Source organism: Okeania hirsuta, assembly GCF_003838195.1.
Classification (GTDB): domain Bacteria; phylum Cyanobacteriota; class Cyanobacteriia; order Cyanobacteriales; family Microcoleaceae; genus Okeania; species Okeania hirsuta.
Map to the genome: position 1 here is coordinate 1 of NZ_RCBY01000014.1, position 57,671 is coordinate 57,671.

Annotated in this window: 48 protein-coding genes and 5 pseudogenes (1 of these 53 running past the window's edge); 22 read left to right on the forward strand and 31 right to left on the reverse strand. The window is 35.6% G+C overall.

Features of this window, described 5'->3' with window-relative positions; all coding sequences use genetic code 11:
- Nucleotides 1–1,246: 1,246 nt before the first annotated feature.
- Nucleotides 1,247–1,934: pseudogene (locus D5R40_RS04150) on the forward strand (IS1 family transposase).
- Nucleotides 1,935–2,975: 1,041 nt separating this feature from the next.
- On the opposite strand, the gene D5R40_RS41855 reads toward D5R40_RS04150, so the two are convergent.
- From D5R40_RS41855 to ychF, 14 genes are all read right to left on the reverse strand, one after another.
- Nucleotides 2,976–3,281: a glycosyltransferase gene (locus tag D5R40_RS41855; RefSeq protein WP_339379417.1), complete on the reverse strand. Its 306-nt coding sequence runs from the start codon at nt 3,279–3,281 to the stop codon at nt 2,976–2,978.
- Nucleotides 3,262–4,161: a glycosyltransferase gene (locus tag D5R40_RS04155; RefSeq protein WP_339379415.1), complete on the reverse strand. Its 900-nt coding sequence runs from the start codon at nt 4,159–4,161 to the stop codon at nt 3,262–3,264. Before D5R40_RS04155 ends, D5R40_RS41855 begins: the two co-directional genes overlap by 20 nt.
- A 436-nt stretch (nt 4,162–4,597) precedes the next feature.
- On the reverse strand, nt 4,598–5,335 hold the full coding sequence (locus D5R40_RS04160; protein ID WP_124146274.1) for a class I SAM-dependent methyltransferase: 738 nt from the start codon (nt 5,333–5,335) through the stop codon (nt 4,598–4,600).
- 274 nt (nt 5,336–5,609) lie between these two features.
- Complete coding sequence (locus D5R40_RS37345) at nt 5,610–5,786, reverse strand: zinc ribbon domain-containing protein (RefSeq protein ID WP_205127462.1); 177 nt, start codon at nt 5,784–5,786, stop codon at nt 5,610–5,612.
- Nucleotides 5,787–6,081: 295 nt separating this feature from the next.
- Nucleotides 6,082–6,384, reverse strand: coding sequence for a hypothetical protein (locus tag D5R40_RS04175; protein WP_124146272.1), 303 nt, complete (start codon nt 6,382–6,384; stop codon nt 6,082–6,084).
- A gap of 292 nt (nt 6,385–6,676) precedes the next feature.
- Nucleotides 6,677–6,811: a hypothetical protein gene (locus D5R40_RS40760; protein WP_282433603.1), complete on the reverse strand. Its 135-nt coding sequence runs from the start codon at nt 6,809–6,811 to the stop codon at nt 6,677–6,679.
- A 187-nt stretch (nt 6,812–6,998) separates the two neighbouring features.
- A complete protein-coding gene (locus D5R40_RS04185) occupies nt 6,999–7,706 on the reverse strand; it encodes an SDR family oxidoreductase (RefSeq protein WP_124146271.1) in 708 nt (235 codons plus the stop codon).
- Nucleotides 7,703–8,203: a 6-pyruvoyl trahydropterin synthase family protein gene (locus D5R40_RS04190; RefSeq protein WP_124146270.1), complete on the reverse strand. Its 501-nt coding sequence runs from the start codon at nt 8,201–8,203 to the stop codon at nt 7,703–7,705. Before D5R40_RS04190 ends, D5R40_RS04185 begins: the two co-directional genes overlap by 4 nt.
- A 58-nt stretch (nt 8,204–8,261) precedes the next feature.
- A complete protein-coding gene (locus D5R40_RS04195; RefSeq protein WP_124146269.1) occupies nt 8,262–9,383 on the reverse strand; it encodes a mechanosensitive ion channel family protein in 1,122 nt (373 codons plus the stop codon).
- 6 nt (nt 9,384–9,389) lie between these two features.
- Nucleotides 9,390–10,487, reverse strand: coding sequence for a mechanosensitive ion channel family protein (locus D5R40_RS04200; protein WP_124146268.1), 1,098 nt, complete (start codon nt 10,485–10,487; stop codon nt 9,390–9,392).
- Nucleotides 10,488–11,266: 779 nt separating this feature from the next.
- Nucleotides 11,267–11,470 (reverse strand): hypothetical protein, encoded by a 204-nt coding sequence (locus D5R40_RS04205; protein WP_124146267.1) that lies wholly within the window; start codon nt 11,468–11,470, stop codon nt 11,267–11,269.
- Between the two features lie 47 nt (nt 11,471–11,517).
- Nucleotides 11,518–11,784: an adenylate/guanylate cyclase domain-containing protein gene (locus D5R40_RS04210; protein WP_240039085.1), complete on the reverse strand. Its 267-nt coding sequence runs from the start codon at nt 11,782–11,784 to the stop codon at nt 11,518–11,520.
- Nucleotides 11,785–12,229: 445 nt separating this feature from the next.
- Nucleotides 12,230–12,601, reverse strand: a complete 372-nt coding sequence (locus D5R40_RS04215; protein ID WP_124146265.1) for a phage holin family protein — start codon at nt 12,599–12,601, stop codon at nt 12,230–12,232.
- A 26-nt stretch (nt 12,602–12,627) separates the two neighbouring features.
- Entirely contained in the window at nt 12,628–13,719 is a 1,092-nt protein-coding gene (gene ychF / locus D5R40_RS04220; RefSeq protein WP_124146264.1) for a redox-regulated ATPase YchF, read from the reverse strand.
- A 788-nt stretch (nt 13,720–14,507) separates the two neighbouring features.
- Between ychF and D5R40_RS04225 the strand changes: the two genes are divergently transcribed.
- The 4 genes from D5R40_RS04225 (at nt 14,508) to D5R40_RS04240 (ending at nt 20,114) form a co-directional block, all read left to right on the forward strand.
- Complete coding sequence (locus tag D5R40_RS04225) at nt 14,508–15,002, forward strand: hypothetical protein (RefSeq protein ID WP_192901165.1); 495 nt, start codon at nt 14,508–14,510, stop codon at nt 15,000–15,002.
- Between the two features lie 84 nt (nt 15,003–15,086).
- The gene (locus tag D5R40_RS04230; RefSeq protein WP_124146263.1) at nt 15,087–16,469 is read left to right on the forward strand and encodes an AAA family ATPase; all 1,383 of its coding nucleotides are present in this window, start codon (nt 15,087–15,089) and stop codon (nt 16,467–16,469) included.
- Between the two features lie 624 nt (nt 16,470–17,093).
- The gene (locus D5R40_RS04235) at nt 17,094–17,903 is read left to right on the forward strand and encodes a ParB N-terminal domain-containing protein (RefSeq protein ID WP_205127601.1); all 810 of its coding nucleotides are present in this window, start codon (nt 17,094–17,096) and stop codon (nt 17,901–17,903) included.
- Nucleotides 17,904–18,545: 642 nt separating this feature from the next.
- The gene (locus D5R40_RS04240) at nt 18,546–20,114 is read left to right on the forward strand and encodes an aminotransferase class I/II-fold pyridoxal phosphate-dependent enzyme (protein WP_124146262.1); all 1,569 of its coding nucleotides are present in this window, start codon (nt 18,546–18,548) and stop codon (nt 20,112–20,114) included.
- A gap of 522 nt (nt 20,115–20,636) precedes the next feature.
- On the opposite strand, the gene D5R40_RS04245 is transcribed toward D5R40_RS04240, so the two are convergent.
- The 3 genes from D5R40_RS04245 to D5R40_RS37355 form a co-directional block, all read right to left on the reverse strand.
- Nucleotides 20,637–20,945 carry a hypothetical protein gene (locus D5R40_RS04245; RefSeq protein ID WP_205127460.1) on the reverse strand — a complete coding sequence of 103 codons (309 nt, stop codon included), beginning with the start codon at nt 20,943–20,945 and terminating at the stop codon, nt 20,637–20,639.
- A 336-nt stretch (nt 20,946–21,281) separates the two neighbouring features.
- Nucleotides 21,282–21,665, reverse strand: a complete 384-nt coding sequence (locus tag D5R40_RS37350) for a transposase (protein WP_205127459.1) — start codon at nt 21,663–21,665, stop codon at nt 21,282–21,284.
- Between the two features lie 153 nt (nt 21,666–21,818).
- Nucleotides 21,819–22,079, reverse strand: coding sequence for a hypothetical protein (locus tag D5R40_RS37355; RefSeq protein ID WP_205127458.1), 261 nt, complete (start codon nt 22,077–22,079; stop codon nt 21,819–21,821).
- 175 nt (nt 22,080–22,254) lie between these two features.
- Between D5R40_RS37355 and cbiT the strand changes: the two genes are divergently transcribed.
- Both cbiT and D5R40_RS04260 read left to right on the forward strand, forming a co-directional pair.
- The gene (cbiT, locus tag D5R40_RS04255; protein ID WP_124146261.1) at nt 22,255–22,857 is read left to right on the forward strand and encodes a precorrin-6Y C5,15-methyltransferase subunit CbiT; all 603 of its coding nucleotides are present in this window, start codon (nt 22,255–22,257) and stop codon (nt 22,855–22,857) included.
- Nucleotides 22,858–23,038: 181 nt separating this feature from the next.
- Complete coding sequence (locus tag D5R40_RS04260; RefSeq protein ID WP_124146260.1) at nt 23,039–23,917, forward strand: phosphatidate cytidylyltransferase; 879 nt, start codon at nt 23,039–23,041, stop codon at nt 23,915–23,917.
- A gap of 18 nt (nt 23,918–23,935) precedes the next feature.
- Here D5R40_RS04260 and D5R40_RS04265 read toward each other — a convergent pair whose 3' ends face one another.
- A complete protein-coding gene (locus D5R40_RS04265; protein ID WP_161564639.1) occupies nt 23,936–24,712 on the reverse strand; it encodes an LmeA family phospholipid-binding protein in 777 nt (258 codons plus the stop codon).
- A gap of 309 nt (nt 24,713–25,021) precedes the next feature.
- Between D5R40_RS04265 and D5R40_RS40765 the strand changes: the two genes are divergently transcribed.
- From D5R40_RS40765 to D5R40_RS04275, 3 genes are all read left to right on the forward strand, one after another.
- Nucleotides 25,022–25,156, forward strand: coding sequence for a hypothetical protein (locus D5R40_RS40765; RefSeq protein ID WP_282433604.1), 135 nt, complete (start codon nt 25,022–25,024; stop codon nt 25,154–25,156).
- An 849-nt stretch (nt 25,157–26,005) separates the two neighbouring features.
- Nucleotides 26,006–26,773 carry a pseudouridine synthase gene (locus tag D5R40_RS04270; RefSeq protein ID WP_124146258.1) on the forward strand — a complete coding sequence of 256 codons (768 nt, stop codon included), beginning with the start codon at nt 26,006–26,008 and terminating at the stop codon, nt 26,771–26,773.
- A gap of 289 nt (nt 26,774–27,062) precedes the next feature.
- Entirely contained in the window at nt 27,063–27,962 is a 900-nt protein-coding gene (locus tag D5R40_RS04275) for a helix-turn-helix domain-containing protein (protein WP_124146257.1), read from the forward strand.
- A 3-nt stretch (nt 27,963–27,965) separates the two neighbouring features.
- On the opposite strand, the gene malQ is transcribed toward D5R40_RS04275, so the two are convergent.
- The gene (gene malQ, locus D5R40_RS04280; protein WP_124146256.1) at nt 27,966–29,480 is read right to left on the reverse strand and encodes a 4-alpha-glucanotransferase; all 1,515 of its coding nucleotides are present in this window, start codon (nt 29,478–29,480) and stop codon (nt 27,966–27,968) included.
- Nucleotides 29,481–31,182: 1,702 nt separating this feature from the next.
- Nucleotides 31,183–32,085: a bestrophin family protein gene (locus D5R40_RS04285; RefSeq protein ID WP_124146255.1), complete on the reverse strand. Its 903-nt coding sequence runs from the start codon at nt 32,083–32,085 to the stop codon at nt 31,183–31,185.
- Nucleotides 32,086–33,479: 1,394 nt separating this feature from the next.
- Between D5R40_RS04285 and D5R40_RS04290 the strand changes: the two genes are divergently transcribed.
- Both D5R40_RS04290 and D5R40_RS04295 read left to right on the forward strand, forming a co-directional pair.
- On the forward strand, nt 33,480–34,610 hold the full coding sequence (locus tag D5R40_RS04290) for a hypothetical protein (protein ID WP_124146254.1): 1,131 nt from the start codon (nt 33,480–33,482) through the stop codon (nt 34,608–34,610).
- Nucleotides 34,611–34,987: 377 nt separating this feature from the next.
- The gene (locus tag D5R40_RS04295) at nt 34,988–35,842 is read left to right on the forward strand and encodes a mechanosensitive ion channel family protein (protein ID WP_124146251.1); all 855 of its coding nucleotides are present in this window, start codon (nt 34,988–34,990) and stop codon (nt 35,840–35,842) included.
- 1,132 nt (nt 35,843–36,974) lie between these two features.
- On the opposite strand, the pseudogene D5R40_RS04300 reads toward D5R40_RS04295, so the two are convergent.
- Nucleotides 36,975–38,012, reverse strand: a pseudogene (locus D5R40_RS04300) (IS630 family transposase).
- An 802-nt stretch (nt 38,013–38,814) separates the two neighbouring features.
- Between D5R40_RS04300 and adhE the strand changes: the two are divergent.
- Nucleotides 38,815–41,478, forward strand: a complete 2,664-nt coding sequence (gene adhE / locus D5R40_RS04305) for a bifunctional acetaldehyde-CoA/alcohol dehydrogenase (protein WP_124146250.1) — start codon at nt 38,815–38,817, stop codon at nt 41,476–41,478.
- A gap of 1,281 nt (nt 41,479–42,759) precedes the next feature.
- Here adhE and D5R40_RS04315 read toward each other — a convergent pair.
- The 6 genes from D5R40_RS04315 to D5R40_RS34560 all read right to left on the reverse strand — a co-directional run bounded on the left by D5R40_RS04315 (nt 42,760) and on the right by D5R40_RS34560 (nt 46,694).
- Entirely contained in the window at nt 42,760–43,191 is a 432-nt protein-coding gene (locus D5R40_RS04315; protein ID WP_338043220.1) for a LuxR C-terminal-related transcriptional regulator, read from the reverse strand.
- A 219-nt stretch (nt 43,192–43,410) separates the two neighbouring features.
- On the reverse strand, nt 43,411–44,646 hold the full coding sequence (locus D5R40_RS04320; RefSeq protein WP_124146249.1) for a molybdopterin molybdotransferase MoeA: 1,236 nt from the start codon (nt 44,644–44,646) through the stop codon (nt 43,411–43,413).
- Nucleotides 44,647–45,094: 448 nt separating this feature from the next.
- On the reverse strand, nt 45,095–45,481 hold the full coding sequence (locus D5R40_RS04325; protein ID WP_275670415.1) for a Uma2 family endonuclease: 387 nt from the start codon (nt 45,479–45,481) through the stop codon (nt 45,095–45,097).
- A 147-nt stretch (nt 45,482–45,628) separates the two neighbouring features.
- A complete protein-coding gene (locus tag D5R40_RS04330) occupies nt 45,629–45,847 on the reverse strand; it encodes a hypothetical protein (protein ID WP_338043223.1) in 219 nt (72 codons plus the stop codon).
- Nucleotides 45,848–46,306: 459 nt separating this feature from the next.
- Complete coding sequence (locus D5R40_RS04335; RefSeq protein ID WP_161564638.1) at nt 46,307–46,516, reverse strand: helix-turn-helix domain-containing protein; 210 nt, start codon at nt 46,514–46,516, stop codon at nt 46,307–46,309.
- Between the two features lie 19 nt (nt 46,517–46,535).
- The gene (locus D5R40_RS34560) at nt 46,536–46,694 is read right to left on the reverse strand and encodes a hypothetical protein (protein WP_161564637.1); all 159 of its coding nucleotides are present in this window, start codon (nt 46,692–46,694) and stop codon (nt 46,536–46,538) included.
- A gap of 461 nt (nt 46,695–47,155) precedes the next feature.
- Here D5R40_RS34560 and D5R40_RS40770 point away from each other — a divergent pair, with 461 nt between their 5' ends.
- The 3 genes from D5R40_RS40770 to D5R40_RS04350 all read left to right on the forward strand — a co-directional run bounded on the left by D5R40_RS40770 (nt 47,156) and on the right by D5R40_RS04350 (nt 48,184).
- Nucleotides 47,156–47,278 (forward strand): hypothetical protein, encoded by a 123-nt coding sequence (locus tag D5R40_RS40770; protein WP_275670414.1) that lies wholly within the window; start codon nt 47,156–47,158, stop codon nt 47,276–47,278.
- Between the two features lie 166 nt (nt 47,279–47,444).
- Nucleotides 47,445–47,861, forward strand: coding sequence for an element excision factor XisH family protein (locus tag D5R40_RS04345; RefSeq protein ID WP_124146248.1), 417 nt, complete (start codon nt 47,445–47,447; stop codon nt 47,859–47,861).
- Nucleotides 47,849–48,184, forward strand: a complete 336-nt coding sequence (locus tag D5R40_RS04350; RefSeq protein ID WP_124146247.1) for a XisI protein — start codon at nt 47,849–47,851, stop codon at nt 48,182–48,184. The genes D5R40_RS04345 and D5R40_RS04350 overlap by 13 nt, the downstream gene beginning before the upstream one ends.
- A 91-nt stretch (nt 48,185–48,275) precedes the next feature.
- On the opposite strand, the gene D5R40_RS04355 is transcribed toward D5R40_RS04350, so the two are convergent.
- Entirely contained in the window at nt 48,276–49,118 is an 843-nt protein-coding gene (locus D5R40_RS04355) for a tetratricopeptide repeat protein (RefSeq protein ID WP_240039088.1), read from the reverse strand.
- Nucleotides 49,119–49,453: 335 nt separating this feature from the next.
- On the opposite strand from D5R40_RS04355, the gene D5R40_RS04365 reads away from it, so the two are divergent.
- A complete protein-coding gene (locus D5R40_RS04365; protein WP_124146245.1) occupies nt 49,454–49,696 on the forward strand; it encodes a hypothetical protein in 243 nt (80 codons plus the stop codon).
- Between the two features lie 208 nt (nt 49,697–49,904).
- On the opposite strand, the gene D5R40_RS04370 is transcribed toward D5R40_RS04365, so the two are convergent.
- Nucleotides 49,905–51,521 carry a cation:proton antiporter gene (locus tag D5R40_RS04370; protein ID WP_124146244.1) on the reverse strand — a complete coding sequence of 539 codons (1,617 nt, stop codon included), beginning with the start codon at nt 51,519–51,521 and terminating at the stop codon, nt 49,905–49,907.
- A gap of 282 nt (nt 51,522–51,803) precedes the next feature.
- Between D5R40_RS04370 and D5R40_RS43640 the strand changes: the two are divergent.
- The 5 genes and pseudogenes from D5R40_RS43640 (at nt 51,804) to D5R40_RS04385 (ending at nt 54,869) form a co-directional block, all read left to right on the forward strand.
- Nucleotides 51,804–52,316: pseudogene (locus tag D5R40_RS43640) on the forward strand (hypothetical protein).
- An 18-nt stretch (nt 52,317–52,334) separates the two neighbouring features.
- Entirely contained in the window at nt 52,335–52,862 is a 528-nt protein-coding gene (locus D5R40_RS43645) for a DpnII family type II restriction endonuclease (RefSeq protein WP_511035251.1), read from the forward strand.
- Nucleotides 52,863–52,904: 42 nt separating this feature from the next.
- Nucleotides 52,905–53,183: a DNA cytosine methyltransferase gene (locus D5R40_RS40775; RefSeq protein ID WP_240039083.1), complete on the forward strand. Its 279-nt coding sequence runs from the start codon at nt 52,905–52,907 to the stop codon at nt 53,181–53,183.
- A 31-nt stretch (nt 53,184–53,214) separates the two neighbouring features.
- A complete protein-coding gene (gene dcm / locus D5R40_RS04380) occupies nt 53,215–54,168 on the forward strand; it encodes a DNA (cytosine-5-)-methyltransferase (RefSeq protein WP_282433605.1) in 954 nt (317 codons plus the stop codon).
- Between the two features lie 371 nt (nt 54,169–54,539).
- Nucleotides 54,540–54,869 (forward strand): hypothetical protein, encoded by a 330-nt coding sequence (locus D5R40_RS04385; RefSeq protein WP_124146243.1) that lies wholly within the window; start codon nt 54,540–54,542, stop codon nt 54,867–54,869.
- Nucleotides 54,870–55,979: 1,110 nt separating this feature from the next.
- Here the strand turns inward: D5R40_RS04385 and D5R40_RS04390 are convergent.
- Nucleotides 55,980–56,072: pseudogene (locus D5R40_RS04390) on the reverse strand (DUF4277 domain-containing protein); the annotation flags it as partial.
- A gap of 170 nt (nt 56,073–56,242) precedes the next feature.
- Nucleotides 56,243–57,671, reverse strand: a pseudogene (locus D5R40_RS04395) (NAD(P)-binding protein); it runs 193 nt beyond the window's last position.

A 57,671-nucleotide genomic window follows, 5' to 3' on the forward strand; every position in this document is an offset into this window, starting at 1 on the left:
AACCAATTCTCATCCACAATGGGACATCTCCATCATTCGTACAAATTAAATCCATGAGAAATTGCTTGAAATATGGTCTACATTAGTTACTTCTATTGACATTTTCTCCTCTTTTTGATCTTCACTTAATTATCTAGAATTAGAGCTGATTGATCAAGTAAAGATTAAGGCGCTGAATCACTTGCTATACTTAGGTTTGAGGAGTTATTATCAAGTATTACCCTAATTGCTAAAAACTAGGTAATATCAGACTTTTAGCTAAGTTTACAAATCAGCTCTTACAGTTTGAGGTTTTTTTTTCTTAAGTCTAAATACTTACTCAAGTTTGACCATCTTTGCATACTACATTTTGTCGTACGGAATGTGGGTTAAAAATTAATATTATTGAGCCAGAAGAGACCCTAAAAAAGCTGCTTGTAGACCAAAAAACAGGTAAACATAGAGAAAGGGTAAAAATTTTATACCTACTTGCTACCCCAGATCGCAGAAAAAGTAGGACATTTGGCATCTTTGACAGCTTGCCACCGGGTAATACCAATTTGAAAAAAGAATGTTACAAATGATTGGAAGCGATCGCTTGCTAAATATTGGCCATTGATAAAGCATCGACATGACCAGGAGGATAATTCATCAAGAATTTGTGGATGGTAGTCGGTTAATTCTAACTATAGATAGAACACAATGGAAAGAAAATAATATATTTTGAATAGGGGTGATCTACAAAAAACCAGCCTGACCTATTTATGGACAAATTTTAGAGAAAAAGAGCAGCAGTAATTGAGGAGAACAAAAGGCTGAGGAGAACAAAAGGCAATTATTAACCCTGTTTGACATTTATTAAAAAAATATGAATTAGTAGTTATTGGAGACCGTGAATTCCACGGCGTTGAATGATCACACTGGCTCAAAAATCAAAAATCACCTGAAATAATTTACTTTGTTTTTGGACAAAAACAGAATACTTATGATCGAAAACCTGGGAAAAACTATGAAAAACTTAGTTCTTTGCAGATATATCCCGGAACAAAAATTTTTTTGAGCCAGATCAATATTATTCAAAATCAAGGTGTTGGAAGATTTAACCTAGGAGCATATTGGAAAGGGAAATATAATCAGAAAGTAGAAAAAGCGAGTGTGTAATTCCCTGGTATCCTCGGAATGAAAGACGCACTCAAGACAAGAACCTTGGTACTTATAAACGAGGTGTTGCACAATAGAGAATGATATTCTAGAATTTGATTGAGAGATGGATTGTCCTGATTGTCAAAGCCATAAAGTAGTGAAAAATGGTCATCGTCAGGGAAAACAGAGTTATCTGTGCCGTGACTGTGGCCGTCAATTTCGATCAAACCCCTGTCCTACCGGCTATAGTTCTGATCTTAAAGAGCTTTGTATAAAAATGTTCCTTAACGGCATGGGATTGGGAGCCATTGAGAGAGTGACTGGTATTTCCCACAATACTGTGCTTAACTGGGTACGGCTTGCACCAAGCACATATTCGCTTTGGAGAACTATGAAATTCCTGAAACTGCTCACGCTTGATGAACTGCCAACTTTTGTGGGCTCAAAAAAAACAAAATTTGGGTCTGGACAGTCGTAAATAGCCAAATGCCAGGAATTCTCAAGTTTGTGATAGGCGATCGCTGCGCCGTTACCTTCACAATATTATGGCAGATGATTCAAGGTTGGGCTTGTTTTCTTGATATTACTGACGGGTACAAGGTAAATCCAAGCTTAATCGAGGATTGTGATCACCTGGTCAGCACCCGCAGCAATGACGAGAGTAGAAGGAGAAAATTGGCGTTTAAGACACTACGGACGCTAGGTTACATCGCAAAACTTTATGCTACTCCAAGTCCATTGATCTGTTGTGCAAATCAGTTCGCTTGCTGATCTATGATTTGAAACATCAGCAAATCCCTCAATTACCTTAATCATTCGTCACTGTGCAACACCATAAACGAACCTGAAAAATTTGTATGAAGTTTTGAAAATTTATCGGTGGAGAATGGGCATCGAAGCCATGTTTAAAGACTTTGACATCCTCTCTGGCCTAAAGGCACAGGGATTCCTATCGAACCTTAATTCCTCGGGAGGTTGACGCTTTGGTGGCGCATAGCTCCGCCAACACAGGGTGCTGCTTCCTAGGCGGTAGTCTGACGCTTCCCTCAACGTCCGTTTAGAGTTTCCGAGTGCCCCCCGACAACTATAACACTCTACCGTATATTCAATACTCTAGCATATATTCAATTCACTTACAAATAAAAAGTCGCCCTATAAGAGCAAGGCACCTACCCCAATTTTTCGGTAAAACAGGTGGATATAATCTAGAGGGAAGTCTAGGTAATGTACAAGGTTTGACTAATTTAATTTCACTGCTTGCTATTGCTAATACTGGTTGATTTTATCAAGGTAAATTTCTCAAAAAATTCGGTGTTCAAAATTACATTTATAGATGAACAGAAGCTCAAAGAAAAGATAGAAGACATAGCAATTTTTGGGTAGGTATATATGGTGAACTGTGGGAGATTGCTGGGGATTATTTAGTTGATATTGTTCAACAGATAATTAACCTGAATCCTTAAAAAAGTCTGATGAGCACAGGGAATTAAAAGCTCTGTCAATGTTAGATAATATTTAACCATCGTGATATTGTTATGCGAGTTTGAAAAAAGAATGCTACAAGAAGGTGCGTCTCGATCAGAGAGGGTTGAAAAGCAATGCAGTTCAGTTAAGGATTTTTTTTGCAGTTCTGTAAGCTCAAGAGCTACTCTAATGGTTCCATACCTTATGAGTTTTAGTATTATCTGAACTTTATTGGCTTAAAAAGAGCTACTCCAATTAATTTTAGACAGCTATCTCTATCATTTTTCTATTTTTCTTCAATATTTCTTCCTTCTTCCCTCTGACCTACAGACGTTGCATGCAACGTCCCTACCATTTGCAACAAATATTTATCACCCTTGGTATAACTCCTAACTCCTCAGCGAATAGCTAGTCTGAGCCAGAATATCGTAGAACCAATTTTCCATACGATTTCCATAAACTTGAATAGAATATTCAGCTTCCGCTTGTTGCCGACAAGCTAAACGATCAAGTTTGTCAAGATTGTTAATTGCTTTTACCAATTCCACTAGATTACCAGGCTCAACTAGCCAACCTGTTTGACCGTGACGCACAATTTCAGCAGGGCCTCCCTTATTATAGGTAATTATAGGCACACCACAAGCTAATGATTGAATGGCAGTCATGCCAAATGCTTCACTCCATCGATGGGTCATCAAAGGTAATTATAGGCACACCACAAGCTAATGATTGAATGGCAGTCATGCCAAATGCTTCACTCCATCGATGGGTCATCAAGTACCCTCGACTGCGTCGCAGCACTAACTGCATTTCCTTAATTGGTAGAAACCCTAAATATTCTATTGGCGCATCAGGATAATTTTGCTGGATACTCTCCCAGTAAGACTTATCCTGAAGCAAACCCATTATTTTCAAAGGAATACCAGTATTTTTTGCAGCTTCCACAGCATCTTCCAATCCTTTTTCAGGAGAAATGCGCGCCACCCAAACCAAGTAATTATTTGGTCGATCACAATATTGATAGTTTTTTATGTCAATACCATTTCCCACAACTCGACATCTACTAGGAAATGAGAAAGTTTCTGCCTGAGCTTTTGTGTGAACAGCAATAGTACCAGGAAAACTAATACTGGTTTTTTCTATAATCTCATCCATTGCCTTTGACAGAGAACCCATACTTACCAGATGGGCAATAGGGACATTCAAAAATAGAGATAAATAAAAGGGAAGCCAGTCATAAGCAAAGTTAACAATCAAATCGTAATTATTTTGCTCTTTTCCTATAAATTCCCACATTCTGGTAAGCACAGATTTAGGGATTATAGAAATGGGGGTGTCACGATTTAATTGCTGAATACTAACTTGCAGTTCTCCGGTAATTTCAATAATGGGACAATCTACTTTAGTTATAGAACCCTGTGGCGCAACTATATCTACCTTGTGTCCTCTGAGAATCATTTCTTGGGCAATATTTTGTAATGTGAATTCGACTCCACCTCCAGTACCTGAACCAATAGCTCCCACAGGTGTAGAAGCAAATAATAATCGTAAGAGGTTAGCTTGAGCAGTTGCCATTTTTTTTGCCTAAATTATCAAAGGGAACATAAAACCTACATTCCGCACAACAAAATGTAGTATAGAATCAGGAGTCAGGAGACAGGAGACAGGAGACAGAATTTTAGAAGAAAATCATAGCTGCCGTGATTGCGTCATTAATCAAGCAAGTATTTATGCGTAAATTTTTTACTCAGAATTTGATCGACGAAAAAAGTAATTGAGATGATTTGCATAGTATAAATACTTACAAAGCTACGGATTTACATACTACTTTTAATGCTACAAAATGACGTGCGGAATGTGGGATAAAACAGACAAGAAAATCATTGAGCAACATTGGGGTCTGAGTCAAATTAGAAAAACCCAGGTTGTATCAAGCTCTCAATATATTAAATTATCCCGATTCCTTTAGATATTAAGGAATATTTTATAGATAGATACTTCTTTAAATACTTCACAATTTTTGATAACATCTGGTTGTGATTAAATGGGGGTGAAATACTTCTAGAAAATTTGATTGTAGCGTTTGAAAAAAATATTTCACAATAGCTGTATCATCTAAATGAAAAGGATATTCGTTGCCAAAACCCTTAGAAAAATACCAATTAATTAGTAATTTTCCATCAGAACTCAGAAGTTTATGAAACTCAATTAACTGTGATATTGGGTCTGGTAAATGTTCCATGACATCAAAACACATAATTGTGTCAAATGAGTTATAAATTTCCAATTTTGATGTGACTTGAATTTTGTCAGATAACCCTAATTTTTCGGAGCGCTCCAGAACAAAATTGCAGTTAATCGGATTTACATCTAAGTACTGAACTTCGGTAACATTTGGACACAAAGCAGCCGCAAAGGAATGTGTTCCAATCCCCCCACCAAAATCCAAAACCCGACCTTTAGCAAAATCAGCAATTAAATGTAGCATATTACCGATATAATCACAGCTTTTTAAATGCCACGCTGCTAATTCTAAGATATAGGTTGCTCCGACTTGGTCTCGATAAAATTCGATTGCCATTTCCCAATCAAAGTTTTGTCCCAACTTAGTCATAGCTTGATTACTTTCCTGAATTCGAGTCTCAAGGGTATGTCGATCTATCTGCAAAAACTCCTGGATGTGGTTTTTCAGATCGAAAGAATTGTCCCAATAAGCTTTGAGAAACTCAGGTTTAGCTGCAGTTAACATAGAAAATGACTCCTGAATTTTGTACACTTGATGTTGCCGTTCTTAGAAACCTACGATAATCTATAATTATCTGTTCTATTCTTGCTTCTACCTGGCAACGTCGGCGTTATCCAGTCCACAAGCTGACACGGACGTTTGCTGCGCAACGCTAGCGCGAAACGCGGAACGCGGAGCGTAGCTCTCACTGCCCCCCATAGCTAAATTTAACGCTGCATTTCCTACGGAATGCTTCCCTACGGGATGCTACGCAAACGCAAACAAGTCTTGATCGCAGCTAAAATTGCAGTGTTCGCAATTGAACAAACAGTCTGATAAAAACAAAGACTCGCAATTCAGTTCCACAGTTAGAGCAGGTTTTAGAACTAGGAAACCATCTATCAACAATGGTTAATTTAGAGCCGTACAGTTGACATTTGTACTCTAGCTGTCTACGAAACTCATAAAAACCCATAGACTAGGGCAGACTTAGCTAGCTTATAGTTGGCCATCATTCCTGATACATTCAGATCTTCACCCACCACTCTTGCTCCCCTCCCAGCAGGGGATGGGGGTGGGTTGTAGTTAAGAGCCAAATAAGTAGGCACGTTTATGCAATGTATCTTTACGAATATTAGCTATTTTACTGTGTAGTCTAGCTATTTTTAGCTGTGCTTTTTTCCAGTTATTGGAAAACTTGGTTTTATACCTGTTAAGGTATTGCAGTCGTGATAGTAATAATTCTAACTTTTTTTTTCGATTTAGCACCATCAAACATTTCGCAATAGTGATAATGTTGCTAAGGTTTTTACTCCTAAATCTACACTAACTACATCTACTGAATTCTCACTAATTTGAGGTTCTGTTTTAATCTTGAAACTAATGAACCAGCGGTTAGCTTTTCTACTAATAGTTACAGACGACAGATTGACATTATCTGGCAAGATCTCAAAAGTTTTAACCCATCCAATTCTAGGCGTTGCACAGTGACGAATGATTTTATATTTTTGATGAACAAGATTTTGGATTTGATAATTGCTAGAATGATTAATTAATGGTTTTTTTTTAGTCAAAGTCTAAACTAATTTTTGGCAATATCATTCTATAATGTGCAACCCCCAATTCTAGGTAATTTTATCTGACCCACCTCTCTTGCTCCCCTCCCAGGAGGGGATGGGGGTGGGTATTGAACCATCTAAAGTGTTTGCGTAGCATTCCGTAGGAAAACTATCATCTTTGCCTTTTTTCTTGAATTTAGGCTAACCAGAGACTTTCTTAAAGTAACGCTTCCAAGCTGATGACAAATATTTCAAAGCATATTGAGGTGCTGTTTTAGACACTTCGTAGTACCAATAGTTTTGAGGTTTAACCATTGCTACCAAAAGCAAAGGCCAAGTCAATAGCAGTAGGAAATTTAATTTTGCTATCAGGATTAATAGAATTGTGATTAAGGATGTTTCTAGTCAGCCATAATCCACAATTACAGGCATGACGACCCACACCAGCGTGTTGGGCAAGTAATGTTTTTTGTTGATTTGTGGGTTGCTACTCAGTTTTGAATCCTAGTAGCATAAAACAGATAATCGGAGACTATTATAGATAATACCAGATTATAGGTAACAGTTACAAGTCCTTATCAACTCAATGACTAATCAGATAGTGATTAAGTTGAGTAGCTGCCATCTTTTTATCTCTCTTTTTGCCCCATATTTGCATGGATTATTGCACCATTAATAACTGGGTTAGTCGCTGCAAAATAAATGGTTTGTGCAATCTCTGAAGCTTCGATTAAACGATTTTGAGCATTCATAGTTTTTATCTGCTCAATAATTGTCTCATCATGATTAAGATGATTTCGTAACATTGGGGTATCGGTAAAACCAGGACAAACACAAGCTGTATGAATACCTCGATCTATTAAATCCTGACAAGTGGCTCGCATTAACCCCACTGCTGCGTGTTTAGAAGTGACATAACTAAAGGCACCAGGCACCGCCTTTTCTGAGAGAGTGGAACCCACATAAATAATAGCAGACCCCTTTGACATTTTTGGCATGACTATCTGATTCAATATAGTTGGAGCAACCATATTAATTTCCAAGATATCTCGTAAATTATTGGCTTGAATATTTTCTACATTATCCTTATCTAAGCGGGCAGCATTGTGAACTAAAATCACCCTTTCAGAATATTCTAATTTAGGTAGTAACTCTTGTTTCAAATTTTCCTCAAAACCTTTTGCAGCTAAATCTATCTGAATATTAACTACATCTGGCAACGGACATAAATTTCTAGAAAGGTTAATAACCTGAAATTCCTGTTCCAGAAATAGTTTAGCTGTTGCCAATCCTATGCCACGACTTCCACCAGTTATAACCAAATATTTTTTGCTCATTTTTTACTCCAAAAACTGCTACCTGACTGACCAGGACCAGAGAATATTTTAACTTCTATTGTTTGAATCAAATGCTCTTGATTTTCTTGTACATTAACAAGTAATTGTTGCAAAAACCAATGAGAAAGCTCCTCTACAGTAATATTTCGCACCGGAAGCAACTTTACATCTCGTTTAAGAAATGGTATTTTCTCTTTACCACCATTGAACAAAGCATAGATATATTCATCGAATTCTTCTATTTTGAGATAAGGATTTTTTAATGGCAGTAGAAAAACTTCATCAAGAAATTGACAAATATTAAGGATAATTTCTTTGTAAATACCATAGTCAAAGGTCATGCCATTGTTTGTCACTTCAGCCTCGAACATGACATATACAGAAAAACTATGACCGTGCAGATTTTCTCTTTCACTATCTGAAAATATAGTGAAGTGACCTGCTGAAAAGTTCATTGCTTGCTTAAATAATTCAATTTTAGTCAGTCGTTTTTTCATAGAAAATGCACAGTTATATAAATCCTAAAAGAAATAGGAATGAAGAAAATACAGGAAATTAAATAGTCATTGGGGAATCAACATAAATATTTGGTTCTTGTAGATAAAATTCAATGCCAAAATTTTTCAGCTCCTTAGAAATATTTTGATTAGCAACTTCCAAAAGTCGCTTTCTTAATTGGATAGAATTTTCACTAGAACCGAGAATAAAGAAAGTTATCCTCGCCCGACATTTATCTGTATGTTCATGGTCAAATACTGCTATTTTTGTACTTCCTGGGTCAATACCAAATACTGAATCTGTACTATTTTTAACCACTTGCTGAACTAGAGCTTTTTCTCGTTCTATCAGTTTCTTGGTAAAGTCTAAATATAATAAAACCATCACTTTTTTACCACGGGTAATATTCTCAATTCCTGCATTGGCTAATTGGTTATTAGGAACAATATATAGTGTACCCGTGGCGGCTTTCCTAATTTTTGTAGACCGCAAACCAATAGATTCTACTCTGCCATACATCTCACCTTCTCCTAATGAGCAACGAATATAATCTCCAGGAATAAAAGGACGGTCTAAATACAATACAACAGTACCAAACAATTGCTCCAAAGTTTTGGAAGCAGCAAAACTAATAGCGACACCACCAATAGATACTCCAGCTAACAAACCTGTTAATGGAAATCTTTGACTTTGAGCATAACCTATTGTGGCAATAAATCCGATTACTACATTTACTATAGTCTCAAATACTAAGAGTAACTCATCAGCTTCTAAGCCAGATTTACGAATAATTTCAATGCCATATATCCTGAGTACTTGCTGAAATAAACGGGAAGCTAACCAGGCAATACTAATCACTACAACAAGAACTATTAAAGGATTAAAGAAATTGTATAATGCTTTGTATTCTTCTAACCAAACTGAGGATAGAGAAATTAATATAAATGTTCCTGCAACTTGGAAAGGTTTTGTCAGTGGACTAATAAAGTTGTTAGTAATTTCTTTGCTTGAACTAGGCAAAAACTTATTAATAATTAATTGCACTATTCCTGGTGTATATTTTCCTATCAATACAGCTCCCAGGGCAAATACAAAAAAAATTAGATAGTGAGGAATGCTAGAACCTTGCAAAAAAACAGATAGCTGATTGACCTTGTTAATTATATTTGAAAAAAACATAATCAATTAAACTGTAATTGGTGAATCAACATAGATACTAGGTTGCTCTATATCAAAAGCAATACCATATTCCTTAAGTTTCAAAGTAATTCTTTGGCTAGCATTATCCAACATTTGACGACGCAAATCCATAGATACTTTACCAGAACCTAAAATAAAAAATGTAATCTGGGCTTGAGTTATATCTTGTAAGTTAGAATTCTGTGAATTTTTAAAGGTAATATCAGTATTACGAGGCTCTATGCCAAATACATCACTTGTACTTGCTAAGATAACTTGACGTATTAATGCTTGTTCTTCAATATCTACCTGACGATAAAAAGTTAAGTATAGAATCGACATAACTTTCTTGGCTGCGGTAAAGTTTTCAATATTTACCTGTGTCAGAGAATTATTAGGAATAATAATTAATGTACCTTTACCAGAAGAACGGATTTTAGTAGAGCGTAAACCAATTGATTCTACCCTACCAAAAGTACCATCTGGGAGACCAATATAATCATCTACTACAAAAGGTCTATCTACATAAAGTACGATACCACCAAGTAATTGACTTAAAGTATTTTGAGCAGCAAAAGCAACTGCTACACCTCCTACTCCTAGACTAGCAATAATACCAAATACATTCACTTGGTGAGTCTGAGCAAAAATGATAATAGCTAATACAAGAATGATAAAGTTAGCAATAAATTTACCTACTACAAATAAGTCACTATTAGCTTTTTGATCGCTTCTAAATGCTGCTTCTATTAAATAAACATCAAAAAACTTTTTAGCAAATTGAGAACCTAGCCAAGTAGTTGTGATAGTTAAAATTAAACTCAGAGTAATTTCTATAATATATACCTGAGAATATGGTGTAACAGCCAGAAGAGTTATCTCAGATATGGCTATGGCAATTACTACTCCAATTAGTGATTTATTTGGAGATATTATAATTTTATATGCTTCGGAAATTTCTGTAGATATAATCCTCTCTATTAATTCAGGCAGTTTGCGAATTACGATAACTACGACTATTCCTATGACTGCGATGGCAAATATTTGCAGGATTTTACTAAGATCTATTACTATTTGTTCAGGAATTTGAATAGTTTCGGTCATAAACAATCTTTATTTGAAAATAATTTTCTGAATTTGATTTAATTTTTATCTCTTAGTTGATTTTTTTATTATACTCTAAAATTTTTAAAATTTTGATTTATGCTAAATTCGGTTATGATAAGCTACTTATATAAATAATCGCCAAATTCTCTTTAATCAAAGAATTTAATTTCTTTGAACATAGTCTCAGTAAAATTTTTAAAATTTTGATTTATGCTAAATTCGGTTATGATAAGCTACTTATATAAATAATCGCCAAATCCTCTTTAATCAAAGAATTTAATTTCTTTGAACATAGTCTCAGTAAACTCGAATGTATCACCCAGTTTACTTGAACAACTAAAATTATTGTCTGTTTAAATTTAAGTTTTATCGAGGTTAAAATCAGTGGATTATTCACTGATTTTAACCCGTTTATATCTTTTTTATGTATAGCTTGAAAAGACTTGATTCAAGTAATTTAAGAGGAAAGAGGATTTAGTCTGAGAAAATAGCGATCGCCTAAATTATATTATTGATTAGACCTAGGCGTGAAAAAGATATAGATTTTTTGCAGGAGTAGGCAACAGCTCCGAAAGGCAACAGGCAACAGGTAAGATATTTTTACGCGCGAAGGCACTAAAAAGGATTTTTTAGGGTAAATTTTTCTTTCCTTAGCTGATCTAATTAAAAGATTTATTTATTTTCCACCAGATGTCTATTAATTAATTAAATTAATTAAAAAGTTGGCGATCGTGTCAGAGGTGCTGAACACTATCGTTTTTAATTTCATATTATTTTTACTCAGGAAACTCAGGAATTACCCATTTAGGAGGAGCCATTCTTTTCTTCATAACTGCTTCTTCAGCTATTTCCAACATTTTATCTAAGGGAGTATCATCAATAAACTTTGATGTTTCTTTTACATATTCCTGATTCGGGCATTTGTCACCTAAAACACATCCATTAACACAAGCTTCTGCACAATTTACAGTGTTTTCCATCCTATTTTCCTCTGGTAGTTTAGTTATTTTATAGCAGATAACTTTTTCTAGTTATCCACTTCAGCAGTCATCATTTGACTTTCAATATTATCATAAGCTCTATTAGTTTGAATTTTTTCCAAATAATATTTATCAGTCAACTCATCAAAACAAGAAAATATTTCATTAAGTAAATTAACTAACTGCGTAGGAGGAATATTTTCTGATAACTGAGTAAAACCTACTAAATCAGCAAACAAAATAGTTACTTCGGCAAAACTTTCAGCAATATTTTCCTGTTCTTCCTTTAATTTTTCTGCAATAGGTTTAAGCAAAATATTTAACAACAGAAGTGAAGAAATGGATAACAGAGAAAAATTATAACTCTACTTTGAGAAGCTGGGCTTAATATAATTAGGTTTTTACTATAAAATCAAACTCGTTCAAACGCTCAGAAATAAAACTAATACTCAGAATAATGGAATTGATAATCCTGGTAGAGGAATTAAAACTCTGTCTAATTGATGCACTGTAGGTAAGGCTTAGATATGAAACTAATGGTAGAGAAGGTAGATATATAGTCATTCCAGTTAAGATTGAGACAAGGGTTTCTTGCCTTGAAAGAGTTTCAGCTAAAAAAGTTTTCCAGTCTTATTCAGAATGACTATAATTAGTAGTTGCCTACTCCCTACTTCTCTACAGCAAAAGTGGGTAATTTACTAGATATCAATTTTCAAGAAACCTAAAATTACCCACAATTTTTGATAATTTAACTGCTGCCTAACTGACTAATCCTTTGCTAAGTAACTCATAAAGAAAAGAGTTAATAAAAGTTAGTCCTAAAGAACCAATTAACGCACTCCAAAATCCCCAACGTAGTCGAAATCCACTTACTAACCAGGCAGCTAAACCAAAGATAACAAGATTAACAACTAGAGTAACTAAACCAGGAAGAATTATATTAACTGGTAAAGCTAAAGTTCCTAAAATTGGACGTACAAATACATTTAACAGCCCAAATATCGCCGAAGAAATCAAGGCAATATTAAAATCATCAATTTCTACCCCAGTAGGCAACTTAGAAATAATAAACAAACTAACAGCAGTAATCAACCACATAACAATCAGTCTAACAATCTCTTCAGTAGCCATTTTTTTCTCCTTAAATTAACAGAAATCTAAACATTAAATCGGAAGAGCAAAACATCTCCTTCCTTAACAACATAATCTTTACCTTCACTCCTCATCAGACCCTTTTCTTTAGCAGCAGTCATTGAACCAGTAGCTACTAAATCATTATAGGCAATTGTTTCTGCTCGAATAAAACCTCTTTCAAAATCAGTATGAATTACACCAGCAGCTTGAGGAGCTAACATTCCAGCCTTAATCGTCCAAGCTTTGGTTTCTTTTTCTCCAGTAGTAAAATAAGTACGCAATCCCAACAATTCATAAGTTGCCTTAATCAGAGATTTCAACCCACCTTCTTCTACTCCTAAAGATTCTAAATAATCAGCTCTTTCTTCCTCCGGTAACTCAATTAATTCTGATTCTACCTGAGCTGAAATTATCACAACTTGAGCATTTTCCACCGCAGCAATATTGCGGACTTTTTCAACCCAATCATTCCCACTAGCCAAATCATCCTCAGACACATTAGTGGCATAAATTATGGGCTTAGAAGTTAACAGATTTAAAGGCTTAATTAACAGAAATTCTTCTTCATTTAAGTCAGCCATTCTCACCGACTTACCTTCATTTAAAATCCCCTCTAATTTTGTCAAAACTTCCAACTCTGCCTGAGCATCTTTACTGGTACGAGCTTGTTTTTTAGTCCGCTCAATTCGGCGCTCAACTTGAGCTAAATCGGACAAAGCCAATTCTAAATTAATTACCTCAATATCTCGCACTGGATCGACAGAACCAGAAACATGAATAATATCCTCACTATCAAAACAACGGACTACCTGAACAATAGCATCAACCTCTCGAATATTAGATAAAAATTGATTACCTAAGCCTTCTCCTTTACTAGCACCTTTTACTAAACCAGCAATATCAACAAACTCAATTCTAGTAGGAATAGTTTGAGCAGAATTAGAAATTTTAGTCAGCACATTTAACCGCTCATCTGGCACCGACACCACACCAACATTGGGTTCAATTGTGCAAAATGGAAAGTTAGCAGCTTCCGCTTTAGCATTAGCAACCAAAGCGTTAAATAAGGTAGATTTTCCGACGTTGGGTAGTCCGACAATTCCAGCTCTGAGCATAAATTTAAGTCAAAAATTAAAAGTAAAAAGTTAAAAATTAAAGAAATTACAGGTAGGGTTACTGTATAACTGCCTATTTAGATTAGGATAGCAGAAGGAAAGAAGAATCTTGATTTCTAACCTCAAGTTTCACTTAAAATCAAGAATCAAAAAATAAAAAAACCTAGTTTGCCTTTTTTGTTAAATGAGGAGGAGCTAGCGGGACTTTGATATTTTTTAGGCTGAAAATGGCTTCAAACTCAACGGTAGCAACGTGTTTTCGTTGCTCTGGCTAAAAATGGCTCAAATCTAGCTTGTACAATAAATAGGCTATTTTGACCTTAAAGCATTACACAGCAAGGATTTAAAACGATTTTTAAGGTATTTTTTGCTAAAGTCCCGCTAGGTAAATAAGCCATAAGTTTTGCAGTGTAGAAAAACAGTTTATCAAAATAAAAATTGAATAATCTCAAATATAGCAATGAGCGCTCAGGTATTTACAATGTCTAGCTCAAAGTGCAGTAAGGGAAAAGGTGTACAAAAAATAATGTGTAAATATGCCAGCGCACATTGCTATACTTATTGTTCAATAGTAAGAGCGATCGCAATAGGGATGCAGAATATGATCAGCAACCAAATAAACTGAAAGAATTATTTTCCTTATCTTGTTAAATAATAAATTTTCAAAAATTTATTTACATAGAAAGTCTAGATTAAGTTTTGTGGAGTTAGTGGTTTTTAGCTAGAAAATTAAGTTAAAGTATTTTTTGATTATTAATTAAAATTCTATATCAAAAAACTATTGTGCAATGGATCAAGAAAAAATTATTGGAACTAGAGAAGCAGCATATTTATTGGGTATTTCCGGTCAACGTTTGCGGATATTATTGGCTCAAGGTAGAGTGAAAAATGCTTACAAAGAAAATGGCTTCTGGAAAATTCCCATTTATGGGCCAGAAGACAATGAAATGCCTGTAATTTATCCTGGTACCAGAGGACCGAAAGGTATTTGGTGTAAGCGGAGGCGTACTAAACCGACTATGATTCATGTTAATCAGCATATCATTCAGCGCAATGCAAATCACCCACTAAAAGATATCAAACCAGTAGTTTCTGTGAAGCAGACTAATCACAATAACTATGGTTATCAGCTAGAAATCAAAGGTCCTTGTCGAATTGTTTATCGACCTCACAACCCGGCTGGATGTGGAGCTCATTTGTGGATTGATACTTATAGTCCGGTGCAATTTGTAGATACGAATTTTAATCCGGTTAGTGCTAATCGAGCATATAAATATATATAGATGTAAGTAAGTAGATAAAATTGAGATTTTTTGCCATACTTGTCGTGATAGGCTGATAGTTAAAGTCAAAAAAATTAACGACAGATGGATAGTGCTGTGAAAAATCAAGCCCTTGTAGATGCTTTGGTCAAAAATCTGCCGGAGGACGCATCTGAAGCTCAAGTTAATCAGATTTTTGCTTCTGAATTATTCAAGTTTTTAGGTTTTGAACTAAATGAGCAGGTACCTTCTTTTCCTACAGGAAGTGGTACTGATGCTGTTGATTATGCTATCCGTCATAGTACGGAAAATGATATATTTTCCCAAACAAAGACTAATCCAGATATTCTCGTAGAATTGAAAGCTCGGAATGTTAATTTAACTCCTGATTCGACACAATATCAAAAGACAGTTGTGCAAATTAAACGGTATTTGTTAGCAGAAAACTGTCAAACAGTTAAGTGGGGAATAATTACCAATGCTAATCACATTCAATTATTTAGAAAGCATGGAAAAGTTATTCATCCGGCGACAGTTTGTTTGGAAATTAATCCAGAAAATATCATCAAAATAGCTACATCAATTAAAGAAAAAATTGATAAGCCACAAAAAGTATTAACCGTAGCAGTTTATAACAATAAGGGTGGCGTAGGAAAAACAACAACTACAGTTAATACAGCAGCAACCTTATCTCTGTATAATAAGAAAGTTTTGATTGTTGATTTTGACCCTAATCAAAGAGACCTGACAAATTCTCTAGCAATAAAACCAGGTACACCTACTTTTTATGATTGTTTAGTAGATAAAAATATTAATGTCACAGATGTCATTTATCCCTACAAACTTAATAGTAAAAAATCAAAAAAATCATTTGGTTTTGATGTCATTCCAGTACATGGAAAACTTGGCGATTGGGACGATGTTGCGCAAAAAATTACCTTTGATAGATTAAGCAAATTATTAGACACACTAAAAAATAGCTATGATTATATCTTCATTGATGCTCCTCCCAACTGGCGAATATTTAGTGTTAGTGCTGTTTATGCAGCAGATGTAGTGCTAATTCCAGCAAAACATAACAACTTATTTTCCCTAGAAAATGCAGCTATAGCTATTAAAGAATATATTCCAGCAGTTCAAAAAGCAAGAATAAAAGATGCAGCAAGAAGAAAAAATGAAGATTTCGGACCAGTAGCTCTACCGATTTTTTTTAATGGTGAGAAAATGACGGACGCTCAAAAGAAAGGTGCTAAATTGCATATCAATAAACTGATTAGAGAAGCTCAAGAAAATTCAAATCATCAATTTGCCCTTAGACCATATTTTTATCCCCGCTATACAGCAGCAAACAAAAATACAGATATATTTGAACTTCCTAATTATGCTTCTATTGCAAATTCTGCTTTTTCTCATATACCTGCTGTTTACAAAGATAAAATAGCTAAGGGATATTATATAAATTTGGTTAAGGAGTATTTTCTACAATGAGTAATTTGAGTAAGTAGAACAGTTCAAAAAAACAACAAGTTAGTAACGAAAAGTAAATTTGCCAAAAACTCTCTTCCCTTCTGCCCTCTGCCTCCTGCCTTTTCATAACGATAATTTTCAACACCGACCTACTTATCAGCATTTCAGTACTCAGCGAATCAGCGCACTAAAAGCTTGGGTTTAAATGTGCGACCCCTCAACTACAAGCTAGAAGTCGGGCATTTAAACCCAAGCTTTTAGTGCGCTGATTCGCTGAATACTTATCAGCATTTCAGTACTCAGCGAATCAGCGCACTAAAAGCTTGGGTTTAAATGCCCGACTTCTAGCTTGTAGTGGAGGGGTCGCACAGTTAAACCCAAGCTTTTAGTGCGCTGATTCGCTGAGTACTGAAATGCTGATAAGTAGGTCGGTGTTGAAAATTATCGTTATGAAAAGGCAGGAGGCAGAGGGCAGAAGGGAAGAGAGTTTTTGGCAAATTTACTTTTCGTTACTAACTTGTTGTTTTTTTGAACTGGATACCTGTCATTGTGAAAAAAAGTGGGAGAAGAGCAATATCAAGTCATTGATTAATTCTTTGATTTTCCCACATATTATATAGATTTGGTTAAGGAGTATTTCCTACAATGAGTAATTTCAGTAATGTTGGTAAGTTGATACATCTGTATATTGATGAAATTGAACCGGGGGATGGAATAGATGCCCCAGAATTTCTAATCTCAGCAACGGCAAAATTTCTCAGTGAAAGTGGGGGGCGAAACTGGATACCTGTAATTGTGAAAGAAGTTGAAGAGGATAAATATGAAGTAATTGGTAACTCCTTTATTTTTGCCGTAGCTGAAGCTGCTGGTTTAGAAAAAGTTTGGTGTGTTATTGCTGATGAAAGTGAAGAAACTGAAAAAATTAGCAAAATTTTGTCTGGGGAAAAAATACCACAAATAAATCTTTCAACCGCCACGAGAGACGAAATTAAAATAGCACTTCAATACTTAATTGAAAAACCAGACAGTCAACTTAAAGGAGTGAAACTAGCAGTAGCCACAAATCGTATTGATGAAGCACCACGTCAATATTGGAAAGATTTTAAACCTATTACAAAATTAAAGTGTGGAATTACGATGGCTAAAGTCAAAGCTTTAAAAGAAGTATTTTATCTGACTCCCCAACCAATACCCGAACCAGAGAAAGTAAATCTTTCCACTGCCACAAAAGATGAAATTCAAGCAGCACTTAAATATTTAATCGAAAAGCCAAATAGTCAACTAAAACAAGTTGAATTAGTAAAAGCGACAGAACTTATTGCTGAAGCTCCACGTCAAAATTGGAAAAGCTTAGAAGCAATTACAAAATTAAAATGTGGAATTGGAAAAGCTAAGATTAATGTTTTAAAAGAGGTATTTTATTTAAGAAAAGAGGGAGTAGGCAGTAGTCAGTAGGGGGAAAGAATTGAAGAACCTATCCAACTATTTTTAACAAGTTTATTTGTTTAAGTAAAATGTGTTTGAAAAGCTTGATTTTTCGTTTTTAACTATCAAAATTGGAGATGTCTAATCAGAGACTGAAATATTTGGATTGAAGACAAGGTTATTTCCTATTCCTTTTTTTCTCTAATTCGCTATTCAATATTGATGCAGAAATAGAAAGTTTTGTAGCTACCTCTACAGGAAAATTAATCAAAGCTCCTAAAGTATAGAAAAGTTATAGAAATTAACTTAAAAAATGTCACAAATAGTTGGTAATTGATGAATTAAAATAATAAGCTGAAATTACTGTAGAGTAAAGGTTTTAAGTAGGACTTACCGATCTAAATCTAAAAGCCTTTACAGATAAAAGTAAGTGCCTTTTTAGAACGAAAAAGAGTGCAACTTTTTAAGCTTGAGCGACCAAAAAGCTAGGATTAAAGGCTCACTACGGCAAAAAAATAAAGAGACAAATATATCCGACTACCTCCTCTAAATTCTCCATTACTCCTGACTCATACCCCTGCCATGCATACTTTTTCAGCAAACCCTAAGTACCTAAAATATCACTTCTGACTTCTGACTTTTGACTTCTGACTTTAGTGAAACGACATTACAATGCTTGACCAAACCAAAGCACCAATAATTCAAACTCTCAAAAATCTTACCCAAAAATCTCATGCTCCTTTCTACGCACCAGGACACAAACTAGGAAAAGGCATTCCACAACCACTTAATGACTTATTAGGTAAAAAAGTATTTCTAGCAGACTTACCAGAATTACCAGAATTGGATAACTTATTTGCTCCAGAAAGTGTAATTAAAGAAGCTCAAGAATTAGCAGCAGAAACTTTTGGAGCATTACAAACCAGATTTCTAGTCAACGGTTCAACTACAGGAATTATCGCTGGAATACTAGCCACTTGTGGAAATGGAGACAAAATTATTTTGCCTCGGAATATTCATCAGTCAGTAGTCTCTGGGCTAATTATATCTGGAGCAATTCCCATTTTTATCAATCCTGAATATGATTCAGATTGGGATATTACTCTCAGTGTCACTCCTAAATCTATTGCCCAAACCTTAGCAAAACATCCAGACACCAAAGCAGTGATGGTAATTTATCCTACCTATCATGGTGTCTGTGGAGATATTGCAGCGATCGCCCAAGAAGTCCACAAATATAATATTCCCTTATTAGTAGATGAAGCTCACGGTCCACATTTTGCTTTTCATCCAGAATTACCAACTCCAGCATTAGTAGGTGGAGCAGATTTAACAGTACAATCCATTCATAAAGTATTGGGGGCAATGACTCAAGCATCAATGTTGCATCTGGGCAGTAAACGCATAGACTCCTACCGACTCAACCAAGCCTTACAAATGCTACAGTCTAGTAGTCCAAATTATTTACTTTTGGCATCTCTCGATGCTGCCCGCCAACAAATGGCTTTGCTTGGTCAAGAACTAATGAGTCAGACTTTAGAATTAGCTAGGGATGCTAGAAATAGAATTAGTCAACTGCCAAATTTTTCTATATTTGACAAAGAAATAAGAAGCTTGACTAGCTCGCCAGGAAATTCAGACTTATTAACTAATGAGAGGAAAAGATTACCTTTCTTGATAAAAGGCAGAAAATTTGATGAAAGTTATATCAATTCTGGATTTTTTGCTCTTGACCAAACCAGATTAACAATAAAAGTCTCTGATATTGGTTTGAGCGGGTATGAAGCTGATGAAATTTTGCATCAGAAATTAGGTGTTACCTGTGAGTTACCAAGTTTCAAAAGTCTGACATTCATTATTTCTCTGGGAAATACAAAGGCAGATATTGAGCAGTTAATAGATGCTCTAGTAAATTTAGCAGAGCAAGATTGTAGAAATAAATTTAACAAGTTCACCGACTTTAAGACAGAAATTGACGATTATTTAATTGATTCCTCAATTCCTTTATCTCCCAGAGATGCCTTCTTTGCCCAGAAAGATTATTTACCCATAGAAAAATCTTTAGGTTGTATCAGTGCTGAACTTATTTGTCCCTATCCACCAGGTATTCCAGTATTAATGCCTGGTGAAATTATTGCGCAACAGCATTTGAAAATACTTGAACAAGTCCGGGCATTGAGTGGGATAATAACAGGGTGTAGTGACCCCACTCTTAAAAGTATTAAAGTGTGTAGATTTTAGTCTTATATCATGTCTCTTCTCTAGGGAATAGGGAATAGGGAATAGGGAACAGGGAACAGGGAGAAATTTATCAGAGAAGACTTTTTTATGATGACTAATTAGGGTTTGCTGAAAAAGTCTTATGGGTGAGGGAAGGAGACAGCTATACTGGAGACAGGAGACAGGAGAAAAGGAAATTTAGAGGAGGTAGGAGCGGGCGTTTTGTCCCAAGATTGTTCTGCCCAACTATGCGCCTAAAATGCTCACTTTTTGAGCGTGAAGAGCTGAAAACCAGGTACTTTTTAAAGGCCACAAAAAGGCCTAAACCTTGATCTGCAAATACTTTTAGATTTAATCAGCAAGCCCTAATTAATGAGACTTGATATTAGACTGTAAGACATATAGTCATTCCAGTTAAGATTGAGACAAGGGTTTCTTGCCTTGAAAGAGTTTCAGCTAAAAAAGTGTTCCAGTCTTATTCAGAATGACTATAGTAATAAAGGACACAATAAATCTACTATTACTATTACCGCTCAACTAAACTTACTCAAACTTACTCACAAGTCTGAAAGTATAGTCAAACGCAAGTGGATCAAGCACTACAGGGTTAAACGGCAAACTCTTTATTCCTTGGTCAAAGACATCAGGAATTACTTTTTTAATAATGTTCAACGACCCATTTACATCTGCATTTAATAATTTATTTTCCCTGTTTTTATACAGTCCTCTTGTTACTCTTTTTCCACTTAATTTCGGTTTTTTATCTCCATATTTAGGCAAATTATCCCCATCTAAACAGCTTAATTGAGATGTATAGGATTCTTCGGTAATTATTACTTTTATTGTAAGCATTCAGCCGTCAGCCATCAGCTATCAGCTATTGCTTTTAATTTAGAATAAAAGCAATATTTAATTCTCTTACTAAAAAAGTTGGCTCCCTTACCCTAAAAGTCTATATTAATTTAAACACTTTCCTATATGAGAGAGTCTTGTTGCTAATAGCTGACAGCTAATAGCTGAATGCTTACCTTTTATTCCTCTTAATTGGGCTTTATACGTTAACATCTCTATTAACTTACAGTGAGGGATATTAACAAATTGTTGATTGTTCTTTTTCCCTAATTTTATTTCTTGTTTCCAATTTTGATTCTACCCAATGATTAAGATTCCTATTTCATGGTTTACACACTAATCTATTACTCTTTTACTTGCTGTATGGAGATAGTTTTCTACTCGACAATTTCGTTTATGAGTTAATTTTTTTAACCGATTAGAATTAGTTTGATTGTGGTTGTTTTTTAATTGAGATTGTAAATAAGAGCGTTGTTTATTATAAAAGGCGTTAATGGCTTTTAATGGTCTGCACTTAATCAAGAGAGGTGAAGTTCCTGTTTGATTTGTCGTTACAGGTATTAAGTTATTTACTCCTAAATCTACTCCTGCTATTTGTTGATTTTCTGTTGTTGACTCCGCTTTTTCAGATACTATTTCTATTATGTAACAGCTACTTTTGGGGATAATTCTCGCTTCTATTATTTCTGTCTGTGAAGTAGGGATTTTTATTTCACTCATGGATAAGTGACAAATCCCTTTTTTTAAGGCTTTTTTAGAAATTGATTCATGAGGATAGGGCAGAAGATTTCGGCCTTTTGTCTTATGTTTATATTTGGGAATTTTCGGTTTTCCTAAAAATTTACTTGGCTGTTTTTTCCATTCTTTTAAAGCTCAAAAATAACTAGGGCTTACTGAGTCTAATCTCCTGATTATTTGCTTACTTACTTTGGTAGGTAAAGCTTGATAATCATCCGTCTTAGATACCTTGTGATACAGTTGATTAAAGCTTAGTTTCTTTTTGTTTTCAAAGAAATATTGGCGATAATAATAGTTAGCTAAATTGAACAAATTTTTCGACAAAAAAGCCTTGTGATTTATTTCTGACCACCAATAATGTGATTTTGTAATAACATGACGTTCAACTAGTTTCATATCTTAATTGTAGCTGGACAACTCTATTGAAGTAATTATAGAATTATCAACATATACTATATAACCGGATTCTATATTAAATCAACAATTCCCTATTCCCTATTCCCTAACTTCTGCAAGAAGTCTACCGAAATATCAACCGCTTTTCTAAATTACTGCTAAAAAAAATTTTCCTATGTCTTCTCCACTTTGGCCTTATGTTACTCCAGGTATCTCCGATGACTTATTTGAACGTTTACCTGGTATTCCCATGAGTAAGCGAGAAGTCCGCTTACTGTTAATATCTTATTTACGATTACAATCAGACTCTATTGTTTGGGATATTGGTGCAGGAACAGGGACTATTCCCGTCGAAACAGGTCTAATATGTCCTCAAGGCCGAATTATTGCCGTAGAAAGGGATGAAGAAGTAGCAAATTTAATTCGGAGAAATTGCGATCGCTTCGGAGTAGAGAATGTCACAGTAGTCGAAGGTAGTGCTCCTGAATGTCTAGATAGTCTAACCGAAGCGCCCAGTCGTGTCTGTATAGAGGGAGGTCGTCACATCAAGGCCATACTCCAAGAAGTTTGGAAAAGATTGTTACCCCAAGGTCGAGTCATCGCCACTGCTGCTAATCTAGAAAGTCTTTATGCTATTTCTGAAAGTTTTGCTGATTTACAGGTTCGCAATGTAGAAGTAGTTCAACCGGCACTGAATCGTTTAGAGACAAGAGGTATACATCAAACCTTTGCAGCAATTAATCCCATATTTATCCTTAGTGGTGAGAAAATAGACTGAATTTTACTCTAATCTGAAATTATACAATACATTGAAATATATAGATTTATAAATTAAGTAATAATTATCAGTGAATTAAATGTCTATAATAATTAGATATTAAATTACTGGAACATTTAACGCTGCATTATTGGAGCAAAAACTGAACCGATCATTTATTTTATCTGAATTTGTACATATTATGTCTTGGTCTCGTATTATTAGTGGATTAGTGGCGATCGCTGTTGCTTTGGGAATGATTATTTTCGGGGGATGGTGGTTTACAGTAGGTATGGGAGCGATCGTTTACCTGGGCCAACAAGAATATTTTCAACTAGCACGCACCAAAGGTATTGCACCAGCAGCCAAAACCACCCTAGCATTAAGTCAAGTTATTTTGGTAGTAGCTGCCCTAGCTCCTGATTTAGTAGATGCTATATTTACATTAGCAGGAACTCTAATTTGTTTTTATCTACTATTTCAGCCAAAATTAGCTACGATCGCTGATATCGCATCATCAATTTTAGGTCTATTTTATGGTGGATATCTGCCGAGTTATTGGATTAGACTCAGAGTTGGACTAGAAGCTCAGTTACAGACACCTCAAATAATTCCACTAGGAAATTACTGGGATATTTCATGGATAGACCCTTTGAGTTGGTCTCAGAGCCTAACATTTACTCTACTTGGTTTTTGCTGTATATGGGCTGCTGATATTGGTGCTTATTTTGTGGGAAAATTCTTTGGCCGAATTAGACTTTCAGAAATAAGCCCCAAAAAAACTGTAGAGGGTGCAGTGTTTGGTGTTGTGGGTAGTATAGTAGTCGCGACATTAGGTTCTTGGTACTTAGGTTGGCCTGGTTTGCCTTGGACAGGTGCTGTTTTGGGTTTAGTAGTAGGAATTGCCAGTCTACTTGGAGATTTGACTGAATCGATGATGAAACGAGATGCAGGTGTGAAAGATTCTGGACAACTAATTCCTGGACACGGAGGGATTCTTGACCGCACGGATAGTTATGTTTTTACTGCACCCCTCATATATTATTTTTTTACTCTACTTTTACCACTTCTCAATACTTAGGGTTTAGTATGGTTGGAGTTATGGGTTCACTGTTAAACGACCTTCGCAACTAAGTTGACCAGAATTTAATGTTAATTCTTTTAGTTCAACATCAGAGCCTAAGTCAATTTTGATATTATTTGAAAAGTCATAACTAGCCTTGTGCAAAATCTGAATCTCTAGATTGTCTAACAATAGTTCAGAGCTACTAGCAAGCTTCAAATCAGTATGCAAAGTTAAGGAAATCTTTTCATCTGATGTAGACAAAAAATTAGCAAATAAATTTATCCTGTCTGTAAAAAATTCAGCTTTCTGGTCATACAAACTAATTGGTTGTTCTAGCTGTTCTAAAAAATCTGGCGGTAATAATGGAGTTAAAAATTCAACGACCGCTTGAGCTAACAGAGGAGATTGTAGACTAGTATTAAAGTCAGATTGTAGTAATTTAAGCTTACCAAATAAAGGAAAAGATTCTAATATTTGTAATGGTTTACCCTTGATAACTTGACCAATATTAATCTTAATTCCAGTTGCAGATAAATCTATCTGTGTTAAATTTAATCCTCGAAAAACCACATTAGAAGCAGCAACAGAAACCTGCGGAATTTTACCTGTAAGAATTTGGCGATCACCACCTTCAATCAGAACTTTTAATTGTTCTACCTGTTCTAGTTGAGATTTTAACCAAAATTTCAATGCAGGGGATAAAAATCTACTAACAATTCTACTTTTTCTTGTAGTTGATATTTCATCTTGACTTCTAATAGCAACATCAGAATCAGAAATTTGATTCACTTCTGGTAAATTTTTATTCATCAAAGACACCATTAGGTTAGTATAGTCAGTTTTGTAATTATTTCCAGAGACGGAGAATATTATATAGAAGCCATTTGGTATCTTTTTCAAGCTAAATTAGCTTCTGAAATAGCTAGTATATCTAGCAATTTCGGGCTAGGCAATGGCCAAGTAGGAAAATTCTAAATTTTCTAGGACTTTTTTCGGGTATTTATAGCAGTTTTCATTAACATAGAATACAACTATTTCTGCAACTTATTAAACTTTAGGTATATCTATAATTTTTACTGTAGTCAACATGAGTGAAAACTACCAGGTGGTAGATATTGGGTGTGTCGATGGCACATAATTAGGGTTTACGGAAAAAGTCTTTTAGTAGGGGTAGGAGACAACCCACCCCTAACCCCTCCCAGGAGGGGAGAAATGGGAATGAGCGAGGAGGTAGGAGTAACAATTGTCCCTTGAATTGTTCTGCCCAACTATGAGCCTAAAATACGCTCCATGCATGAGCGTGAAGAGCTGAAACAGGCGCACTGCAATTCGACCCCAAAAAGGCACTTGTCTTTATATGTCAATGCTTTTAGATTTAATCAGCAAGCCCTAATTATGAAATTTATTAACAAGTTTTTCTTTAATGTACAGGCAACGCCTGATTAAAATATTGTTCTATGCAACTTTATATTAATTTGGTGTAAGCAAGACCAATTCTCATAAGCATAAAATGCTCACGACTCCCCGACTCCCCGACTCCCTTACTCCCCGACTCCTCTGCCTAGAATGACTTAACTTAGTTTTTCTGCCTCTTACTTTTCAATATATATAGCCCGAAAAACCCTCTTTTATCCCATCAAGTTAACCAATTGTCAAAAGTTATTCTGCTTACTCCAAGTAGTTTGATTAATTGAGCGATAGAAAACTCCTAATAACTCAAAATTATACATTTAGCTCTATTTATCCCTTGAGGGAATTGCCTTTAGCAACTGTCATTTTTTCTATTGCCAGAAACTATGAACTCTGTCAAACTTTAACTGGTCTACTTGCTGTTCAGTCGCTCCTTCAAATATATGATTTTATGTTTATATCTCAAATTAAAATGCTAAAAACTATATGTTGCTTTGAGGATTGCTATAGCAATCAGGAATGATTTATGAGATATTTGAGATATTTAAGAACAATTAAGATCGATCAAAATCCTTTTATATTCTGACTTTTAAGGGCTGACTCCTGATTACCACTAAAATCTTACAACTGAAATATGATTGCTATATATATTGACTAATAATCTGAATCGACAAAAGTGATGAACTTAAAAATATGGTTGAAAGAGTACAAAAAATATTATCTCAGTGGGGAATAGCCTCTCGACGTCAAGCCGAACAAATGATTATAGCTGGACGAGTAAGGGTGAACGGTATAATTATCCCATTAGGTGAAAAAGCCAATCCGGAATTGGACAGCATTGAAGTTGACGGTTTGCCCCTCCGACCAGAAAACCGTCCTAAATCTATATATTTATTGCTCAATAAACCGATAGGAGTAATTTCCACTTGTTCGGAACCTAGTAGACGTAGTAAGGTTCTAGATATTCTAAGTTCAGAACTGAGAAACGGAAAGGGGATTCATCCAGTAGGACGCTTAGATGCAGATTCTACAGGAGCATTACTCCTCACAAATGATGGTCGAGTCACATATTGTTTGACCCATCCCAAACATTGTCTTCCCAAAACTTATCAAGTATGGGTAGAAGGTCATCCCCAAGAATTGACATTAAAATTGTGGCGTCAGGGTATTATCTTATCTGGTAAAAAAACTTTACCTGCTCGAGTTAAAGTCCTAGAAGAAAGTAATAATTCTCAAACTCTTTTAGAAGTGGTTATCTCTGAAGGTAGAAATCGGCAAATTCGTAGAGTAGCAGAAAAATTAGGACATCCTGTTGTGAAACTACACCGTACTGCAATTGGCCAAATCCAGTTGCAGGTACCTGGAGAGTCTGTTTTGCCTAGTGGTCATTACCGACCTCTAAAAGATTTTGAAATTAACTTTTTGCATGACCAAATCAATAAAAGTTCTCAATTAAGCTAAAACTTAGAGAGTTTTAAGAGTTGGAGTTAAGTGGGTATAATAAGCAAAACATCCACATAGAATTTCATAATTTTTTCTAGATAAATCTTGCTGATTTTATCGCAATACATCTAGTATCAAGCTTTTGAAACAATAGTATGAGCAATATATTTAGGAGTTATAAAATTAAAATTAATGATTAAATTGATGACGGAAAATCAAGAATATTATTGATATCAACAAATTAATTATTATCCTATCAGTATCACTCTCATTATGACAAAAGTAATAGTTTTTATAAATTAAATCAATGGTAAATTTTACAGCAATAAAAAATATTAAAAACAGTTTCTTTTTATTACCATTTAACAAACGCTTTCATCAAGAAAAGGAACTTTCTTTTGAAGAAAAACAAAACCAAACATTAGTAGATATAGGATATAAATTAAAAAGATTTCGAGAGAAACATTCTATTTGTTTAGAAAGAGTGGCAATAGTAACAATGATTAGAATTAATTTGCTAAAAGCTATAGAAGAAGGTAATCTAGAAAAACTACCTGAGCCTGTTTATATCCAAGGTTTAATCAAGCGATATGCAGATGCTATGGGATTAAATGGAGAGCAATTAGCAAATCTGTTTCCGACTGAAAAAACTCAAGAAACTAGCAAAAAATCTCTCCTCAATCTATCAATACCTCAGCTACGACCACATCATCTCTACTTCTTATATTTATCTATTGTTTTATTGTCAGTTAGTTTGTTGCCTCGTCTAATGAGTAGCTATTATATACTAGGGAAAAAATCTGAAATTAATAATTATAGAAAAGAAAAAAATCAAAGTGATTTAGCTCAGGCATCTTCAGGTAATATTAAAATTGATGAAAAATCTACAGATCAAATAACAACAGCAAAGTTAGAAAAACAAAATAAAAAACAATCTTTAGCAGTGAGTGTAATTGTCAAAGAAGACTCCTGGGTATCAATAAAAATAGATGGAAAAATAGCATTTGAAGGTACTTTAGTGCAGGGCACTCAAAAGACCTGGGAAGCTCAAGAACAATTAGTTTTCTTTGCAGGAAACGCTGGAGGAATATTAATACCTATTAATAACGGACAAACTATGCAACTGGGAAAAACAGGAGAAGTAAAAGAAGTTGTTTTTACTCCTACTAATACTAAAATTTCCCAGTCCAGCAATACTAAAAATTAAAAACTATGAATCTTCATTTTGTGGCTCACGACCATAAATTTCTGTGACTTCTCTAAGGCGATCACTTACCTCTGAAGTTAATATTTCCGGTTGATAGCGCCAGCTCCAATTTCCTTCAGCAACTCCAGGTTGATTCATCATAGTTTCTTCTCCAAATCCGAAAATATCTTGTAGGGGAAAAATTGCTATAGAAGCCACCGAAGACATAGCCAAACGAATTAAATCCCAATGAATTCCATTACCACAAGTACAACCAAGAAAACGAGTAACTCGTTTTTGTTCTTCAGGAGAACGGTTATTGAACCAGCCCACAGTAGTATTATTATCGTGAGTGCCAGTATAAACAACCCAATTAGGGGAAACATAGTTATAGGGTAAATAGGGATTTTCATGGCCTGAGTCAAAAGCAAAATGCAGAATCTTCATACCAGGAAGTTCAAACTGATCGCGCAATTCTTCGACATCAGGAGTAATCAACCCTAAGTCCTCAGCAATAATTGGCAGAGACCCTAACTTTTCATTAATAGTTTCAAAAAAAGCCTCACCTGGTGCCTCGACCCATTCACCATTTATGGCTGTAGTTTCACCTTGTGGCACTGCCCAATAAGCTTTCAAACCACGAAAGTGGTCAATTCTAATCAAATCCACCTTATTAAGCATTGATTGAATACGTTGGACCCACCACAAAAAATCTTCCTGTTCTAATCTATCCCATTGATAAACTGGATTGCCCCATAGTTGACCAGTCTCACTAAAATAATCTGGGGGGACACCTGCCATCAAAGATGGTTCACCTGTTTCTGCATCTAGACAGAATATTTCTGGATGTGCCCAAACATCAGCACTATCATGGGCAACATATATAGGAATGTCGCCAAAGATTTTTATTCCTTGCTCATTGGCATAATTTTTCAGCTCATCCCATTGTTGGAAAAACTCAAATTGAACGAATTTATGGTACTGAATTTCATCGGCCAAACGTTGCTGCCATTCTTTTAATGCTGCTGGTTGACGACGGGCAATTTCTTGATCCCAGGTATGCCAACTAGCTCCTTGGTGGGCTTCTTTTAGGGCCATATAAAAAGCATAATCATCTAACCAAAAAGCTTTACTGGCACAAAAATCATAGAATGCTTGTTTTTCCTCAGATTCTTTTATTTTAAAATTATCGTAGGCTTTTTGTAGTAAAGAGCGCTTGAATTCTGTGACTAAATCAAAATCTACTCGGTCATTTGGAAATTCTGGCAAATTAGATAAGTCTTCCTCACTGAGTAATTCCTGGTCTAGTAATTTATCTGGACTAATTAGCAGGGGATTTCCTGCCATTGCTGAATAAGCTAGATAGGGAGAATTACCAAAACCTGTTGGTCCTAGTGGTAGAATTTGCCAAATTTGCTGTCCACTGTCTCTTAAAAAGTTGACAAAATTGTATGCTTCGTTACCTAAGTCGCCAATTCCAAAGGGACTTGGGAGGGAAGTAGGGTGCAGTAGAATACCGCTAGCTCTTGAAAGTGGCATAGCTAAACCTAGAAAATATTAATCAAAAAAATTGCTGGCATGAAATACCAGCTTAAAATTTATTTTACAGTATTGACATCTCCAGGGGTTGAAATACCCTGGATTCTGTGGCAAATCCACCGCAAATGGGACGGGGTGTTTAAAGTGCGGAAGTAAATTCCGCACACAGCCCCTCATAAATCCACATTTGCTTAAAGCCTGAAGGGCAGACTTCTATACTCCTCGGCATAGACCTAAATCTAGCTGTGAGCTTACTTTTTTTGTAGCTTTCACGAGTGGTTTTACTCAAGATATTGGAGCTATAAATCGCTGCTCTAGCTGCGTTGCTTGCTTTTCTTGCGGAATGCTGCGCAAACAGCCGTCGTAGGAAGCATCGTCCCCGCCTCCTGTCCGCCGGAATTTCACCGCAAAGTGCGGTCTTGTCATGGCGACAAACCTTGTTTTTAGCGAGTATTCCTTGTATAGCATACTTTTACTCCGCTTTATTGCCCGCGTGTTGTTATTCAACCAGGGGATAAATCTTCCGGGAACTTTTCTCCCGTCAGTTTTTATGTTTTTGAGTTGATAAGGTACAAAGTTTTATGCTTTAATTTGCTGTAAAATATTAAAAATTTGGCGTTGCTGAATGGTAATGATTTTTAGATTAAGTATCAACGCAAAACATAAGTTTTTCAATTTTACCTTCAGCTACTTACCATTACATTTCAGCAACGCCAAATTTTTATAGGAGATAATAAATTGTGGTATTAATTACAGTTTTTATACTTGATGTTATAAAAATTATTTCCACATCCTAATAAGTAGGTAGGTGTTAAAATTTATCATTAGAGGAAGGCAGAAAGCAGAAGGGAAAAGGCTTAGGAACTACTTTACTTTTTGTTAAATACTTAATTCTTTTCATGCCTACATACTTAGCTAACTGTTTTTAGTTACTTTCCTAAAATTTTGATATTCATTGGGGTTCAATTTATAGAACCAATTTGGGATATATGAAGCATCTACTCCACCCATAGGGAGTAGGGAGTAGGGGGTAGGAGGAAATAATTGATGAATAAGAGTGCAATAATTGATTTGATTTTTGATTGTTGGATATTTATATTAATTATGTAATTAAAGGCATTGCTGAATTAAGGTATGAAAGTAGGTTTATAGGGAACAGGGAACAGGGAACACCGGATCTGGGAAAAGTTAATATTAACAAGTAGTTCAAACCATCCAAAGTAAAAAATCCCAAATACAAAATTATCAAATCATACCCAGAATCAGCAACGCCTAATTAAATATAAATATCCTAACTTTTAGGCCAAAAATCCCAACATTAGCTAATATTCCAAATGGCTTTTATATGACTAAGATAATCATTTTCTACAAAGTTTATCTGTGACTTTGACTGTTTTATACTTTTAGGAAAGTATAGGGTGTGCATATTAGTTTTAAAAGCTTCCATGTCATTTTTTGAGGCTAAAAATTATCTTAATTAATAACATAATCATTTTCTACAAACTTCATCTGTGACTTTTAATGATTTGATAATTTGAGGAAATTATAGGGTTAGCATATTAGTTTTAAAATCGCCCATATAATTTTTTTTAGACTAAAAATTATCTTAATTATCTGGCACTACCAGTTACAAATTTCCTCGTTTTATCAAGCATTCAATTTTCTGTTCACAGCTTTAAATACGAGAAAGTATTCTCTATATTTACTCAACTAAATATTCTTTTCGAGAATCAGAACTCATTAACTCCTCAATATCCCACAAAAGTCGATTACACATATTATCTAAAGGTAAGTCATTCGGATCGTAACCAAAAGGATTTTCTATCTCTAATCCAATTGCTTCAATTCCTAATAGAGCAAAGCTAATTACTCCTGTAGCAGGAATAGTTATCCAAGATAAATCAGCTACTAATTGAAAAGGTAGAGCAAAACAATACAAAAATAATAAATGTTTTAAGTGAGTTGCATAAGCTAAAGGAATAGGCGTATTTAAAATTCTTTCGCAGCCAGTTTTATCTTTTACCATTAAATCTAAAATTTGATTATAAGTAGATAGCTGAATACTGTCTATGTAATTAAGATCGTAGATTTTTCGGAAATAATCTCCAATCCATTTAGCAATTCTCAGAGGTATATGATTAACTTCTTTCAGTTCTAAATATTGATTATTGCTAATAATTGACTGAAGTTGCCCATCGATACTTTCATTTCTTAAATGTAATTTTGTTGCCATCAGAAAACCAGCTAAAAGTAAAACTGCTGCCTTCTTCTCCTCTGTATCTTCTGGAGTTTTTTCAGGAATATTTACCCACATTTGTCTTGATAAAGACCGACCTGAAATTATTATTCCCCCAATCAGTTTTCGCCCTTCCCAGAATTTATCATAAGATGTATTTGTTCTAAAAACTAATAACAAACCTAAAACAACACCGGGGATTAAACTAGCTAAAATTGGTTGATGAATCCAAATAAGACCACTCTGATAAATAATGGTAACTATTAAAGAAAAAGTCATTGCAACTACTACTCGTTGCCAAACTCTGGGTATTACTGAGCCTTTTAATGTAAATACTAATTCTATCCAGTTTCTGTTACGAAAAGCCATATTTACTTAACAAGTCGTTAGTGGTGTATAAATTCAAATTACCATAGAAAAAGTTGACTAGGCTTGATAGTTCGGTAAAAGAGTAGAAGTTTATAAGCTTTTTGTCAAAGCAACTACAGATTAACTCGGTTGAGATGAAAGCTGAGACTCTGGTATTTCTTCCTCAGTTGTAGTTGCTTCTACTCTTGAAGTTAAGCTACCAGCAATAATCATAGAGATGCCACAACAAACAACAGCGGATCAGCGATCGCCGTATAAAAAATTCTCCATTATCCAACTAAAACCAAGAGAAACAAAAATCTGAAGCAATAATAAAGAAATTAAAAATACCCATATAAACCTCACTGCACTTTGGTTGTGCTCTTGGGGTAGAGTATCTCTGACAAAAGCTCAAAAAATATTCATAATAACATTTACTGAGGTAAGTACCTACATAAAATTAATTGTATATTTTGAATCCAAATTAATCAAAACTTTTTTTGCTAAGTTTAAATAATACCAATTTCATAAACTGAAACAACGCTTGTAAAAGTATCTATAGCAATTCCCAAAAAGCGTGAGGTACAAAACTTTAAGCTTTAGGCAACAGGCAACAGGCAACAGGCAATAGTCAAGTTAATACAAGAGTGTACCTCACTAGTGCTGCTACGCGGAAGTTAAAAGTCAATCATTTTTGATTTGTAATTGTTCCCGCGATTTTGTAACTGGTCAGTTATTTCCGCCATCCTGCACTAACCTGAGAAACGCTATATCAATCTTGAAAACTAAGGTGTCAAGTTATGTGTAGTTTGACTTGAGAAAATTGGTATAACTTTCATAAGCTGAAGGTTCTAATCATTTATATTTGATAAATATTCACAATGTTTATATTTGATTTAATTGTGGTGAGTAAGTGGGCAAAAAGAATATTATTTATCCTTTTCCCCTCTATTTTTTTTTGCTGATTACATAGTTTTTTATTCTGGCAAATCTAAGCATTATCCATTGCTAAGTAAGTGTGTTTAATTATCCGTAGAATAGCGATGTAAATTCAAAACTTTGAAAATCAGGTTGAAAACTGCATTCTGGCTTCATTTTCAGATTCTTAGTTTTTTTGCGCAGCATTCTGTAGAAAACGTTTATTGATGCCCATTTACTTAATACTGTTTCTTTTTCTAGCTATTCAACTTAATTGATCGAGTGCAAGCTAAAATTATATTCACTATTCATCTGACCTTCAAAGGCATTACTTTCTAAGATATTATTTCTTGATAGCTATTAAATGGACATAGTATATAGCAATAGACAGATAGAGTGCGGACACAGACTGACAATGCTCTTTAGACAGAGAAATGTTTTTCCTACTGTTCCCTGTTCCCTGCTATAACAACTCCGATGTGAATACTAATAAAATTATGCAAACTTTCTATCAATTAAAATCTCTGTTTATAAAAGTTCCATTCCAGGAAATTGAGAATGAATTTAATGAACTCCCAAAAAATGTTATTTCTGGTTTAAATCAACAAATTCAGGCTTTGCCTTGTCATCCTAAATATGTCAAAATTTTGCAATCTACTTTAGAAGAAGCATTATGCCAATGGCAAGAAAATCCAGAAGCTAATGAACTGGTAATTCTCAGCAGTTCTATAGAACCTTTATCTCAAATTATCCAGACAGCTTTAGTTAATTGGAGTCATGAAAGTGTCAAAGATATAAAATTATTATCCTGGTCAAATAGACCTAAAGATTTCCTGAAAATTGTCTCCAAATTACAAAATGATTTAGGTCTGTCTGCAAGGTTAGATGTTGATGGTAATTCTGGCAAATTTCAGGAATTAATAGTTATTCCTTGTTTGGAATTTTGCTTTCTACGACACATACATGGTTTGGATGGAATTGAGTTTTTAAGAAATAGAATCTTTCAAGATAATTCTCGATTTTGGTTAATTGGTTGTAATTCTTTAACGTGGCAGTATCTTGATTATATTTATAATATTAACTCTTACTTTGAAAAAACTCTATTATTACCGACTATGACAGGAGAAGAACTTATGGAATGGCTAACTCCTGTATTTACTAAGATGGAGTTTCAAAAAAATGACCTAGATGAAGAAAAACAAGTTGCTAAAATGCAAGAATATTTTGATTATTTATCCCATACTTCTCAAGGTTTAAGTTCAGCAGCTTCTCAATTATGGCTAAAATCTTTGAGTATGATAAATACGGAAAATCTTGATTCTCAAGAAACAGAAAAAGAGAATATTTTAGTAGAGTATCATCAAATTAAATCATTAGATTTACCAGAATTAAGCAGTAGCGATCGCTATCTTTTATTTTCTATGCTTTTGCACAAAGAAATTAATTTATCTCACCTTGCCTTGAGTTTGGGAGAGTCTGAAAGTAGAATTCAATTCCAAATTCAAAAATTATTAAGCATGGGAGTAATTCAACGTTTGAATAATCTGTTGACTATTCATCCTACATATTATCCAAAGCTGCGTAAGCATTTAAAAAACTATAACTTTATTACTGATTTAATAGAATAGATTTATTGCATAAATTAGAGAATAGGGAATAGGGAATAGGGAATAGGGAATGGGGAGATTAAATTGCTGATTTAATATCTTGAATTGATTTAATTAGGGCTTGCTGATTAAATCTAAAAGCATTGACATATAAAGACAAGTGCCTTTTTGGGGTCGAATTGCAGTGCGCCTGTTTCAGTCTAAAACGCCCAAAAAGGAGCGTATTTTAGGCGCATAGTTGGGCAGAAAAATCACTCTGACAAAACTTAGCTCCTACCTCCTCGCTCATTCCCATTTCTCCCCTCCTGGGAGGGGGAGGGGCGAGGGGTGGGTTGTCTCCTACCCCTACTAAAAAACTTTTTCAGCAAACCCTAATTAATTTTTTTGCAAGAGGTATAATGATTTTCAACTATCTAGGATTAACATTCTTTTTTCATTTTCATCTACTTACAGTAGCGCCAGGATTAGATGGAATAGGTATCAAAGATATAAATCTTCGGACTATTCTACAAACAGTAATTGCTTTAGCTCTTGCTTATGGATTTCTTATTAGCGTTAAATTTTTGAGTAAGTGGTTATCAGAAAGAGTTCCTTTAAGATTTCGAGCAGCAGCCAAACAATCAGAGCCTTTTCTACAAGCCTTAATTTTATTGACTTCCACAATATATATATTGAGTCTTTTCTTGAAACTTTCGACTGAAAATTTATTAGCTATAACCGGAACAATTGCTGTAGCTTTAGGTTTTGCTTTTAAAGATTATGTTAGTTCTCTAATTGCTGGAGTAGTAGCTCTATTTGAAACTCCTTATCGAGTAGGAGATAGAGTTCAAATTGGAGAAAATTATGGCGAAATTATTACTTATGATTTGCGGGGAATACGTTTACAAACTGTTGAAGATAATCTGATATTTATTCCCCATAACAAAATTTGGAATGAGCCGATATCTAATGCTAATAATGGTGCTTTAGAAGCTCAAGTCACAACTGATTTTTATTTGGCTCATGGAGTCGATTCTGAATTGGTTATTAAAATTTTACATCTGGCTGCTTATACCAGTAAGTACACTCAATTAAAACTTCCAGTTAGTGTATTAGTTGAGGAAAAACCTTGGGGAACTCAATATCATTTAAAGTCTTATCCTATAGATGCTAGGGATGAATATGTTTACAAAACCGATTTAGTGAGGCGAGTTAAACAAGCTTTTGCTAAACATAATTTTAATTACCCTAAAAGTAATTTTAGTCAAGAGTAAATGTAAATATAGAACCCCTAACCGTATCTTTTAGCTCTCTCCAGAAAATAGGGAGTAGGGAGTAGGGAGTAGAGGGAAATAATTGATGATTTATCTACGATAATTGATTTGATTTTTGATGATTGGAGATGTCTTTTGAGGAAAAGACATAAGCTTAAGTTCAGTAATAAGAGCGATCACCTAAATTTTTAGAGATATCAAATGGGTTCTATAGAGTAGGGGAGAAATTAAAGTAAGCATTCAGCCGTCAGCTAGCTTCTTACAGAGGAACTACGTTATCAGCTATGAGTTATTAACTAATTATCGCACCGAAGGAGGAATTAGTCTCCAAGGATAATTAGGGCTTGCTGATTAAATCTAAAAGCATTGACATATAAAGGCTAAAGCCTTTATGGGGCCTTTAAAAAGTGCAAATTTTTCAGCTCTTCACGCTCAAAAAGGAGCGTATTTTATGCGCATAGTTGGGCAGAAAAATCACTCTGACAAAACTTAGCTCCTACCTCCTATAAATTCCAATTTCTCCTATCTCCTGTCTCCTACCCCTACTAAAAGACTTTTTCAGCCAACCTTAATTAACAGTTATGTTTGCTTCCCAACTCCGCAGGAAAGAAAAAGTTTACCAGCTATCCTTCGTAGTTGCTTGAATATTTTCAAAAGCTGAATAAAGCTGAATGCTGAATGCTAATAGCTGAATGCTTACAAATTGAAAGATATCCAGTTTCTTTAATACTTTGTAGAAAAGACTCGATCTTACCCGGAAAAAGTAGAGTAGTTCCTGGGTATATTTTCCCTGAATAATTGACAAAAAATAAATCATAATATATAGCAGATTCCACTTTTGTGAAATACACCCATAGCGAGCAAGATGCTCGCACTACAAATATTTAATTGTTAATATCTATACTTCATATACTTGGAGTTTGCTGCATCAATATAATAAAATCTATAAATCCACATTCTACACTTCAAAATAATAAAAAAATACTGATGATTAACATTTGATTTCTGATTAATTTGAACATCTATAGCAACCTAATAGCAAAGTCTGAAAAACAATTAGACAGAACAAATAGCCAAAAATCTCAGAAGTACAGAGGTGCTATTAAACCGCAATTAAAAAACTATAGTAATCCTAAATAGGTTCTGGCAAAATTCCATACTGAAAAAGCTTTGGGAAATCGAATATTTGACCATATGCAAAAAACTTAAATAGCCACTTAACTACTTTAAAAGAATTGCAAAAATGATCATATTTTATGATGAAATTTTTGCCTGGTAACCAAATATCTTCAACAGGATTTTGCTCCGGAGCATTTGGAGCCAACTTTGTACCATGTATCAACCATTCTTCGTTCTGATAAATTTTGATTAATTAACATCAAATATTCTCGAAATTATTGAGATTTATGGTAAGTTGCTCCCTCCCAAAATATTGCCAATCTTTTACCCGGCCTTCGCGCTTTGCAAATATTTGATAAATTCGATGGTATTTTCAGTATTTCCACTCTCAAATTCTTGCACAATAAATTCTTTACTTTGATAGTCTCAGGCTCCATAATCAGTCTGTCTTTCTTTTTCATTTTTGAGATTAATTTCTATTCTTTCATCTGTTGTTCCCCAACCATCGCCTCAGAGATCGCCCCGCCCGAAGATTACATTGATCAATCATAAACACTCTCAGGCTTCCAGCTTCGATTTCCGGTGGCCATTTTACCCACATTTCCTCTATTTCTTTTTTTTTAGCTTTCACTAATTCATCATTTCTAGCGGGATGATTTTTTGGAGTTTTTTTCCAACTTACTCCCGCCTCTTTAAGTAAATTATAATAACTTTGATTAGATTCAAAAACTACATTATATTGCTTCTGTAAATAGTTTTGGTTTGTCTGATAATCTGAGATCATCTTGTGCCCTTAACCACTCAATTATTTGCTCTTTTTCTTCGGCCTTTAAGTAACCTTGTGTTCCTTTATATTGAAGCCTTAAACTTTCTACGCCGTGAAATAGTGCTTGGTTTTTCCATTCACTAATAAAACTCTTTTCAACCTTTAATAATTCTTTGACTTCATGGTAGGATTTTCCCGACAAAATCATTTTTACCGCCCAGGCTCTTTGAATTTCTTTGGCCTATGCATGTTTGATTGATAAAATCATCTAGTTCCTTGTAGAATATTCACTTTTTTTCTTTTAAGTGGAGAGATTATTATTACTATAATATCTATGACGACCTATTTAGGAATGCTATATCATATTAATTATTAATTATTAATTGTTGAATGCTTATCTTTTATGAGAATCTCAAAATTTCGCCGATCCTAAAAGTCGTTTTAGTCAAGAGTAAGAATATCTAAATACTCAGTTACCACAAAATTTTCATTCTGTCAAAATGGATAAATTATTGATTTCCACAAATAGTTATATATTGAAGCGATGGCACAGCACTCAGTTACTACTTTCTAGCTATCTAAGGAACGAAAATACTTAGGTTTCAGCCTATTATTTCTTAAGTATTTTTAAAAGTAGTTATAAAATTGGCAGCATATCATTGTTTTTTAGTATACCAAATCCCTGAAAAAACGCAAGTTCGTAGAAATACAAAGCAAAATTTATACCGAATTTGATGACTCATATTTAAAATTTAAAACAGAGATTGTATTTTGTACAAATTTTATTTATACACATTTTCTCGGACTCTCTTAACTGAAAATCTCTAATATTTTCATAAAATTTTGTTTGTTTTATGGATCAAGATATTTTTTTCAAATACATAAAACAATCATAGTTACCTGAAATTTAATGCTAATTTAAACTTCATTAAATATTCAACAGAAAAATGTGTCATCAATTATAAAAAAAGTACAAAAAGATAGAGAAAATAATTCGAGTCAACCCCATAAAAAAAGAACAGAACTATAATATAAACAGATATCAAACCAGCCCCAGAAAAATCCAAAATTAGGGCAAGGAGAGAATATGAAAGTAACAAACGAGCAAGAACTTGAAGAACTGATAAAAAGAGTAAAACAAGCTCAAGAAAAATACGCCACTTATACTCAAGAACAAGTAGACTACATATTCAAAAAAGCAGCCCTAGCAGCCAACGCAGCGAGAATTCCCCTAGCAAAAATGGCAGCGACAGAAACAGGCATGGGATTAGTAGAAGACAAAGTAATCAAAAATCACTTTGCCTCAGAAATAATCTATAACAAATATAAAGGCGAAAAAACCTGTGGAGTCATCGCAGAAGATAAATCTTTTGGCTTTCAAAAAATCGCCGAACCAGTAGGAATTCTTGCCGGGATAGTTCCCACAACTAATCCCACATCAACAGCAATTTTTAAATCATTAATAAGTCTCAAAACTCGTAACGCAATTATATTTTCTCCTCACCCCAGAGCCAAAAAATGTACCTGCCAAGCAGCTAGGGTAGTTCTCGAAGCAGCCGTTGCAGCAGGGGCTCCAGAACAAATAATCGGTTGGATAGATGAACCAACACTTCCCCTATCCCAACAACTGATGCAGCATTCAGAAATTAAATTGATTCTTGCTACTGGTGGACCGGGAATGGTTAAAGCTGCTTACTCCTCCGGTCATCCATCTCTAGGAGTCGGTGCTGGTAATACTCCAGCTTTGATTGACGAAACTGCCGAAATCAAAATGGCAGTCTCTTCAATTATCCTCAGTAAAACCTTTGATAATGGGATGATTTGTGCCAGCGAACAATCAGTGGTTGTAGTTGATAGTGTTTACGATACAGTAAGACAAGAATTTATCGACCGAGGCGCTCATTTCTTAACTCCAGAAGAAAAAGACAAACTGAGAGGCAAAATTATAGTCAACGGACGCTTGAATGCAGAAATTGTCGGCCAACCCGTGCAAAAAATTGCCGAAATGGCAGGTTTCTCCATTCCAGAAAATACCAGAGTAATTATTGGTGAAGTAGAAAATATTAATCAAGAAGAACCATTTGCCCACGAAAAACTTTCCCCTATCTTGGCAATGTATCGGGCAAATACCTTTGAAGAAGCTGTAGACAAAGCCGAAAGTTTAGTAGAATTTGGTGGACGTGGACATACAGCAGCTCTATATACTTCTCCTGCCAATACAGATCATATTAAACGATTTGAAGATACTGTCGAAACAGCCAGGGTTCTAATTAATACTCCTTCTTCCCAAGGAGCGATCGGCGACATCTATAATTTCCGCCTTGACCCTTCCTTAACTCTAGGTTGTGGAACATGGGGTGGTAACTCTGTTAGCGAAAACGTTGAACCCCACCACCTATTAAATATAAAGACAGTGGCAGAACGTCGAGAAAATATGTTGTGGTTCCGCGTTCCACCAAAAATTTACTTTAAATATGGTGCCTTACCTACTGCCATGCGAGAGTTGGCAGGTAAACAACGAGCATTCATTGTCACTGATAAACCCATATATGAACTCGGGATGACTCGCGGTTTAGAAAATGTGCTGGATGAAGTTGGAGTTAAATATGACATCTTTTATGATGTGGAACCCGATCCTTCCCTGGATACTGTTAACCGGGGTTTGGATATGATGCGGAAATTTAATCCTGATGTGATTATTGCCATTGGTGGTGGTTCTCCTATGGATGCTGCAAAAATTATGTGGTTGATGTACGAGCATCCAGAAATAGAGTTTGAAGGTTTGGCAATGCGGTTTATGGATATCCGCAAACGGGTTTATGATTTACCACCTTTGGGAGAGAAAGCTATTTTGGTAGCAGTACCTACGACTTCCGGTACAGGTTCGGAAGTTACACCTTTTGCCGTGGTGACTGACCGCCGAAATAATATTAAGTATCCTCTGGCAGATTATGCTTTGACTCCCAGTATGGCAATAGTCGATCCAGAGTTGGTATTAAATATGCCGAAAAGTTTGACTGCTTTTGGTGGAATAGATGCTTTGACTCATGCGGTGGAAGCTTATGTTTCTGTTTTAGCTTCTGAATATACTAATGGTCTGGCGTTGAAAGCTGTTGGATTAATTTTTAGATATCTCCCTTCTGCTTATAACAATGGTGCTAATGACCCCAAAGCACGAGAAAAAATGCACTACGCTGCAACAATTGCAGGTATGGCTTTTGCTAACAGTTTTTTGGGTGTTTGCCATTCCATCGCTCACCAGTTAGGAGCTATTTTTCATATTCCCCACGGTTTGGCAAATGCGTTGATGATTTCTCATATTATTCGTTACAACTCTACCAATGCGCCGTTCAAACAAGCAACTTTCTCCCAGTATAAATATCCTAATGCTAAATGGCGTTATTCTCAAATTGCTGATTATTTGCTATTAGGTGGAGAAACTGAGGATGAAAAAGTAGATTTGTTAATTGCTGCTATTGAAGAGCTGAAAAGTCAGGTGGGTATTCCCAAGGCAATTAAAGATGTGGTCTCTGTGAGTGAAGCTGAATTTTTTGCTAAACTGGAAGATTTGGCAGACCAAGCTTTTGATGACCAATGTACGGGTTCAAACCCTCGGTATCCTTTGATTAGTGATATTAAGCAGTTGTTGACCAATGCTTATCATGGTGACTTGGCTACTTCTAGAGAGTTGAATGGTAATGGTGCTGTGATTATTTCTCCAAGTACACCTGCTGTAGTAGGACAAGGTTGAAGAAAGTCAGTAGGGTGCTGTTAGCGATAGCGTAACGTACCTATTGCTCAGGAGTCATATCATGTCCACCTGAATACTTAGGATTTGCTGATTAACTATCAAAGCATTGATAGATAAAGGTTTTAATCTTATGATATTCCCAAAAAGTAGAAGTTAGTAGGGTGCTGTTAGCGATAGCGTAACGCACCCATTAGTCAGGAATCAGGAGTCAGAATGAAAGAAGAAGACAGGAGACATTAAGGTGACAAGACTCAAAAAAATGGTGCGTAACGCTCCACTTTGTTCCGCTAACACACCCTACTGGACTGACACACCTTAAATGGTGCATTAGAAAAAATCGGTCAAACCTTGCCATAACAGAAATTATACGAAAAAGCTAATGCACAGTTTTAGCTGTGTCAGTCTACTACTAGCGCGTCAAGCTTGAAATAGTGTTTTAGGAAAATTCTCCAAACCTTAGTCAGAGCAAGAATTATACTCAAAAATTTAATACACCATTTTCAGCTTGACACGACACTACTAGCGCGTCAAGCTTGAAATAGTGTTTTAGGAAAATTCTCCAAACCTTAGTCAGAGCAAGAATTATACTCAAAAATTTAATACACCATTTTCAGCTTGACACGACCCTACTGGACTTGCGAGTAGTAGGGATTTAGCTTGATGATATATTTTGGGTCTGAAGCTCTACTACAAACAATTAAGTTATGCTTGGGCTTTTAATTGAACACCTTTATAGCAGTTGCAGCAAAGGTTAGGAAATATCAAAAGCTTAAAGCTCAGAGAACGCAAGTTTTTCCTTCTTCCTTCTTTCTTCTGCTATACACGACGATAAAGGATAAACAATTATTTTTATCTGCTGTTTCTTGTGAAAACTTGATAATTTACGACTATATTTTTCCTGTTTCTAACTTGTCTGCGCCAAATTCCAACTTGCCTACTAAAAATGCAAAGAGTAGCTCCCACCCAACAAATTTCTAAAAAAGATATAAATGCGTGATATTTCATTTTTTCCTCTACCTCTAGTTAAATAAAATTCATAGGTAAAAATTTATTTATAAAATAAATAAATTACAGTCAAATTCACACCAAACCTGTTCTCAAAGCAACAACAGCTGCTTTAACTCGATCATCAACTGCTAGTTTATTCATAATACCTTTGATATCATGTCCTCTGGGGCGCGTTTGTGTAAAACCAAGAGTGAATATCTAGAGAAAATTTACGTTTTTTCAGCTTTTAAGCCTTCTTCCCTCTTCTTTCTTCCTTCTTCCTTACCTTCACGCTTACAATACCGATGCGACCGGACATGATATGACATGAGTTTTAATCGTATTCGGACTCAAAAAAAGGTCTTTAGCAATTTCAGTATTAGTCTTACCCTCTACCAACAATTTTAAAACATCTAATTCTCTAGATGACAAATTAGCTGAATTTTCTGGAAGCGATGGCAATATTGGTTGCAAATTTTGAATAACCATTCTCCCCACTTGTGGATCGAGATAAGTAGCACCATCTATAGCAGCAGTAATAGCAGATATCAACCTTTCTACACTTGCCCCCTTTACACAATAAGCATCTGCTCCACTGGATAATGCACCCATAACTTCTTGCTGACTATCGTCAGATGTGAGTACAACCACTCGTGTATCTGGGAGTTTTTCCTTAATTTGCTGAGTAGCTGCTATACCATCAAGCTCTGACATGGCAATATCCATAACCACTCAATCTGGTTTCTTTTCGACCGCCACTGCTACACCCAACTTACCATTGTCTGCTAAACCTACTATTTCAATATTGGCATAATTACCCAAAACTTGCTCTAACCCAAGTTCATCATTGGGTCATCATCCACAATTAAAATTCGTGTTTGCTCTTGTTGACTGATTGTTAATTGTTCCATAATTACCTTTTAATTTTCCTGATGTTGATGACTATCAACTTATTTTTAACACTTGTACTGACTCGCCTACCGCGATCGAAGTTTCATTCAATGGTATAACTGCTAAACCTGTACTACCCGCTAAATTAATTAAATTTCCAGAGCTGTGACTGCCTTGGGCAAGTTGAAATTCATGGCCATTTATTCCTAATTTTAGCTGACCCCATAGATAAGTTTCTCTTTTACCGTTGGAATGTAAATCTTGAAGCGATCGCGCTGTGACAAATTCTGGTCCCCATGCTGCTTCCTGGACTCCTGCCAATTTTTTCAGCGCTGGTTGTACAAACCGCCAAAAACTGACTAATGCTGAAACGGGGTTTCCTGGTAAACCGAAATATACACATTGAGTATCAGCAAATTTAGCAACAGTTAATGGTTTTCCTGGTTTAACTGCTACAGAATGAATCTGAATTTCTGCTCCTAACTCGGTGAGAATATCTTCTACATAATCATAGTCTCCTACTGATACTCCTCCGGTGGAAAGTAAAAAATCTGTACTTGTTATTGCTTCAGCTATGGTTTTTTTCAATATTTCTGGTTCATCTGGCACTATACCAAGTCGTATTACTTCTGCTCCTGTCTGTGCTACAGCTACTGCTAAGGCATATTGATTTGAGTCTACTAACTGACCTGGTTGTAGGGGTTGGTCTGGTGTGACTAATTCATTGCCTGTGGATAATATTCCGACTTTAGGTGGGCGATACACTGTTATTTCCGGACATTGAAGTGCTGCTAATACTGCTATTTCTGAAGCACCTAAGATAATTCCAGGCTGGAGTAAGGGAGTACCAGCGGTATAAAATGAACCACGATATCGTACAAATTCTTGGGGTCTTGGAGTTTTTTGGATAAGTACTTTGTTGCCTTGTCTTTGAGTCACTTCTTGCATGACTACTGTATCTGATCCTTTGGGCATACAAGCACCTGTAAAAATACGAGCTGTTTGTCCTGGTTGAATTTGCTGCTGGGGTTGATACCCGGCTGGAATTTCTTCTATAATTTCCAAGGCTATTGGATTTTCGGGACTCGAGTTTTTGACATCTGTAAATTTTACTGCATAGCCGTCCATTGCTGAATTATCCCAGTGGGGAAAATCAACCTTACTGGTGACTGGGGTGGCTAATATGCGCCCCGATGCGGTTAAGAGGTCTACTGTTTCTACATCCCTCTGGGTATTTAAGGGTTGTACTAGGTTTAAAATGATTGACTCTGCTTGGTCAACTGGTAGCATTTTCAATCTATAAGATTTGGACTATTTTGATTATAGATTGTATTTGACTTCCTTTTTCTGTTGTTTTTGTTCTTGTTGAAGGGTCTCTAGTTTCTCTTGATTTTTAGTTGAATAAAAAATCATACGTAAGGGCGAAAACATCCCAATAATTACATACTATCATAGGTTTTTTCCTTATACAATCCCATCAACCAGGGATTTTTTTGTAGGCGTTCACAATGAGTTGGCGATCGCTTTTTAGTTGTTTTATGTTTGCTCAAGAGTCTGATCGCTTTCTTGGTTGTGTTTCTTTATTGAATAACAAGTCATGCGTAAGGGCGAAAGCATCCCAATAATTACATACTATCATCAGTTTTTTCCTTATACAATCCCATCAACCAGGGAAATTTTTTTTGAGCTTTAGAAAATAATTTTTTTCATTTTACTGTTGTGTTTCCTTAAGGTTAACCTAGCTTGATCGTTGTTGGGTCATAGCGATTACTTTTTCCACTGTCAAATCTGAGATATTGTCAAGAGTGGGGAGTATCTCAGTTCCAGTAAAGACCAATGGTAGTTCTTGGTTTTCCCAAACCCAGATTCGCTGTCGCTGAATATCAATTAACCAAGCAAGCTGAGTTCCGTTACCCAAACAGTGAAGAATTTTGTTCTGTAGGTCTAATGTGCTTTGGTCTGGGGAACGAATTTCAATTATCCAGTCCGGTGAACCTTGCAGTGGACCGTCTTCATCACCAAGGCGATCGCTTTTTACAACCACAATATCTGGCACAGGAGATAAGGGAGGAATGATGCACCTGAGTTCTTGAATGGCTTCATAAGCTTGGGTTTTATTATTAATGGTGTTGACGAGGTTTAGTTAGAGGCGGGAATGAAACAGAGTTGGCATCGGTTTTTGTTTGGATTGTCCATGGATGAATTCCCAAGCAGGAGAAGTTTCGATATTGGGTTGTTGGAGAAAAGTGTCTAAGGAGTTAGTAGTAAGTAGCTAGGCAGAATTAAATAGAAAACGTTCTGTGGTATGTTGGTCTTGTTGAGCGCGAGCTTCTACACCCTCTATAACAGCCATCGCCAAATCATATTCATCTTCAAAAATCCGACCAGCTAGTTCATGTGTTTTAAGTTGATGCCACTGTGCTTCAATCAGATTCATTTGTGAGGAATATTTGGGCAGTTGGAAGAAAAATAATCCTTGGGGCATGGCAATAACTCCAACGTTCTCTGATTTTTTTGCTCAGGTGTATAGAATGGTTATCTTGAACTATTACTGTGATTTGTCCCGTCTGCTCAAAACCTTGAGAGGCTTGTTGAGCTTGCCAGTCCATTAGCTTAAGGTAAGATTCTCCTTTAAAAGAACCTAACTTTAGTCCATCATCAAAACTAACTCCGATGGCATAAAGACCTAGAATATTTAACCTTTCCCCCCGTTTTTTTGTCTGTTTGAGGAGTTTTTGCTGTCCACAACGAGCATAACTGTAACTGACGGGACTCCAAATACAAAAACCGGATTCCTTTACGGAATTTTAGGCAAATCTCTCCTGCACTGTGAGACCACAATAACCATTCGTGCGTCAGCTTTTTTGGCTTGTTTTTGTTGAGCATCTGGGGGGGGAAGGTTGTTGATATCTTGTCCTTTTCCAACGCCACCCCTTTTTTTGAGGACTTTTCAGTAGCGATCGCTACTGAGAGTCACTCCTCGCTCTTGAGATAGTTTTCGGGATAATTGAGCCGCATTATAGGTTCGTTCATCTTTTTCCAAACAAATCTCTATATGTTTTATATCTTCTTCAACCCACTTGGCTTTTCTTCCTCTACCTATCTTTTCCCACAGTCCCTCAAAACCTTGGCTTGACCAACGGTGAAGACTGTTTCTCACGGTGTGAGGTGACTTATTTTTATATAGCAGCGATCGCTGCTACAGACCATCCATGATGATTGAGTCGAACTATTTCCGCTGTTTCTCTCACTCTTGAGGGGATTCCCTCAATTTTCTGGAATTCCAGCAGTTCTTTGTCTTCAGCTTCACTCAAATGTACTCTTAAAGGGGCTGGCACACTATAAATTTTCCTCCATCTACTCGACTAGGCTATTTTACAACTTTTTTTGCCTGCCTACTTAGTTGGTAATTGCATAAATTTATTCTGATAAATTTTGTTGTGATTCGTGTATTTCCCGATTCAATTTTTACCTCCTTTATTGATAATTTAATGTTGTTTATTTTAACATAGTGGGCAGCCGATAGTGCTACGCACCGCTACGCGATTGCTCCCATTAATATTTCCTACAAAAAAATTTGAGTAAAGGGTTAATTTTAAATCAATTTTTGCTATTATTTAGATAATGGGAAAGGTGCGCTCATATATATTCTATGTTATATAGCATAATTTGAGGATAAGACACATAATATTGATATAAATTAATGACAAACACAAACATTTACACCGAGTCGGAAAAAAAACTAATTGCCAAAATCCGGAGTTTGCCTCCAGATAAAGTTTCCTAAATAGTAGATTTTGTGGATTTTTTGTCTCAGCGACAACAACAGCAAAATTTTACTAATTCTATTACTCAACTGTCTGAAGCAGCTTTTCAGAAAATTTGGGATAATCCTGAAGATGATGATTATGACTATTTATAATAGAGTTGTCGCTAAATAGATAGAAAAAATCGCTCAAATTAAGACACAGTAGTAATTCCATACGTTTTGCACTGGAAATTGCTAAAATCCTTACATGATAAGGGTTTAGCAGTTTTTTATAGTTATAAAGCGACAAGTCTAATAAGTAAATTAGAGAAGGGTAAAAATGGGCGCTAAGGATAAATTTCATGCTGTGGTTAGAATTGCTTTGGAAAAGGAGGAATGGCAGATCACCGACGATCCCCTACTACTCGAAGTAGGCGGAACTAAATTTGAAATTGATTTAGGTGCAGAGCAACTATTAGCAGCAGAGCGTGGTGAAGAAAAAATTGCAGTTGAGATTAAAACTTTTTTGAGTGATTCGCCATTGACAGATTACCATAATGCTTTAGGACAGTTCTTGAATTATCGGTTAGCTTTAGAAATTAGTGACCCAACACGAATTTTATATTTAGCAATACCTGTGGTTGCTTATGACACTTTTTTTAGGCGGGAATTTGCACAAATATCCTTAGAAAGGTATGAAATAAAACTAATTATTTATGACCCAATACAGGAGGTAATTGTACAATGGATACCTTAGAATCTTATCGCAATATTATTCAGTCTTTATTAACAGTTTATGCTGCCATCCCCATAGCAAATGGTCAAATAGATTGTTACACGGTTTTTGATACAAAACAAGACCATTATATGGTTATGAATGTAGGATGGGATGGTTATCGGCGAGCTTATGGTTGTGTTTTACATTTGGATATAAAAGGAGAAAAGATTTGGATAGAGCAAAATATGACTGAAATGAGAATTGCTCAAAAACTTGTGGAGCGAGGAGTACCAAAAGAAGATATTGTTCTGGGATTTCAAGCTCCTGAAATGCGGGAATATACTGATTATGGAGTTGCTTAATTGAGGAAAAGAAAAGCTAGACACAGATTCGGGCACGGATAAACGGATTAATCATTTGACATCATCCGTGCATCCGTGGCAAAATCCGTGTCTAGCTCTGTTGTTGTTGCCGACAAACTTCAAAATTTTCTCGCACAATTTTAGTATTAGGATGTTCCTCACCTAATGTTTCTTCAAACATATCCAATGCTTGTTCAAACAAAGGTTCCGCTGCTTCGTATTTCCCTTGAGAACTATGTAATAAAGCCAGGTTATTGAGGTAGGTAGCGTGTTTTAGATCATTTTCTGGCAGGGCGATCTTGGTGATTTTTATTGCTTGTTGGAACAAAGGTTCCGCTGCTTCATATTCCCCTTGAGAACTATATAATAAAGCCAGGTTGTTGAGGTGAATGACAATATCTGGATGATTTTCTGGTAGAGCGATTTTGGTGATTTCGATGGCTTTTTGAAACAAAGGTTCCGCTGGTTTGTATTTCCCTTGAGAACTATATAATAAAGCCAGGTTATTGAGATAGGTGGCGCGTTTTGGATGATTTTCTGCTATTTCTTTACCCTTCTCTAACCAAGGTTGTGCCTGTAAATAAAATCCTTGACCTTCATAGAAAGAACCTAGCCTAATAAAAGGAGTAATCAAATCATCATAACTCAAATACTCAGTCAAGTTTGCTGCCACTTCTGTAATATGGGGAATATTAACCTCAACTTCCTTAACTTGCTCCAGTGTAATGTCATCAGGAATTTCCCTCGCCGCCTCCGCCACCACCCGACAAAAACTACGTTTCCATTCCTCCACAGAGTCAAACTGCTGCAACTTACCCACCATAAACTTTCTAATAAGAGGGTGTAACTGATAGATATCTTCATCCTTTCGTTCCAGCAAATTTAAATTCAACAACACATCATCTCGTATCTCCTCCAAATCTTCCTGCTCCACTTGTGACAAACACTCTTCCACTTTGGGGAAGCTTACTCACAAGTATTACCCAGTAAGCTTCACCGTGCGGTTGGCCAAGAAACTAGTTATACAAATTATATTGAACGATTCAATCATACTTGACGTCAAAGAGTTTCCCGCTGAGTACGTAAAACTTGATCATTCTCAAAATCTCTCGACAATCATATTGGTGCAATTTGGTATTTTGTTGATCACTATAATGCTAGTTTACTCACTTAAATCATTACTATGCATTACTACCTTCAAATTAAAAGACCCCAAGAATCAGAAACTGAAGAAAACTTTCTCCTGTTTGGAAGAAAACTTTCTCCTGTTTGTTTGATGTTCCTTGGATGGGGAAGAATTCTCTTTATGCCTCAACTAGTGAACCGAGTAGTTATAAGAATTACTACTCCGATAATTCAGGTTTACATAAAACCAAGCAATACAAGGCTGATGATGGTGAGCAAGAAATCATTGTTACCTATGATTATTTGAGTGGGAAGCATACATATCCTGAAACCAATGATAGTTTATTCTTCTACAGTTCTCTCGTTGTGATTCGTGATCAGGCATAACTATAAATCCTAGTGTGATCGCATATCTTGTAGGTTGGGTTAGGGATGCTCTAAGTGCGATAGCACTAGCTCTGCTGCAAGCAGAACGCAAATATCGTAGGGCGAGCAAAGAGTTGGCAACAGCGCAACCCTACAGATACTTGGAGGTTGTTAGGTTAACCGATAAACCCAAGCTACAAAGTGCTGTTGCCTGCCCATATCAGTATAACTACACCTTTTCAACTACCACCACAGGAATTAAACTCTTTTCCAAAACAGCTTGAGAAACCGACCCAACTAACACATTCTCCCATAAACGATCCCCTCTTTTCCCCAGAACTATTTCTGCTACTCCATACTGTTGTGCAACAGAAACTATTTCCTCTGATACCACTCCCGCAACAGTTATAAACCGATACCGAATATCTGCCAAAAGTTGCTTTGTTTGCAGTTGCAGTTGCTCAATACTTTCCCCATCCTCAGACTGAATAACGTGCAACACCACAACTTCCCCATCACAACGTCTCGCTAACTCGGCAACTTTTAACAACACATCCACAGCAAGGGGTGAAGTATCAACGGCAGCTAATAAAACAATACGACGAGCGATCGCTACCTTGGTTGGATCGACTTCTCCCTTGCGTAGTAGTTTGGGTGCAAAGGTAGGTATTGCCCAAGCTCCTAGAGGTGCTGTGACTAATATTGATAGGGCAGCGATAGCCAAAATTGTTTCTCCTCCCTCAATACCTGCTGCTAGAGGAATAGCTCCAATGGCAGCTTGTACCGTTGCTTTAGCAGAATTTCCGGGGAGTAAAAATAAACGTTCTCGCCAATTCCAATTACTACCTAAAGTGGAGAGATACCAACCTAGCATTCGCCCGACTAAAGTACCGACTGCTAAAATTAACAACCCTACCAACAAGACATTTTCCAATATTTGCAACGGGATACTAGCACCGAGTAACACAAACAAAATTATTTGCGCCACCACCCACAAAGTATCAAAACTATTTCGCAACCGTCGCGCCAGAGGTGCATCAAATTCGATGACAAAAAATCCTGTTGCCATAACTGCCAAATAACCAGAAAATATGGGAAATTTTTCTGCTAAGACGACTAACAATAGAGCTAGACCTGCTGCCACTAAAGTATCCTGGGTGGCATTTTGAGTCCAATTTTGTTTGACTAACAGCAATACTAATATTCGCGCCGTCAGCAAACCGGCGATAACTCCGAGAATAATTTGTAAAATTACTTGAAATGGTAATAGTTGTAATGCGCTGAGAGTGATACCACCAGGTAAAGTTACAGTAGTTGCTCCTTGGGATAAAAATGCCAGCAAAAGGCTAAAAATCAACAACAGCAAAACATCTGACAAAGCACTACCTGTCAAAATTGCATCAGGAATACCTTTAGCTACACCCCAACCCAAACTTTTGAGGCGCAACATTCCGGGAACGATAACTGCTGGAGACTCAGCACCGATGATGCAACCTAATAACAACCCAGTGGCAAAGTCAAACTGAAGTAATAACATTGCTACTAGAGCAATAACAATAGCTTCACAGGTTGCAGGGAGAAAACCTAACCGTATCGCAACACTTCCCTGTTGTGCTAATTTTTCTCGGTCTAACCCTAACCCTGCTTTCATCAAAATTACCATAACGGCGATCGTGCGTAGGGAGTCAGCAGCTTGCAAAATACTAGAGTCGATGGTATTGCTAATTTGAGGACCTAATAATATTCCGACTAACACCATTCCCACCAGTGGCGGTGCTTTTAATCTTGAGGCTATTTGTCCGACAAAAAAGCCTATTAATAATATCCAAATAATACTTTCTAACATAAGAAGGAAGAGGGAAGAAGGAAGAGGAAAGAAGGAATTTAGTACTAATTTAATGTACTATAAAACAATTAGTTAATCAAGTCATCTAGATGCCTTAAATTGTGTAAAATCACTTTTTCTTGTATAATTATTTAGGACTTACGCAGATAAACTATAGATAAACTATATATAGCTCTTAAAACTATTGTCCAACAGTAGTTAAACTCTATACATAGTGCCTTTGCGTAAGTCCTGATTATTGATATTTTTAACAATTTTTTTTATAACTAATGAAAAAATATAATGAATAACCCCAAAGAAGATTATAGAAAAACGTTTCTGGAATTAGAAAAAGCAGCATCAAAATTTTGGCCGACAGAATTAGCTGAAATGGAAGCAGAGTTAAGTATAATTCCATTATTGTTAAAAACACAAGAGCAATTTATTAATATCTTAAGCATTGATGTATTAGAATTAGAGGACTTATTTACAATAGTAAACTCTTCAGCTTTGTCAGGAAACTTATTTGTTAAGCATTTGGTTATTCTGGCTGACTTTGGGGGAGAAATGCTCAAACGTATAAGTAAAGAATTTAAAAGTTTGTTTCCTAATGAAGAAATGAAATATTACTGGAAAAGTAGTCAGTGAATTTATAAGTTTCAAGCCTTACCTACAAAAACTTTAAGTAATCAAACTCTTAAAATTAATGGAAAATATCTTTTTGTAAAATATTCTTTAGATGAAAGACAAAAAGATGCTATTGCACTTCTTTTATTTGGAAATTCCTATAAGAATGCTAATCAAGAAATTGCTTAAATTTTAGCAAGATGTGAAATTGGTGATTATTTTGGTAAATCCAGTAAATTAGATAGTTTTATTAAGCAGCGATATATTTGGGTTAGTCGTATTACAGGAGGTGCAAAATCTAATGCTTTAGGTCATCTAGCACAAAAGTTTGTTGCTCAGTATATAAAAGATGAAATTGGAATCATTGGAATTGAAGTAAAATCTGATGCTACCTTAGCTAATGTAACTCATACTGACGAAACTACAGGACGTTTAACTTCATTTGATATTATAGTCACAAAAAACCAGAAATATGTAGCTATAGAAGTAAGCTTTCAAGTAACTACTAATAGTGTTATTGAACGTAAAGGAGGAGAAGCAAAAGCTCGTTATGAACAAGTTGAAACAGCAGGTCACAAAATTGCTTATGTTATAGATGGAGCAGGAAACTTTGAAAGACAGTCAGCATTACAAACAATTTGTTTGCATAGCCATTGCACTGTGGCATTTTCTAAAAATGAGTTGTCAATTCTTTGTGATTTTTTGAGAGATTACTTAGAAAACAATAATGGTTGAAAAAAACTGGACAATTTATATACTATTTATAACAAATATAAAATGACAAAAATTCGCTTTATCGATCTATTTGCTGGCATTGGTGGAATGAGATTAGGTTTTGAACAAGCTGCCAAATATTTAAACATTGAAACTGAATGTGTATTAAGTAGTGAAATAAATTCTGACACTGGTTTAGTTTATGAAAAAAATTTTGCTGAATTTCCTTTAGGAGATATCCGCCAAATTGAAAAGTTACCACCCCATGAGATATTATTAGCAGGATTTCCTTGTCAATCTTTTTCTTCTGCTGGAAAAAAAAGCCGGATTTGGGGATACTAGAGGTACGCTTTTTTTTGAGATTACCAGATTAATAGATACATATAAACCCCAAGCTTTTATATTTGAAAATGTTCGTGGTTTGCTGACTAATGATCAAGGTAGAACAATTGAAACTATTAAATATGAAATTCAAAGCAGAGGCTACAGTTTTGACATATTTTTATTGAATAGCGCGAATTTTAATTTACCCCAAAATCGTCTCCGAGTTTATATCTTGGGAGTTTTAGATAGTAGGCCAAAATTTAATTTAATTTCTGACCAAGGTCAGAAAGATTCTCATTCTTATCACCCACAACAATTGTCTTTATTTTATCCTCTGAAAAAATCTATAACTGTGGCAGATATTTTGGAAGATAATCCAGATGAAAAATTATATTTTTCGGAAAAATTTGTGGCAGCATTAAAACAGAGATTAAATGGAGATTTAAGTAAATTATATGGCATGAGATTAATTGATTATCGCGGTGGAAATTCTATTCATTCTTGGGAGTTGGGATTGAGAGGAGAATGCAGTGCTGAGGAAATAGAATTAATGAACTGTTTGATTTTGAAACGGAGAAATAGTCAATTTGGTAAACATCAAGATGGTAAATTGTTGAGCAAGGAGCAAATAGCTAGTTTTTTTACTAATCCTCAGTTAGAAAAATTGCTCAATTCTTTAGTTAGTAAAAATTATCTGCAAATAGTTGAGTCAAAATATAAACCAGTATCAGGAAACTTTTCTTTTGAAGTCTACAAGTTTTTAGACCCAGATAAAATTGCTGTAACTTTAGTGGCAAGTGATGCCAATAGATTAGGTATTTATCATCAAAATAGAGTTAGGAAAATTACTCCTAGGGAAGCAGCAAGATTACAAGGTTTTCCTGATGATTTTATTTTGCACCACAATGATAATAAGGCTTATTATCAACTGGGTAATTCTGTAAGTATTAATGTAGTTAAAGCCGTAGCTCAAGAATTAATGTTGAACATATCCAGAAAATAGGCAACAGGGAACAGGGAACAGGGAACAGGGAACCCACCCCTCGCCCCTCCCCCTCCCAGGAGGGGAGTAATTGATAATTTATGGATAATAATTGATTTTATTTTTGATTTAGGGAATAGGGAACAGGGAACAGGGAACCCACCCCTCGCCCCTCCCCCTCCCAGGAGGGGAGTAATTGATAATTTATGGATAATAATTGATTTTATTTTTGATTTAGGGAATAGGGAAAAGGGAATAGGGAACAGGGAGGAATAATTGATAATTTATGGATAATAATTGATTTTATTTTTGATTTTTGGAGATTTATATTGAACATAAATTAAAAAGATGATAAATTAGAAAAGTTAAATGATAAAAAAAGGATAAAAAGAATGGAAAATGTCCTAGAATCGAAAGAACAACAATTAGCAATAATAGAAGCAAATGCTGAAAAAATAGCAGTGATCGCCCATCAAGGATATCACCTACTTTCCGAAAAAGGCACGGTAATAATTTTTAGACAGTTAGAAGAAAATAGTACGGTTTTAGCAGACTGGCAAGTTAAGTTTAAACCGATGAGTCAAATAGGAACAATGATTAGTGATTGGCAACAAGCTGGTTTAGGAAATTTGATTGATAATTATAATCCAAAAGTTGCTGTGGTCTGTACTTTTTTATATCCAAATGGCAGTCATACCAGTTATCATTTTCAGATGGAATAAGCAATAATTTATTAGTTTTTCGGAAAAACAAGTTATTTATTTAAAATTATTAACTATTACCATTTTTTGGAGATTTATAAAATATATATAGCAGATTGCAGATATATAAGGTACAAATATTAATGATCTTTGTAGTGCGCGTATCTTGCCCGCAACATATGTACCTCACTGATATGAAAGATGCTGTATATAGGAATATAGGATAAGAAAAAATTTATAAAAGATTGATGATTTGACAAAAAAAATTAAAGCAAGCTATTTGTGTACTTTATTAATAGTTTGGAATTAAACTAACTCCTGATATCAAGTCTCATTAATTAGACGTAGGGTGCATCTCATATTTATTTGCAAAAATATTAATGTCGTAGGTTGGTTTGAGGCACGCTCTTCGGAGCTTATCCGTAGGATAAACCCAACAAATAGATGTTATTAACGTTGCAATTGTTGGGTTTCCTAACGTCAACCCAACCTACGAAGATCAAAAGTGAGATGTGCTCTTAGACATAATAAAAATGTTCTTCTCAATTATCTTGAAACCCATATCTCGTACTTCATAATGTAAGACAAAAAGATACATGAATCGCGACCGGAATTTCAGCCCATAATTTCAGTTTTTTGTTGATGGATTTCAAGTATAGCAATGTGCGCTGACATATTTACAAATTACAAGAACTGTCCAATAGCTAAAAGTCTTATATTATCGGTTTTTTATTCCCCCAGATGAGCTGTTGCCTGTTGCCTGTTGCCTGCGCACAGCGCTATAATTTTGAGCCTGAGTAACTGTATCAAATCCAGTTTTTTCTAACTATTTTACTAGCTTTAATGCTGTCTTTTTTTCTCGATTATCTACTCCTAATTTTTGTTAATTAGGGTTTGCTGATTAAATATAAAAGCATTGATATATAAAGGTTTTAGCCTTTTTTAGTTAAAAAAAGTCCAAGCTTTTAGGTCGTAATGGTTCAAAAAATTAGTATTTTAGGCGCATAGTTGCGCAGAAAAATCAAGGGACTATTCTTCCTACTAACTCCTCTATAATTCCCATTTCTCCTGTCTCCTGTCTCCTGTCTCCTGACTCCTACCCTCACCCATAAGACTTTTTCAGCAAACCCTAATTATTTCCACAATTCCTATCTCATCAATTAGTCCTGCTACTATTCCTAAGTGGTCGATATTTTGAACTGTTATTTCTTCAATTAAAGACACTTTTTTAAATAGTAAATAACTTAGCGAGGAGTCAGAACTCAGGAGTCAGAACTCAGCAGGGAAGAAAGAAAGAAGGAACAAAAGTAAAGATAATTTCAGTATTTCTTCAGTACTATTTGAACTTTTCTTTCCCTTCAGACTTCTGCCCTCTGCCTTCCTTGTATAAGTATTCAACCAGACATAATATTACTCTCAGTTTCAATCTGTCGCACCACAGTCAACGCTGAATAAGACACTCCTGCCGTACCCTCTCCTGGATGAGTTGAATCTCCTACCAACCATAAATCCTGAATGGGAGTACGATTGGCAAATCCAAAAGGTCCGAAAGTTGAAAGACGCTGACCGACACCACCGACAACACCTTCATCTCGTGCCGTAAATTTAACAAAAGTACGAGGTGTAGCCGCTTCTTGATGAACTATTGTTTCTGGTTTTAAATAAAAATATTCACTCAAACGAGCGATCGCCTCCTCTGCATATTGCTGCTTCAACCCCTGATAATCTTTGCAATGTCTCCAAATTTGAGTATCGGTAAAACTTGAAGCTGTAATTGTTGCTTTACCTGTGGGAGCGCGACCGTCTCCCGGATGACTCACTGATACAAACAAAGAATTATTTTCTCCAATGGGACCGTCATAATTGTAGAAAAACTGCAAATGAGGCGGACAGTTTGGTGGAATAGCACTTTCATCGACTCCCAAATAAACCACAAATGCACCCGATGGTGAGGGGAGTTTATTCACTCGGCGTTTGTAACCGGGTATTGGGTGAGAGGTCTGATTTTCATCTTTCACTAACTTTACTAAGTTTTGCACGGTGACATTAGCCACAATATGGTCGGCAGTTTCTACCCAAGTTTCTCCAGTTTTTTGATTTTTGACTCTGACACCAGTAGCTTTACCCTTATCTATATATATCTGTTCCACAGTATGACCCATCAAGAGTTGTCCTCCGTCTCTTTCTAAAGCTGTAACCAGGCGATCGCTTAACACCTGCATACTTCCCTCAAGATGATACAAACCTTGGGGAGCTTGGGAAACAGCTAAAGCGGTAGCAGCATAAAGTAGAGCTGTTTCCCAAGCTCCTCAAGATGATACAAACCTTGGGGAGCTTGGGAAACAGCTAAAGCGGTAGCAGCATAAAGTAGAGCTGTTTCCTCTGTACCTACTTGAGAGTAAAGTTTCAGTTGTAAATCCAGAAATGTTTTCAACCGCAAATTATCATTTAAGCCATACAACCGTAACGCATCTGCTACCGTCATCAAAGTAAATGGCACTGTAATCAAAGTATCCAGGCGTACTGCTTTTGCTAACTGCCACATATCCCAGATATTGCGCGGTGGTAAAACTGGGTCTCGCCCTTGAAACTTCCAACTTGCCTTAAATAATTTTGTCATTAGTTGCCAAAATGGTTCGCTACCGGGAAACTGAGAAAGTCTCTCTTGTTGCCATTTTTTTTGGTCGCGCCAAACATTAATAGGTTGAGTTTCTCCTGGTAGAAATACGGCACAGGCAGGGTCGCAGTTGGTGGCCTTCGGAATGTCAATCTCCAACTCAGAGAAAATCCGGTGATGAATACCACCAGTTTCTAAACCTGCTA

Excerpts from the sequence above, each read along its gene's own strand:
- D5R40_RS41855 (WP_339379417.1), bottom strand. The coding sequence starts at position 3,281 with ATGACCCATCGATGGAGTGAAGCATTTGGCATGACTGCCATTCAATCA.
- D5R40_RS04155 (WP_339379415.1), bottom strand. The coding sequence starts at position 4,161 with ATGGCAACTGCTCAAGCTAACCTCTTACGATTATTATTTGCTTCTACA.
- D5R40_RS04160 (WP_124146274.1), bottom strand. The coding sequence starts at position 5,335 with ATGTTAACTGCAGCTAAACCTGAGTTTCTCAAAGCTTATTGGGACAAT.
- D5R40_RS37345 (WP_205127462.1), bottom strand. The coding sequence starts at position 5,786 with ATGGGTTTTTATGAGTTTCGTAGACAGCTAGAGTACAAATGTCAACTG.
- D5R40_RS04185 (WP_124146271.1), bottom strand. The coding sequence starts at position 7,706 with ATGAGCAAAAAATATTTGGTTATAACTGGTGGAAGTCGTGGCATAGGA.
- D5R40_RS04190 (WP_124146270.1), bottom strand. The coding sequence starts at position 8,203 with ATGAAAAAACGACTGACTAAAATTGAATTATTTAAGCAAGCAATGAAC.
- D5R40_RS04195 (WP_124146269.1), bottom strand. The coding sequence starts at position 9,383 with ATGTTTTTTTCAAATATAATTAACAAGGTCAATCAGCTATCTGTTTTT.
- D5R40_RS04200 (WP_124146268.1), bottom strand. The coding sequence starts at position 10,487 with ATGACCGAAACTATTCAAATTCCTGAACAAATAGTAATAGATCTTAGT.
- D5R40_RS04205 (WP_124146267.1), bottom strand. The coding sequence starts at position 11,470 with ATGGAAAACACTGTAAATTGTGCAGAAGCTTGTGTTAATGGATGTGTT.
- D5R40_RS04215 (WP_124146265.1), bottom strand. The coding sequence starts at position 12,601 with ATGGCTACTGAAGAGATTGTTAGACTGATTGTTATGTGGTTGATTACT.
- ychF (WP_124146264.1), bottom strand. The coding sequence starts at position 13,719 with ATGCTCAGAGCTGGAATTGTCGGACTACCCAACGTCGGAAAATCTACC.
- D5R40_RS04225 (WP_192901165.1), top strand. The coding sequence starts at position 14,508 with ATGGATCAAGAAAAAATTATTGGAACTAGAGAAGCAGCATATTTATTG.
- D5R40_RS04230 (WP_124146263.1), top strand. The coding sequence starts at position 15,087 with ATGGATAGTGCTGTGAAAAATCAAGCCCTTGTAGATGCTTTGGTCAAA.
- D5R40_RS04235 (WP_205127601.1), top strand. The coding sequence starts at position 17,094 with ATGAGTAATTTCAGTAATGTTGGTAAGTTGATACATCTGTATATTGAT.
- D5R40_RS04240 (WP_124146262.1), top strand. The coding sequence starts at position 18,546 with ATGCTTGACCAAACCAAAGCACCAATAATTCAAACTCTCAAAAATCTT.
- D5R40_RS04245 (WP_205127460.1), bottom strand. The coding sequence starts at position 20,945 with ATGCTTACAATAAAAGTAATAATTACCGAAGAATCCTATACATCTCAA.
- D5R40_RS37350 (WP_205127459.1), bottom strand. The coding sequence starts at position 21,665 with ATGAGTGAAATAAAAATCCCTACTTCACAGACAGAAATAATAGAAGCG.
- D5R40_RS37355 (WP_205127458.1), bottom strand. The coding sequence starts at position 22,079 with ATGAAACTAGTTGAACGTCATGTTATTACAAAATCACATTATTGGTGG.
- cbiT (WP_124146261.1), top strand. The coding sequence starts at position 22,255 with ATGTCTTCTCCACTTTGGCCTTATGTTACTCCAGGTATCTCCGATGAC.
- D5R40_RS04260 (WP_124146260.1), top strand. The coding sequence starts at position 23,039 with ATGTCTTGGTCTCGTATTATTAGTGGATTAGTGGCGATCGCTGTTGCT.
- D5R40_RS04265 (WP_161564639.1), bottom strand. The coding sequence starts at position 24,712 with ATGAATAAAAATTTACCAGAAGTGAATCAAATTTCTGATTCTGATGTT.
- D5R40_RS04270 (WP_124146258.1), top strand. The coding sequence starts at position 26,006 with ATGGTTGAAAGAGTACAAAAAATATTATCTCAGTGGGGAATAGCCTCT.
- D5R40_RS04275 (WP_124146257.1), top strand. The coding sequence starts at position 27,063 with ATGGTAAATTTTACAGCAATAAAAAATATTAAAAACAGTTTCTTTTTA.
- malQ (WP_124146256.1), bottom strand. The coding sequence starts at position 29,480 with ATGCCACTTTCAAGAGCTAGCGGTATTCTACTGCACCCTACTTCCCTC.
- D5R40_RS04285 (WP_124146255.1), bottom strand. The coding sequence starts at position 32,085 with ATGGCTTTTCGTAACAGAAACTGGATAGAATTAGTATTTACATTAAAA.
- D5R40_RS04290 (WP_124146254.1), top strand. The coding sequence starts at position 33,480 with ATGCAAACTTTCTATCAATTAAAATCTCTGTTTATAAAAGTTCCATTC.
- D5R40_RS04295 (WP_124146251.1), top strand. The coding sequence starts at position 34,988 with ATGATTTTCAACTATCTAGGATTAACATTCTTTTTTCATTTTCATCTA.
- adhE (WP_124146250.1), top strand. The coding sequence starts at position 38,815 with ATGAAAGTAACAAACGAGCAAGAACTTGAAGAACTGATAAAAAGAGTA.
- D5R40_RS04315 (WP_338043220.1), bottom strand. The coding sequence starts at position 43,191 with ATGGATATTGCCATGTCAGAGCTTGATGGTATAGCAGCTACTCAGCAA.
- D5R40_RS04320 (WP_124146249.1), bottom strand. The coding sequence starts at position 44,646 with ATGCTACCAGTTGACCAAGCAGAGTCAATCATTTTAAACCTAGTACAA.
- D5R40_RS04345 (WP_124146248.1), top strand. The coding sequence starts at position 47,445 with ATGGGCGCTAAGGATAAATTTCATGCTGTGGTTAGAATTGCTTTGGAA.
- D5R40_RS04350 (WP_124146247.1), top strand. The coding sequence starts at position 47,849 with ATGGATACCTTAGAATCTTATCGCAATATTATTCAGTCTTTATTAACA.
- D5R40_RS04370 (WP_124146244.1), bottom strand. The coding sequence starts at position 51,521 with ATGTTAGAAAGTATTATTTGGATATTATTAATAGGCTTTTTTGTCGGA.
- D5R40_RS40775 (WP_240039083.1), top strand. The coding sequence starts at position 52,905 with ATGACAAAAATTCGCTTTATCGATCTATTTGCTGGCATTGGTGGAATG.
- D5R40_RS04385 (WP_124146243.1), top strand. The coding sequence starts at position 54,540 with ATGGAAAATGTCCTAGAATCGAAAGAACAACAATTAGCAATAATAGAA.